52 protein-coding genes and 1 pseudogene (1 of these 53 cut by a window edge) are annotated in these 51,375 nt (G+C 50.2%); 26 read left to right on the forward strand and 27 right to left on the reverse strand.

Translation table 11 applies throughout. The annotated features are described in order from the left end of the window. From recE to ttcA, 7 genes are all read left to right on the forward strand, one after another. Positions 1–154: the end of an exodeoxyribonuclease VIII gene (gene recE / locus D9738_RS19170; RefSeq protein ID WP_130260906.1), read on the forward strand. 2,519 nt of this gene lie to the left of the window's left edge; only the last 154 of its 2,673 coding nucleotides appear in the window; its start codon lies off the left edge, out of view; it ends in the stop codon at positions 152–154. Beyond that, positions 147–956, forward strand: coding sequence for a recombination protein RecT (gene recT / locus D9738_RS19175; RefSeq protein ID WP_000166313.1), 810 nt, complete (start codon positions 147–149; stop codon positions 954–956). The genes recE and recT overlap by 8 nt, the downstream gene beginning before the upstream one ends. Before the next feature lie 56 nt (positions 957–1,012). After that, positions 1,013–1,207 (forward strand): type I toxin-antitoxin system endodeoxyribonuclease toxin RalR, encoded by a 195-nt coding sequence (gene ralR, locus D9738_RS19180; RefSeq protein WP_001317028.1) that lies wholly within the window; start codon positions 1,013–1,015, stop codon positions 1,205–1,207. Next, positions 1,200–1,388 carry a DUF1187 family protein gene (locus tag D9738_RS19185; protein WP_001302840.1) on the forward strand — a complete coding sequence of 63 codons (189 nt, stop codon included), beginning with the start codon at positions 1,200–1,202 and terminating at the stop codon, positions 1,386–1,388. The genes ralR and D9738_RS19185 overlap by 8 nt, the downstream gene beginning before the upstream one ends. 99 nt (positions 1,389–1,487) lie before the next feature. After that, a complete protein-coding gene (gene xisR, locus D9738_RS19190) occupies positions 1,488–1,703 on the forward strand; it encodes an excisionase XisR (protein WP_000079604.1) in 216 nt (71 codons plus the stop codon). Position 1,704: 1 nt separating this feature from the next. Next, the gene (locus tag D9738_RS19195; protein WP_130260907.1) at positions 1,705–2,940 is read left to right on the forward strand and encodes a site-specific integrase; all 1,236 of its coding nucleotides are present in this window, start codon (positions 1,705–1,707) and stop codon (positions 2,938–2,940) included. Positions 2,941–2,991: 51 nt separating this feature from the next. After that, positions 2,992–3,927, forward strand: coding sequence for a tRNA 2-thiocytidine(32) synthetase TtcA (gene ttcA, locus D9738_RS19200; protein ID WP_130260908.1), 936 nt, complete (start codon positions 2,992–2,994; stop codon positions 3,925–3,927). Between the two features lie 118 nt (positions 3,928–4,045). Here the strand turns inward: ttcA and dbpA are convergent, their stop codons facing one another. The 3 genes from dbpA to zntB all read right to left on the reverse strand — a co-directional run bounded on the left by dbpA (position 4,046) and on the right by zntB (position 6,880). Beyond that, positions 4,046–5,419, reverse strand: a complete 1,374-nt coding sequence (gene dbpA / locus D9738_RS19205; protein ID WP_130260909.1) for an ATP-dependent RNA helicase DbpA — start codon at positions 5,417–5,419, stop codon at positions 4,046–4,048. A 29-nt stretch (positions 5,420–5,448) separates the two neighbouring features. Then, the gene (ynaL, locus tag D9738_RS25470; protein ID WP_276319618.1) at positions 5,449–5,622 is read right to left on the reverse strand and encodes a protein YnaL; all 174 of its coding nucleotides are present in this window, start codon (positions 5,620–5,622) and stop codon (positions 5,449–5,451) included. Positions 5,623–5,896: 274 nt separating this feature from the next. Continuing rightward, complete coding sequence (gene zntB, locus D9738_RS19210) at positions 5,897–6,880, reverse strand: zinc transporter ZntB (protein WP_130208765.1); 984 nt, start codon at positions 6,878–6,880, stop codon at positions 5,897–5,899. A 256-nt stretch (positions 6,881–7,136) separates the two neighbouring features. Between zntB and D9738_RS19215 the strand changes: the two genes are divergently transcribed. Next, positions 7,137–8,369, forward strand: a complete 1,233-nt coding sequence (locus D9738_RS19215) for a sensor domain-containing diguanylate cyclase (protein WP_130208767.1) — start codon at positions 7,137–7,139, stop codon at positions 8,367–8,369. Between the two features lie 30 nt (positions 8,370–8,399). On the opposite strand, the gene smrA is transcribed toward D9738_RS19215, so the two are convergent. Continuing rightward, positions 8,400–8,963, reverse strand: coding sequence for a DNA endonuclease SmrA (gene smrA, locus D9738_RS19220; protein WP_130208769.1), 564 nt, complete (start codon positions 8,961–8,963; stop codon positions 8,400–8,402). Between the two features lie 373 nt (positions 8,964–9,336). Between smrA and D9738_RS24825 the strand changes: the two genes are divergently transcribed. The 5 genes and pseudogenes from D9738_RS24825 to uspE all read left to right on the forward strand — a co-directional run bounded on the left by D9738_RS24825 (position 9,337) and on the right by uspE (position 12,332). Beyond that, positions 9,337–9,630 carry a hypothetical protein gene (locus D9738_RS24825; RefSeq protein WP_165383345.1) on the forward strand — a complete coding sequence of 98 codons (294 nt, stop codon included), beginning with the start codon at positions 9,337–9,339 and terminating at the stop codon, positions 9,628–9,630. After that, positions 9,617–9,758: pseudogene (locus tag D9738_RS24935) on the forward strand (AbgT family transporter); the annotation flags it as partial. The gene D9738_RS24825 and the pseudogene D9738_RS24935, both read left to right, overlap by 14 nt. Before the next feature lie 10 nt (positions 9,759–9,768). After that, a complete protein-coding gene (ogt, locus tag D9738_RS19225; RefSeq protein ID WP_130208908.1) occupies positions 9,769–10,284 on the forward strand; it encodes a methylated-DNA--[protein]-cysteine S-methyltransferase in 516 nt (171 codons plus the stop codon). 194 nt (positions 10,285–10,478) lie between these two features. Continuing rightward, the gene (gene fnr / locus D9738_RS19230; RefSeq protein ID WP_000611911.1) at positions 10,479–11,231 is read left to right on the forward strand and encodes a fumarate/nitrate reduction transcriptional regulator Fnr; all 753 of its coding nucleotides are present in this window, start codon (positions 10,479–10,481) and stop codon (positions 11,229–11,231) included. 150 nt (positions 11,232–11,381) lie between these two features. Continuing rightward, on the forward strand, positions 11,382–12,332 hold the full coding sequence (uspE, locus tag D9738_RS19235; RefSeq protein WP_130208771.1) for a universal stress protein UspE: 951 nt from the start codon (positions 11,382–11,384) through the stop codon (positions 12,330–12,332). Between the two features lie 50 nt (positions 12,333–12,382). Here uspE and D9738_RS19240 read toward each other — a convergent pair whose 3' ends face one another. Beyond that, positions 12,383–12,640 carry a DUF2534 family protein gene (locus D9738_RS19240; RefSeq protein WP_130208773.1) on the reverse strand — a complete coding sequence of 86 codons (258 nt, stop codon included), beginning with the start codon at positions 12,638–12,640 and terminating at the stop codon, positions 12,383–12,385. Positions 12,641–12,883: 243 nt separating this feature from the next. Between D9738_RS19240 and ynaI the strand changes: the two genes are divergently transcribed. Further along, positions 12,884–13,915, forward strand: coding sequence for a low conductance mechanosensitive channel YnaI (gene ynaI, locus D9738_RS19245; protein ID WP_130208775.1), 1,032 nt, complete (start codon positions 12,884–12,886; stop codon positions 13,913–13,915). A 57-nt stretch (positions 13,916–13,972) separates the two neighbouring features. Here the strand turns inward: ynaI and D9738_RS19250 are convergent, their stop codons facing one another. From D9738_RS19250 to mppA, 3 genes are all read right to left on the reverse strand, one after another. After that, entirely contained in the window at positions 13,973–15,898 is a 1,926-nt protein-coding gene (locus D9738_RS19250) for a GH25 family lysozyme (RefSeq protein WP_130260910.1), read from the reverse strand. A gap of 3 nt (positions 15,899–15,901) precedes the next feature. Then, entirely contained in the window at positions 15,902–16,981 is a 1,080-nt protein-coding gene (locus D9738_RS19255; RefSeq protein ID WP_240780602.1) for a GH25 family lysozyme, read from the reverse strand. 187 nt (positions 16,982–17,168) lie between these two features. Continuing rightward, a complete protein-coding gene (gene mppA, locus D9738_RS19260) occupies positions 17,169–18,782 on the reverse strand; it encodes a murein tripeptide ABC transporter substrate-binding protein MppA (protein ID WP_130260911.1) in 1,614 nt (537 codons plus the stop codon). Positions 18,783–18,964: 182 nt separating this feature from the next. On the opposite strand from mppA, the gene mpaA reads away from it, so the two are divergent. Next, positions 18,965–19,693 carry a murein tripeptide amidase MpaA gene (gene mpaA, locus D9738_RS19265; RefSeq protein WP_064527321.1) on the forward strand — a complete coding sequence of 243 codons (729 nt, stop codon included), beginning with the start codon at positions 18,965–18,967 and terminating at the stop codon, positions 19,691–19,693. Here mpaA and ycjG read toward each other — a convergent pair. Beyond that, a complete protein-coding gene (gene ycjG, locus D9738_RS19270) occupies positions 19,668–20,633 on the reverse strand; it encodes an L-Ala-D/L-Glu epimerase (RefSeq protein ID WP_130260912.1) in 966 nt (321 codons plus the stop codon). The genes mpaA and ycjG overlap by 26 nt on opposite strands. A gap of 118 nt (positions 20,634–20,751) precedes the next feature. Between ycjG and tpx the strand changes: the two genes are divergently transcribed. Continuing rightward, positions 20,752–21,258 carry a thiol peroxidase gene (gene tpx, locus D9738_RS19275; RefSeq protein WP_064527317.1) on the forward strand — a complete coding sequence of 169 codons (507 nt, stop codon included), beginning with the start codon at positions 20,752–20,754 and terminating at the stop codon, positions 21,256–21,258. Between the two features lie 44 nt (positions 21,259–21,302). On the opposite strand, the gene tyrR is transcribed toward tpx, so the two are convergent. The 8 genes from tyrR to pspA form a co-directional block, all read right to left on the reverse strand. Then, the gene (gene tyrR / locus D9738_RS19280; RefSeq protein ID WP_130208787.1) at positions 21,303–22,844 is read right to left on the reverse strand and encodes a transcriptional regulator TyrR; all 1,542 of its coding nucleotides are present in this window, start codon (positions 22,842–22,844) and stop codon (positions 21,303–21,305) included. Between the two features lie 146 nt (positions 22,845–22,990). After that, positions 22,991–24,052 (reverse strand): YcjF family protein, encoded by a 1,062-nt coding sequence (locus D9738_RS19285; protein ID WP_130260913.1) that lies wholly within the window; start codon positions 24,050–24,052, stop codon positions 22,991–22,993. Then, a complete protein-coding gene (locus tag D9738_RS19290) occupies positions 24,049–25,446 on the reverse strand; it encodes a YcjX family protein (protein ID WP_130260914.1) in 1,398 nt (465 codons plus the stop codon). The genes D9738_RS19285 and D9738_RS19290 overlap by 4 nt, the downstream gene beginning before the upstream one ends. A 118-nt stretch (positions 25,447–25,564) precedes the next feature. Continuing rightward, on the reverse strand, positions 25,565–25,879 hold the full coding sequence (pspE, locus tag D9738_RS19295) for a thiosulfate sulfurtransferase PspE (RefSeq protein WP_064527288.1): 315 nt from the start codon (positions 25,877–25,879) through the stop codon (positions 25,565–25,567). A gap of 74 nt (positions 25,880–25,953) precedes the next feature. Next, positions 25,954–26,175: a phage shock protein PspD gene (gene pspD / locus D9738_RS19300; RefSeq protein ID WP_096839698.1), complete on the reverse strand. Its 222-nt coding sequence runs from the start codon at positions 26,173–26,175 to the stop codon at positions 25,954–25,956. A gap of 8 nt (positions 26,176–26,183) precedes the next feature. Then, a complete protein-coding gene (gene pspC / locus D9738_RS19305) occupies positions 26,184–26,543 on the reverse strand; it encodes an envelope stress response membrane protein PspC (RefSeq protein WP_130260915.1) in 360 nt (119 codons plus the stop codon). Then, a complete protein-coding gene (pspB, locus tag D9738_RS19310; RefSeq protein ID WP_001274965.1) occupies positions 26,543–26,767 on the reverse strand; it encodes an envelope stress response membrane protein PspB in 225 nt (74 codons plus the stop codon). The genes pspC and pspB overlap by 1 nt, the downstream gene beginning before the upstream one ends. Before the next feature lie 53 nt (positions 26,768–26,820). Further along, complete coding sequence (pspA, locus tag D9738_RS19315; RefSeq protein ID WP_000511019.1) at positions 26,821–27,489, reverse strand: phage shock protein PspA; 669 nt, start codon at positions 27,487–27,489, stop codon at positions 26,821–26,823. A gap of 166 nt (positions 27,490–27,655) precedes the next feature. On the opposite strand from pspA, the gene pspF reads away from it, so the two are divergent. Beyond that, positions 27,656–28,633 (forward strand): phage shock protein operon transcriptional activator, encoded by a 978-nt coding sequence (gene pspF, locus D9738_RS19320; protein ID WP_130260916.1) that lies wholly within the window; start codon positions 27,656–27,658, stop codon positions 28,631–28,633. A gap of 129 nt (positions 28,634–28,762) precedes the next feature. Here pspF and puuE read toward each other — a convergent pair whose 3' ends face one another. From puuE to puuD, 5 genes are all read right to left on the reverse strand, one after another. Beyond that, positions 28,763–30,028 (reverse strand): 4-aminobutyrate transaminase, encoded by a 1,266-nt coding sequence (puuE, locus tag D9738_RS19325; RefSeq protein ID WP_130260917.1) that lies wholly within the window; start codon positions 30,026–30,028, stop codon positions 28,763–28,765. Between the two features lie 37 nt (positions 30,029–30,065). Next, positions 30,066–31,346, reverse strand: coding sequence for a gamma-glutamylputrescine oxidase (gene puuB / locus D9738_RS19330; RefSeq protein WP_130208799.1), 1,281 nt, complete (start codon positions 31,344–31,346; stop codon positions 30,066–30,068). A 1-nt stretch (position 31,347) separates the two neighbouring features. Beyond that, positions 31,348–32,835: an aldehyde dehydrogenase PuuC gene (gene puuC, locus D9738_RS19335; protein ID WP_130260918.1), complete on the reverse strand. Its 1,488-nt coding sequence runs from the start codon at positions 32,833–32,835 to the stop codon at positions 31,348–31,350. A 164-nt stretch (positions 32,836–32,999) separates the two neighbouring features. Continuing rightward, positions 33,000–33,557 carry an HTH-type transcriptional regulator PuuR gene (gene puuR / locus D9738_RS19340; RefSeq protein ID WP_001278727.1) on the reverse strand — a complete coding sequence of 186 codons (558 nt, stop codon included), beginning with the start codon at positions 33,555–33,557 and terminating at the stop codon, positions 33,000–33,002. Between the two features lie 25 nt (positions 33,558–33,582). Further along, positions 33,583–34,347, reverse strand: a complete 765-nt coding sequence (gene puuD, locus D9738_RS19345; protein WP_130260919.1) for a gamma-glutamyl-gamma-aminobutyrate hydrolase — start codon at positions 34,345–34,347, stop codon at positions 33,583–33,585. Positions 34,348–34,558: 211 nt separating this feature from the next. Here puuD and puuA point away from each other — a divergent pair, with 211 nt between their 5' ends. The 9 genes from puuA (at position 34,559) to sapF (ending at position 43,639) form a co-directional block, all read left to right on the forward strand. Beyond that, entirely contained in the window at positions 34,559–35,977 is a 1,419-nt protein-coding gene (gene puuA / locus D9738_RS19350) for a glutamate-putrescine ligase (RefSeq protein WP_130216076.1), read from the forward strand. Between the two features lie 148 nt (positions 35,978–36,125). After that, complete coding sequence (locus tag D9738_RS19355) at positions 36,126–36,290, forward strand: hypothetical protein (protein WP_130208911.1); 165 nt, start codon at positions 36,126–36,128, stop codon at positions 36,288–36,290. Further along, positions 36,280–37,665, forward strand: coding sequence for a putrescine/proton symporter PuuP (puuP, locus tag D9738_RS19360; RefSeq protein WP_130260920.1), 1,386 nt, complete (start codon positions 36,280–36,282; stop codon positions 37,663–37,665). The genes D9738_RS19355 and puuP overlap by 11 nt, the downstream gene beginning before the upstream one ends. A gap of 133 nt (positions 37,666–37,798) precedes the next feature. Then, positions 37,799–38,044, forward strand: coding sequence for a YmjA family protein (locus D9738_RS19365; RefSeq protein ID WP_130208809.1), 246 nt, complete (start codon positions 37,799–37,801; stop codon positions 38,042–38,044). Positions 38,045–38,356: 312 nt separating this feature from the next. Beyond that, a complete protein-coding gene (sapA, locus tag D9738_RS19370) occupies positions 38,357–40,000 on the forward strand; it encodes an ABC transporter substrate-binding protein SapA (protein ID WP_130208811.1) in 1,644 nt (547 codons plus the stop codon). Then, positions 39,997–40,962, forward strand: coding sequence for a putrescine export ABC transporter permease SapB (gene sapB / locus D9738_RS19375; RefSeq protein ID WP_064527260.1), 966 nt, complete (start codon positions 39,997–39,999; stop codon positions 40,960–40,962). The genes sapA and sapB overlap by 4 nt, the downstream gene beginning before the upstream one ends. Next, entirely contained in the window at positions 40,949–41,839 is an 891-nt protein-coding gene (gene sapC / locus D9738_RS19380) for a peptide ABC transporter permease SapC (protein WP_130260921.1), read from the forward strand. Before sapB ends, sapC begins: the two co-directional genes overlap by 14 nt. Further along, complete coding sequence (sapD, locus tag D9738_RS19385) at positions 41,839–42,831, forward strand: peptide ABC transporter ATP-binding protein SapD (protein ID WP_130260922.1); 993 nt, start codon at positions 41,839–41,841, stop codon at positions 42,829–42,831. Before sapC ends, sapD begins: the two co-directional genes overlap by 1 nt. Position 42,832: 1 nt before the next feature. Then, positions 42,833–43,639 (forward strand): peptide ABC transporter ATP-binding protein SapF, encoded by an 807-nt coding sequence (sapF, locus tag D9738_RS19390; RefSeq protein ID WP_000573415.1) that lies wholly within the window; start codon positions 42,833–42,835, stop codon positions 43,637–43,639. 52 nt (positions 43,640–43,691) lie between these two features. On the opposite strand, the gene D9738_RS19395 is transcribed toward sapF, so the two are convergent. The 5 genes from D9738_RS19395 to D9738_RS19415 form a co-directional block, all read right to left on the reverse strand. After that, on the reverse strand, positions 43,692–44,855 hold the full coding sequence (locus D9738_RS19395; RefSeq protein ID WP_130260923.1) for a multidrug effflux MFS transporter: 1,164 nt from the start codon (positions 44,853–44,855) through the stop codon (positions 43,692–43,694). Between the two features lie 8 nt (positions 44,856–44,863). Next, entirely contained in the window at positions 44,864–46,237 is a 1,374-nt protein-coding gene (locus D9738_RS19400) for a TolC family protein (protein WP_130260924.1), read from the reverse strand. 3 nt (positions 46,238–46,240) lie between these two features. Further along, entirely contained in the window at positions 46,241–49,348 is a 3,108-nt protein-coding gene (locus D9738_RS19405) for an efflux RND transporter permease subunit (protein ID WP_165383348.1), read from the reverse strand. Further along, a complete protein-coding gene (locus D9738_RS19410; RefSeq protein WP_130260925.1) occupies positions 49,348–50,469 on the reverse strand; it encodes an efflux RND transporter periplasmic adaptor subunit in 1,122 nt (373 codons plus the stop codon). Before D9738_RS19410 ends, D9738_RS19405 begins: the two co-directional genes overlap by 1 nt. A gap of 151 nt (positions 50,470–50,620) precedes the next feature. Next, the gene (locus D9738_RS19415; RefSeq protein WP_130208821.1) at positions 50,621–51,184 is read right to left on the reverse strand and encodes a TetR/AcrR family transcriptional regulator; all 564 of its coding nucleotides are present in this window, start codon (positions 51,182–51,184) and stop codon (positions 50,621–50,623) included. Between the last annotated feature and the right edge of the window lie 191 nt (positions 51,185–51,375).

Genomic DNA, 51,375 nt, shown 5'->3' on the forward strand with positions numbered 1-51,375 from the left:
AATTTTCATGATGGGCGAAGAAGCAAAACTGGCAGGTCAGCTGGAATATCACCGCAATCTGCGAACCCTGGCTGACTGCCTCAATACCGATGAATGGCCAGCTATTAAGACGTTATCACTGCCCCGCTGGGCTAAGGAATATGCAAATGACTAAGCAACCACCAATCGCAAAAGCCGATCTGCAAAAAACTCAGGGAAACCGTGCACCAGCAGCAATTAAAAATAACGACGTGATTAGTTTTATTAACCAGCCATCAATGAAAGAGCAACTGGCAGCAGCTCTTCCACGCCATATGACGGCTGAACGTATGATCCGTATCGCCACCACAGAAATTCGTAAAGTTCCGGCGTTAGGAAACTGTGACACTATGAGTTTTGTCAGTGCAATCGTACAGTGTTCACAGCTCGGACTTGAGCCAGGTAGCGCCCTCGGTCATGCATATTTACTGCCTTTTGGTAATAAAAACGAAAAGAGCGGTAAAAAAAACGTTCAGCTAATCATTGGCTATCGCGGCATGATTGATCTGGCTCGCCGTTCAGGTCAAATCGCCAGCCTGTCAGCCCGTGTTGTCCGTGAAGGTGACGAGTTTAATTTCGAATTTGGCCTTGATGAAAAGTTAATACACCGCCCAGGAGAAAACGAAGATGCCCCGGTTACCCACGTCTATGCTGTCGCAAGACTGAAAGACGGAGGCACTCAGTTTGAAGTTATGACGCGCAAACAGATTGAGCTGGTGCGCAGCCAGAGTAAAGCTGGTAATAACGGGCCGTGGGTAACTCACTGGGAAGAAATGGCAAAGAAAACGGCTATTCGTCGCCTGTTCAAATACCTGCCCGTATCAATTGAGATCCAGCGTGCAGTATCAATGGATGAAAAGGAACCACTGACAATCGATCCTGCAGATTCCTCTGTATTAACCGGGGAATACAGTGTAATCGATAATTCAGAGGAATAATTCAGCCTGGCGGTGTAATGCACCGCCAACTTGAAATATTTTTTATGAGAAAAATTATGAGATATGACAATGTTAAACCATGTCCATTTTGTGGTTGTCCATCAGTAACGGTGAAAGCCATTTCAGGATATTACCGAGCGAAGTGTAACGGATGCGAATCCCGAACCGGTTATGGTGGAAGTGAAAAAGAAGCACTCGAAAGATGGAATAAACGAACCACTGGAAATAATAATGGAGGTGTTCATGTATAAAATTACCGCCACTATTGAAAAGGAAGGTGGCACTCCTACTAACTGGACAAGATATTCAAAATCTAAACTAACGAAATCAGAATGCGAAAAAATGCTCTCAGGTAAAAAAGAAGCAGGCGTTTCCAGAGAGCAGAAAGTAAAACTGATAAATTTTAATTGCGAGAAACTTCAGTCCTCGTGAATTGCATTGTATTCAAATTAAAACTTCATAGCTGATTATTAATAATCAACATCGGGCGTCAATTTCAGTCTAACATTGGCGCCTGCCAGAGGTGATGCGATGGCACAAGTAATCTTTAATGAAGAGTGGATGGTTGAATACGGCCTGATGCTTCGCACTGGTCTGGGGGCCAGACAAATTGAAGCATACCGCCAGAACTGTTGGGTGGAAGGTTTCCACTTCAAACGAGTATCTCCTTTAGGGAAGCCAGACAGTAAGCGAGGGATTATCTGGTACAACTATCCAAAGATAAATCAGTTTATCAAAGACTCATGATATGTCTAAATTACCAACAGGTGTCGAGATTCGAGGTAAATACATTCGCATCTGGTTCATGTTTCGAGGAAAACGATGTCGGGAAACATTGAAAGGCTGGGAGGTTACTAACAGTAACATTAAAAAGGCCGGAAATTTAAGAGCGTTGATAGTTCATGAAATCAACTCCGGTGAATTTGAGTATTTAAGACGTTTTCCCCAGTCCAGTACTGGGGCAAAAATGGTGACAACGAGGGTCATAAAAACGTTCGGCGAGCTTTGTGATATCTGGACAAAAATTAAAGAAACAGAGTTAACAACAAACACAATGAAGAAAACGAAATCACAATTAAAAACACTCAGGATAATAATTTGTGAGAGTACCCCGATATCACATATTCGTTATAGCGATATCTTAAACTACCGGAATGAACTGCTGCATGGAGAAACGCTTTACCTGGATAATCCAAGATCCAACAAAAAAGGAAGAACCGTGCGCACAGTTGATAACTATATTGCCCTGCTCTGTTCGTTGTTACGTTTTGCGTATCAGTCGGGATTTATATCAACCAAACCATTTGAAGGAGTAAAAAAATTACAGCGAAACAGAATAAAGCCTGATCCGTTATCTAAAACAGAATTCAATGCATTAATGGAAAGTGAAAAAGGACAGAGCCAGAACTTGTGGAAATTTGCCGTTTACTCCGGGCTTCGTCACGGGGAACTGGCTGCTCTGGCGTGGGAGGATGTGGATTTCGAGAAGGGAATTGTGAATGTCAGAAGAAACCTGACGATACTTGATATGTTCGGTCCCCCAAAAACAAATGCGGGGATCCGGACGGTAACACTACTACAGCCTGCTCTTGAGGCACTGAAGGAGCAATACAAACTGACCGGGCATCATCGCAAAAGCGAAATCACCTTTTATCATCGGGAGTACGGCAGAACCGAAAAGCAAAAACTGCATTTTGTTTTCATGCCCAGAGTGTGTAACGGAAAACAGAAACCTTATTACTCGGTAAGCAGTTTGGGTGCGAGATGGAATGCAGCAGTAAAACGTGCTGGTATTCGCCGCCGTAATCCGTACCATACGCGACATACTTTTGCCTGCTGGCTGTTGACGGCAGGAGCGAACCCGGCATTTATAGCCAGCCAGATGGGGCATGAAACTGCGCAGATGGTGTATGAAATTTACGGCATGTGGATTGAGGACATGAACGACGAACAGGTAGCCATGTTGAATGCGCGGTTATCGTAGTTGCAAAGTTTGCCCCCAATTTGCCCCATTTAGTACCAGAGAACTGAAATAATGCAAGAAAATCAAAAGAATACGAAGAAAGAGATATACAACCTGAACAAATTGCAAAAACGTCTGCGTCGTAACGTGGGCGAAGCCATTGCTGACTTCAATATGATTGAAGATGGCGACCGCATTATGGTTTGCCTCTCCGGGGGCAAAGACAGCTATACCATGCTGGAGATCCTGCGTAATTTGCAGCAAAGCGCGCCAATCAATTTCTCGCTGGTTGCCGTTAACCTCGACCAGAAACAGCCTGGTTTCCCGGAACACGTCCTGCCGGAGTATCTCGATAAACTGGGCGTTGAGTATAAGATTGTTGAAGAGAATACTTACGGGATCGTAAAAGAGAAAATCCCTGAAGGAAAAACTACCTGCTCGCTCTGCTCTCGTCTGCGTCGCGGTATCCTTTATCGCACCGCAACAGAACTGGGTGCCACGAAAATCGCACTGGGTCACCACCGCGACGATATCCTGCAAACGCTGTTCTTAAATATGTTCTACGGTGGCAAGATGAAGGGGATGCCGCCGAAACTGATGAGCGATGATGGCAAACATATCGTGATTCGTCCGCTGGCCTACTGCCGCGAAAAAGATATTCAGCGTTTTGCCGATGCGAAAGCGTTCCCGATTATTCCATGTAACCTGTGCGGCTCGCAGCCTAACCTGCAACGTCAGGTGATTGCCGATATGCTTCGCGACTGGGATAAGCGTTATCCGGGACGTATCGAGACAATGTTCAGCGCGATGCAAAATGTAGTGCCGTCTCATCTGTGCGATACCAGTCTGTTCGATTTCAAAGGCATTACCCACGGTTCAGAAGTGGTTAACGGCGGTGATCTGGCGTTTGATCGCGAAGAGCTCCCACTACAACCGACGGGCTGGCAGCCTGAAGAAGACGAAAATCAGCTGGATGAACTGCGGCTGAATGTGGTTGAAGTGAAATAATCAGGATAACGCCCGATGCGTAAGATTATCGGGCTACTCTTATGCATGCCGGATAAGACGCGGCCAGCGTCGCATCCGGCAAGATGTTTAGCCTTGCATCAGGCAATTCAACATTTCGTTATTTGAATAACCGTACCCGGCAAGTTTTTCCTTTAATCTTACCGCCCTGTAACTGCTCCCATGTCTTATGAGCAACAGCCTGTCGCACTGCGACATAGACATGCGCTGGGTGCACGGTGATTTTGCCAATATCTGCGCCATCCAGCCCGATATCTCCTGTCAGCGCGCCTAATACATCACCCGGACGCATTTTGGCTTTTTTCCCGCCATCGATACACAACGTTGCCATTTCAGCCTCCAGCGGCACAATGTCCCTGCTGGCTGGTAACGTTTGCCAGTTAAGTTTCATCTGCAACATGTCGGCAATGATATTAGCGCGCTGTGCTTCTTCTGGCGCACAGAAACTGATTGCCAGACCGCTATTCCCGGCACGCGCCGTACGCCCGATACGATGCACATGAACTTCAGGATCCCACGCCAGCTCAAAGTTCACCACCAGCTCAAGCGATTTAATATCCAGACCACGCGCAGCGACATCGGTCGCTACCAGCACACGAGCGCTACCGTTGGCAAAACGAACCAACGTCTGGTCGCGATCGCGCTGTTCCAGATCGCCATGTAACGACAATGCACTTTGCCCCACTTCATTCAGCGCGTCACACACAGCCTGGCAATCTTTTTTGGTGTTACAAAACACCACACAAGACGCTGGCTGATGCAAACTTAATAACCGTTGCAACAACGGAATTTTGCCCTTGCTGGATGTCTCATAAAATTGTTGTTCAATAGGCGGAAGAGCATCTGTTGTGTCTATTTCAATCGCCAGGGGATCTCGTTGTACACGACCGCTTATCGCGGCGATCGCTTCCGGCCAGGTGGCAGAGAAGAGAAGCGTCTGGCGAGAAGCTGGCGCAAAACCGATGACTTCATCAATTGCGTCGCTAAACCCCATATCTAGCATACGGTCGGCTTCATCCATGACCAACGTATTCAACGCATCTAACGAAACAGTTCCTTTTTGCAGGTGATCCAGCAAACGCCCCGGCGTTGCCACGATGATATGCGGCGCGTGTTGCAGTGAATCGCGCTGAATGCCAAACGGCTGACCGCCGCATAAGGTCAAGATCTTGGTATTTGGTAGGAAACGCGCCAGCCGACGTAACTCCCCTGCGACTTGATCCGCCAGTTCACGAGTCGGACACAGCACTAAAGCCTGAGTCTGAAACAGCGACGCATCAATTTGCTGTAACAACCCGAGGCCAAATGCCGCGGTTTTTCCGCTGCCGGTTTTCGCCTGCACGCGAACATCTTTTCCAGCAAGGATCGCCGGAAGTGCGGCGGCCTGCACTGGTGTCATGGTTAAGTAACCCAACTCATTAAGGTTAGTGAGCTGGGCGGGAGGCAAAACGTTCAGGGTAGAAAAAGCGGTCACAATCTATTCTCGTGGTCATCAGCGCAAAGTTAGCAGGCGCGTATCCTCGCAGATCTACGCTCACGTTGCGACAATTTAATCGGTTCTTCATCGGGCGGCGGGTCGGGCATAGGTTGTGGACGAGGGATTGGATCGGGGACTGGGACGGGATCGCCAGGAATCGGTTCAGGGACAGGAATTTGCAAATAAATGAGTGTCATCATATTTCCCTTTGGTCATTGGGTAGACTCTTAAAGGGTAGACGTTGACAGATAACAGACAAAAAAAAGCCGACTTATCTAAGTCGGCGTCGTACGAATCAATTGTGCTATGCAGTAATTCAAAAAAGGAAGTAAGACAATATGGAGCGCAACGCCCATCGCTTGACGTTGCATTCACCTGCGTGGAAGATATTGCCCTGATTGGGTAGAGAGTTTATTGACCTCGCTCAAACTTTACGGCGTTTTTGTATACAGAAACCCGGGGAAATTGCTTTTGTTACAACCATTTACTACGATGCAACCATAAAGCAACACCACCAATAAGAACAACTAACAGAATACAAAAAAGCGAAAAACCAAATTGCCATCCTCCACCTGGAATACCGCCGAGGTTAACGCCAAATAACCCGGTTAAAAATGTACTGGGTAAAAAGACCATTGCCATCAATGACATTGTGTAAGTACGGCGGGCTAAATTTTCCTGCATCACTTGGGCGATTTCGTCCGCCATCACGCCAGTTCTCGCAATGCACGCGTCAATCTCATCCAGACCGCGCCCAAGACGGTCAGCAATATCCTGCATTCGGCGCCGTTGATCGTCATTCATCCAGGGCAGGCGCTCACTGGCAAGACGAGCATAAACATCTCGCTGCGGCGCCATATAGCGACGCATAACAATGAGTTGTTTTCGTAGTAGTGCCAGGAAACCGCGCGGCGGAATTTGTTGATCAAGTAAATTATCTTCCAGGTCGATAATTTTATCGTGCAGTTGCTCTATAAACTCATTGGAGTGATCGGTTAATGCATCACACACATCCACCAGCCAGCCTCCGCAATCAGTCGGGCCGGTACCCTCTTCCAGATCGCTAACTACATCGTCTAACGCCAGTACTTTACGTTGTCGGGTCGAGACAATGAACCGACCGTCCATATAAACACGCATGGCGACCAGCTGGTCGGGTCGTTCATCAGTACTGCCATTAATGCAGCGCAACGTAATCAACGTCCCTTCACCAAGACGGCTGACTCTGGGTCGCGTGCTTTCCCCTGCCAGCGCGTCACGCACGTTATTTGGTAGCAATGGTGTCGTTGCCAGCCACTGCGCGCTGTCATGGTGCACATAATTAAGGTGGAGCCAGCAGGGATGCTCTTCATCTATCTCATCTGTATTTTCCAGCGGTTTAACGCCGCCTTTACCATCCAACATCCAGGCAAATACTGCATCCGGTACATTTATGTCCGCTCCCTTAATCGTTTCCACAGTGCCTCCATTATCAATGCTTTATTTTGTAGTCTAGTCTTCTGGTCATCTTACGCAACATCTCCTCACCCCATTACCCTGAAATGATTAATAAAATCCTGTCAAAACTAAATACAGAAAGCAAAATACTTTTCATGATTAGAAAAGGGGTAAAGTGTTAAATAGCGTCTATCATTATCAGAATTATCTGATCATTCGTGGTGGCATTTTTGCGATCAGATAACAATAGAAAATTGATAAAAATAACGGGATTTCAATGACTACGCACAACTTCAATACCCTGGACTTATTAACCAGTCCTGTCTGGATCGTTTCCCCCTTCGAGGAACGGTTAATTTATGCCAATAGCGCTGCGCAACTGTTGATGCAAGAACTCACTTTTAGTCAGCTACGAACCGGCCTCTATTCCGTCTCCTCCCAAAACGAACTACCAAAATATCTCGTAGACCTGCATAACCAACTCGATATTGTAGAAATTCTCACGGTCAAGCGTAATGGTGAAGAGACAGCACTAAGCTGTCGGTTAACCCTCAAAGAGATTGGTGATTCTGGGGAAGTGATTATATTTGAAGGGATGGAGACACCCGCAAGTCTGGGCTTAAAAGCCAGCCGATCTGCAAATTATCAGCGTAAAAAACAAGGGTTTTATGCGCGTTTTTTTCTGACTAATTCCGCGCCAATGCTGTTGATAGATCCCTCGCGTGATGGCCAAATTGTCGACGCCAATGTGGCCGCACTCAATTTCTATGGCTATAACCATGAAACAATCTGTCAGAAACACACCTGGGAAATTAATATTCTTGGGCGTCGCGTGATGCCTGTCATGCATGAAATTTCGCGTTTACCCGGCGGACATAAACCTCTTAACTTTGTCCATAAGCTGGCAGATGGTTCCACTCGCCATGTGCAAACTTATGCCGGGCCAATTGAGATTTATGGCGACAAGTTAATGTTATGCATCGTGCATGACATTACCGAGCAAAAAAGGCTGGAACAACAACTGGAACACGCGGCTCACCATGACGCGTTGACGGGGTTACTTAACCGCCGACAATTTTATCACATCACCGAGCAAGGCCAGATGCAGCATCTCGCAATCGCTCAGGATTACAGTTTGCTGCTTATCGACACCGATCGTTTTAAGCATATTAATGACCTGTACGGTCACCAGAAAGGTGATGAAGTTTTATGCACTCTGGCACGTACACTCGAAAGCTGCGCTCGCAAAGGCGATATGGTGTTTCGATGGGGAGGTGAAGAGTTCGTCTTGTTATTACCCAGAACTCCGCTGGATACCGCAATTTCTCTCGCTGAAACTATCCGATTGAGCGTGGCAAAAGTGAGTATTTCTGGCTTACCGCGTTTTACGGTCAGCATTGGCGTGGCACATCACGAAGGCAATGAAGGTATCGATGAATTGTTTAAACGCGTAGATGATGCGTTGTATCGGGCGAAAAATGACGGACGCAACCGCGTACTGGCGGCTTGATATTTTCAATAGCGCGGAAGCGTCAATGAATTATCGACTGCGTTTAGCGTGACGCTCCCAGTTTTCTTGTTTCGCCTGCGCTGTTTTACGCAGTGCAACGTAACACGCCCCGCTGCCGCCATGATGCGGTAGCGCGGTGCAATAAGCCTGTACATCATCAAACTCTGTCAGCCAACGTGCGACATAACTACGGACAATGTTGGCGTGAGACTTATCTTCTCTGCCTTTGCCGTGAATAATAAGTACATTACGCAAACCATCCGCCCGCGCCTGATGAATAAAACTAAACACCATTTTGCGGCACTCTTCCACCGACTGGCGAAGTAAATTCAGGCTAGCCTGTTGCGGATATTTGCCGCTGCGTAGCTTATCGATCACCCCATGTTGCAAACCTTCCCGACGAAATTCCAGGGGCTGATTTAGCGGGATGATGTCGAGAAATCCTGTGGTGAGGAAATTATCAAGTTGCAGCGTGTCTATACGCTGTGGCGCACGTTGGTTACGCACAGGATGCCAGTGGACATCAGTAGCACGTTTCAGTGGTTGGACATCTTCCATGGCGTCAAGAAACAGCGATTTGTCGTCAAGGTTCATGTAACCTCCTATGTACCTTCGCACGTCGTGATCCAGACGAGTTAATTTTTCATACATCTGATGCTTGCTGTATCGTTCACTTCGCAAGTTGAAGCAACATCTTGCTCCATACAGGCTAGTGTCCCCGCAGGCGGGGCATTTTATACCAGCCTGGTTGCAGTATCGAACAGTTTAAGCCGGGAGTGAGCCTGCACAGGCCCTAATTAAGGCGATTTGTCCATCACAGCAACCAATATATGATGACGGTAATTTGTTGCACTTCGCCTGAAATATACTTCAGCAAATCACTCTGCAATATGTTTAAACGCCGCACAGGTTAATCATCCGCTAAATTCACCAGTCGATTAACGATGCATGATTATTCAATCAGGAGATGACCGTTTTAACTTATATTTTCGTGAAATCTGTCACTGAAGAAAATTGGCAACTGATGGGCAAAACCGTTATAACACTGTCACCGGCTGACAGGAAGCAGGCCGGATTCAAGACGCGGATGCACTGCTGTGTGTACTGTAGAGTCTGGCGGATGTCGACAGGCTCTATTTTTTTATTCATTTGTTGCATTGCAGAAAACCACATTCTCGCTGGTGTCGGGAGAAGTAACGAAGCGGCAGACGCATTTAGCCCGGAAATCCACCTCAGCGCTATCGATCAAACCGGAAACTAATCCAGGTACCTACTATTCATTAGTCGTACCGTACCCTCTTATCTTCTTGTGGTATGGCTGCTAATGTTGCTTGCATGGTATCTTGTCGGTCTGCTGATTAGTCGGGGGTTTACCCACATTTATCTTAAGAGAGAACGGATGCTGAGATTACTTGAAGAAAAAATTGCCACGCCACTGGGTCCTCTGTGGGTTATTTGCGATGAACAATTTCGTCTGCGGGCGGTTGAGTGGGAAGAGTATAGCGATCGCATGGTGCAATTGCTGGACATCCATTATCGCAAAGAAGGTTATGAGCGTATTTCCGCCACCAATCCCGGCGGGTTAAGCGATAAACTTCGTGATTATTTTGCCGGTAATCTAAGCATTATTGATTCCCTACCCACTGCCACCGGCGGTACGCCATTTCAACGGGAAGTATGGAAAACGCTACGCACTATCCCGTGTGGACAGGTAATGCATTACGGTCAACTGGCAGAACAACTAGGCCGCCCAGGGGCCGCGCGTGCCGTCGGCGCAGCCAACGGTGCAAACCCGATCAGTATTGTGGTGCCTTGTCACCGGGTCATTGGCCGAAACGGCACGATGACAGGATATGCAGGCGGAGTGCAGCGAAAAGAGTGGCTATTGCGCCATGAAGGTTATCTTTTACTGTAAACATTAAGCAATTTGTGCCTGCGTGTTCACAGTTTTACGTAAAGTTACCCTTAACAATCTAAGGCTTTTCAATTAGATAGACATAAATTTACATCTATTATCGGAATTCTCCGCTGTTAAGGTTTGCTTAGACTTACTTGCTCCCTAAAAAGATGTTAAAATTGACAAATATCAATTACGGCTTGAGCAGACCTATGATCCCGGAAAAGCGAATTATACGGCGCATTCAGTCTGGCGGTTGTGCTATCCATTGCCAGGATTGCAGCATCAGTCAGCTTTGCATCCCGTTCACACTCAACGAACATGAGCTTGATCAGCTTGATAATATCATTGAGCGAAAGAAGCCTATTCAGAAAGGCCAGACGCTGTTTAAGGCTGGTGATGAACTTAAATCGCTTTATGCCATCCGCTCCGGTACGATTAAAAGTTATACCATTACAGAGCAAGGCGACGAGCAAATCACTGGCTTTCATTTAGCAGGCGATCTGGTGGGTTTCGATGCCATAGGCAGCGGTCATCATCCAAGCTTCGCCCAGGCGCTGGAAACCTCGATGGTGTGTGAAATTCCGTTCGAAACGCTGGACGATCTGTCCGGTAAAATGCCAAATTTGCGCCAACAAATGATGCGTCTGATGAGCGGCGAAATTAAAGGCGATCAGGACATGATCCTGCTGTTGTCGAAGAAAAATGCCGAAGAACGTCTGGCTGCATTTATCTATAATCTGTCCCGTCGTTTTGCCCAACGCGGCTTCTCCCCTCGTGAATTCCGCCTGACGATGACTCGTGGCGATATCGGTAACTATCTGGGCCTGACGGTAGAAACCATCAGCCGTCTGCTGGGGCGCTTCCAGAAAAGCGGCATGCTGGCAGTCAAAGGTAAATATATCACCATCGAAAATAACGATGCGCTGGCCCAACTAGCCGGTCATACACGCAACGTCGCCTGATTTTTCCGCATAACTCACTATCCTTCTGTCATATCATTAAATTTTTCTCATTTATTGATCTGGCAGAAGGTTCATCACTGTTTCATTCACCAGATCTAGGTTACTCTTTTAATACAAACTGCATTGACAGTTGTTGTAAGGAGACTCTGTATGGCTATGTATCAGAACATGCTTGTTGTTATCGATCCTAATCAGGACGATCAACCCGCATTACGGCGAGCTGTTTATTTGCATCAACGGATTGGTGGCAAAATTAAAGCCTTTTTGCCTATTTATGACTTCTCATACGAGATGACTACCCTACTCTCCCCGGACGAGCGGACCGCCATGCGTCAGGGCGTCATTAGTCAGCGTACTGCGTGGATCCACGAGCAGGCGAAATATTATCTTAACGCTGGCGTTCCCATTGAAATTAAAGTGGTCTGGCATAACCGTCCTTTCGAAGCCATCATTCAGGAAGTACTTAGCGGTGGGCACGATCTGGTGCTAAAAATGGCGCACCAACATGACCGCCTGGAAGCGGTGATTTTTACGCCAACAGATTGGCACCTGTTACGCAAATGCCCAAGCCCGGTGTGGATGGTGAAAGACCAACCGTGGCCGGAAGGGGGTAAGGCACTGGTGGCGGTGAATCTCGCCAGCGAAGAGCCGTATCATAATGCGCTCAATGAAAAACTGGTGAAAGAGACGATCGAACTGGCGGACCAGGTCAACCACACCGAGGTACATCTGGTTGGTGCTTATCCAGTAACCCCCATCAATATTGCGATTGAACTGCCGGAATTTGATCCAAGCGTTTATAACGATGCTATTCGCGGGCAACATTTACTGGCGATGAAAGCCCTGCGGCAGAAATTCAGCATTGACGAGAAAATGACGCATGTCGAAAAAGGTCTACCGGAAGAAGTGATTCCCGATTTAGCGGAGCATTTACAGGCAGGGATTGTGGTTCTGGGAACCGTAGGACGCACTGGTATTTCTGCGGCATTCCTTGGCAATACGGCGGAACAAGTGATTGATCATCTTCGCTGCGACCTGCTGGTGATTAAACCCGACCAATACCAGACACCTGTCGAACTGGATGACGAAGACGACGATTAATCGTTCGTCACTTACTTTCAAGGCCCGAAGTTACGGGCCTTTTCTTTTACTTACTTTTCCTCTCCACCGAGGAAATAAATACCCAGCGGGATTGCCAGTAACACGGTAAAGACCAGACTATAGACAAAAATCATCGATGACTGAATCACATACATGGATGTCGTCCATTCGGACAGCGGGATGTTGTATTGTTCAATAACACCACCGATAGTCGCGCGAGTCACTACCGACGCCGCAATAATGAAAACCGCCAACAAACCTATGAGAAACTTTCTCCCTTTCGCTGACTTCAGTTTCGCCATGATCATAATGTAATCCTTTTGCAGATAAACCCTTTGTTACTTGTGTGTAACAATACCATGACATTTTGGTGTTGTCTGCCCTGAAAGCAATAGATTGTCGCGTAACATATCATCAACTCGTTGATAAATTAGCTAATGTTGCTACTTCCTTCCTTGTCTATTGATGATATGCATGAATTATCGCGATAAAATAACCCCGCCAGGGGTTTCCGGCATGACGTCAACAATCTGGAGGAGCCTAATAAAACAATGATCGCTGAACTGTTTACAAATAATGCGCTTAATCTGGTCATTATTTTCGGTAGCTGCGCAGCATTGATTCTTATGAGCTTTTGGTTTCGCCGTGGAAATCATAAAAGAAAAGGATTCTTATTCCACGCAGTGCAATTTTTAATCTACACCATAATTATCAGTGCTGTTGGTAGCATCATTAATTATGTCATCGAAAACTACAAACTCAAATTTATCACACCGGACGCCGTTGATTTTATCTGTACGTCACTGATAGCCCTTATCCTGACGGTTAAGTTATTCCTTCTAATCAATCAGTTTGAACGGAAGCAGATTAAAAAAGGCCGCGATATTACCAGTGCACGGATTATGTCGCGGATCATCAAAATCAGCATCATCGTCGTCATTGTTCTGCTCTATGGCGAACATTTCGGCATGAGCCTTTCAGGCTTGCTGACTTTTGGTGGTATTGGTGGCCTTGCAGTAGGTATGGCCGGTAAGGATATTCTGAGCAACTTCTTTTCCGGCATTATGCTCTATTTTGATCGCCCCTTTAGTATTGGCGACTGGATCCGTTCTCCTGACAGAAATATCGAAGGAACGGTGGCAGAAATTGGCTGGCGAATGACTAAAATCACCACATTTGATCATCGTCCGCTGTACGTGCCGAACTCACTGTTTTCATCTATCAGCGTTGAAAACCCCGGTCGAATGACCAACCGTCGTATTACTACGACCATTGGTTTACGTTATGAAGATGCGGCTAAAGTGGGCGCTATTGTCGAAGCGGTACGCGAAATGCTTACAAATCATCCCGCCATCGACCAGCAGCAAACCCTATTGGTTTATTTCAACCAGTTTGCCGATTCGTCGCTAAATATTATGGTTTATTGTTTTACTAAAACCACGGTTTGGGCCGAATGGCTTGCCGCCCAGCAGGACGTATATTTGAAAATTATCGATATTGTACAGTCGCATGGCGCGGATTTTGCCTTCCCCAGCCAGACGTTGTATATGGAGAATAACACACTACCAGAACAGGTGAAGTAATAACCTGCAGAAACTGGATGGCGATATGCTTATTCGCCATCCAGTCTTATTTATTATTCAATTAACAGCAGCCAGCGCGACATTATTCTCGCCAGCTTTAAACTGAACATATTGTTCCTCAGTACCAAAGAAAACTTCAGACTCCGTACTGTGACCGATCCCCGGTACCGTTTCATTCCCTGAATATTGCCAAAGCGTCCAGGGATTGCGTCCTTCAAGCTTCACACCAGCTTGTCCCCAATACCCCATCCACACCATATACTGCTCGAATCGACTATCCATGAAATGTGACAGGTTATTATGATTTCCATAAAATATGGGGGTTTTGTGATAATTTTGGTAGATTAAATCGGCAAAACGCAAAATATCATTACGTGCATTAGCCATTCCAGATTTTTTAAAGCAGTTTAGTTGAGTTGTATCTTCACCTTCAGGATTTACCAATAAAATGCCGGGCGGTAACATTTTCGGCTCTGCGGGCAGGAGACTTTTTGCCGTTTCCAATTGCGCCTCAGGTGTGCGGCAAAAATCAAATTTGAAATAACCTCCACGGTCAAATTTGGAATCAGCTAATTGTTTCCAGTGAGACTTAAATGATGAATCAGGACCTCTCCAGCCAACCACTCTCGCATACACAAAACGCGCAGACGATTTTTCCTGGAATAATTTCCAGTCTATTTCGCCATCGTTAGAAGAAATATCATGCCCGTGAATCGGGTAAATTTCCGGCGTTTTAAAAATACGAATGTCAGGATGGTTGGGAATTGCACTTACGGGGCCATAAGGAATCTCAATCGATTTATTATCATTTTCCTGATTATCTGCGGGGACAGGGGCTGACTTATCAATCGAGAATGAGGCTACATCAATATTCGTAAACTCCCCTGCTTTACCCGCAGCCAGCTGAGTCTTATTATCCAGACGACTTGCCGCAGGTTCATTGATGAAGAAGAATCCCCCTGGACCCGCTGGCATTTCTGTTGCACCTATCCAGGCATCGCTTAAATGTAATCCCTTACCTTGTTCATCCAGTTTTTCATTAATATCTGAATATTGATCATTAACATAGATAAATAAACTCAACGTTCTGGTTATTCCTGCGTAGTATTCCTTTTTTCCATCTACTTTTACCATATACGACTTACCAAAACGTTCGTCGGCAACGCCATTCGTTACTCCTTTGATAATTGTATCGAAAAAGACACTGCCGCGCTTTGCCTCCAGTGAGTAAACCTCTGTTTTATCATCACCGGCAGCTATTGCATAGGCACCTGGATTACTGTACGAGTTAGAATTACCCGCGCCGATAGTCATGCCATACAAGCCAGAACCAAAGCAGGCATTGACTAAAGTCAGAACATGGAAATAACGCTTTGCCAGAATATTAAGTTGTGTGTTCAGAGCTGGCATTTCATACATGCCTTTTGAACCATCAATATCCGTAGCGTTGCTCAATACAAATGCAGGTGCTTTATCAGAATTACCATTTTGAGTGCCAAAACGACCATGGCCTGAATAAGCAATTAACAAGCGAGCTTTCTTATCAAACATCATCCCTCTGGCAGGTAAATATTCCTTTAAAAAATAATTAATATTATCTAATGAAGCTTCCTGATCTCTCAATAAAATAACCTCATCAAACTTCTGTCCGTTGATCAGAAAATCAGCCATTCTTTGGCCATCCACCGCGGCTGCCGGAATATCTGCATGTAATAGTGGATATTTTGAAATTGCAATAATCAACCCGATGGAGCGCGTTTTCGCTGCATCCTGATCGGGTATTTTTAACGCATCACTGATCCGGATATCCAGTTTCCCAGGGTTCTCTGGCCCATAGTGGACAAAAAAATGACAATATTCATCAGGGACCATTGCGCCATTTTTGCAAATGTCATCTGCGCGGGCATCAGTCATTCCCAGTGATATTCCTGCAATTAACAGCCCCAGGACCGTTTTACATAAATTTGGCCATCGCCTGTTCATGATTTAAAACTCCTGCACACCCAGAGTGGAATAAAACTCAGCGGTCGGGCCCTTGTATATACTGGCATCGAATTTCTGACTTGATCCCAAATTAAGCTGCGCAGCATCGGTAAACTGCCAGATTGCCCATTTTGTCTGGTTAATTGAACGCGGCGTTTCGCTGGCCTGTGCCTGATTAGAATAATCAGCCAGCCACAGATTATGTTCTGCAACCTGGGCAAAACTTTTTTCTCCGCCGACGGCATCTTTCCACCACGCCCGCGCAGTGTAGATAACCGGTTTACGCCCTAAATCGGCTTCTACCTGCGCGGTGAATGCCTTGATCATCGTGATTATTTCAGTGGGTTTACGCTTCTGCCAGCGGTCCTTACCTGTTGATGAATCTACATCCCACTCAACATCCACCGCCGGTGGCATATCTGTCGCCCTTAACCCGCCATTGGCTTTAATAACTTTAACAAACGTCATTGCCTGCTTGCGTCCCCACAATTCCGCGTCGTCTGCCGGTGTGCCACTGGAAAGAAAGTGGTAGGCCCCACGGTGAAGTTTTATCCCTCGCTCAGTATCCCCAGCCCGCAGCCAAAAACCGGCGAATTCAGGATCAACATAACGCGTTCCTTGACTGGACTTCATATACAAGAACACAGACTTATTTTTTGCCAACAGTTCGATCGGGAAGTTTTTACCGTTATGATGGCTGATATCCACACCAAATAAAGAACTGGGTCGTGGTTGATTCAATACCGAATCGTAAGCGACATCAGCCGGAAATTTAAAATATTTTTTTACCGCAAAGGAATCAAACTCTTTATCACGAGATGGATCCGATTCCAGTATTTTTACAAACAATTCTTGTCGTGAGAGATCATTCGTTAAGTTTTCCAGCCCCAACGACGTGGCATCGGGCAGTGATTCTGCGGCCAGGCTTAAAGAAGGATAATGAAGGAGTAATAACGAGATAACTAAAGGAATAGCTAAGGATTTTTTCATTTTACCACCCCATTTTAGCTGTGTGTCTGTTTGCGAATGAAAATTTTCACAAGGAACGCAATACGTCTTGCGTTGTAAAGAAAAGTAAAGCACAGCTTATATTGGGAGTATGTAATACACCTTTTAAATAAAATATTTGATTATTATTTATGCTGGACATTGGCAGAAAAATTCAAATAATTATCTTGGGTGTGATTTTTATAGGGGGGATTTTAAAAAAGAAGGTATTTTATCGGGGTTGTTAAATCTGGCGCGCATAAACGCGCCAGATGACATCATATTAATGCTTCACAATATACATTGTGCGGCTATACGCCACATCTTCCGGGTTATTAATTGGATAACCTTTCAACCACGGTTTGATTAATCGCCCATTGGTATACTGGTAAATCGGTGCAATAGGCGCTTGTTCTATGAGAATTTTCTCTGCCGCGTTGTAATCGGCATTGCGCGCTTTAACGGTATTTTCAGTCGACGCCTGGGCCAGCACTTTATCGTATGACGGATTATTAAACCGTGAAATATTTCCCGAGTGCGTTGACGTTAACAGCGTCAGGAAGGTAGACGGTTCATTATAGTCCCCTACCCATGATGCGCGGATAACGTCAAAATTACCGGTGTTACGACTATCGATATAGGTTTTCCATTCCTGATTTTGCAATTTGACGTCCACACCAAGATTCTTTTTCCACATCGACGCTACGGCAATCGCAATTTTCTGATGGTTTTCTGAAGTGTTATACAACAGCGTCAGCTTCAGCGGTTTTTGCGGACCATAACCGGCTGCGCTCAACAAAGTTTTTGCCTGCGCATTCAGTTCTTCCTGACTCATTTGTTCAAACGGCGAAGGCTCCGGCGTAAATCCGGCAGTAACATCTGGCGTAAAATGCCATGCTGGTTTTTCACCGGTGCCTAATACTTTTTCCGTCATCAGGCGGCGGTCAATCGTCATACTTAATGCCAAACGAACGCGTTGATCTGCCGTCGGACCTTTTTGCGTATTGAAGGCATAATAATAAGTCCCCAGCTGCGGCGGTGTATAAACCTGCCCTGGAATATCCTTCAACAGCTTTTGATACATATTTTTCGGGAAGGACTCAGTGATATCAATATCACCTGCAAGATAACGTTTCGTGGCAGCGGACTCCTGGTTAATCGGCAGGAAAGTCACTTTTTGCAGTACCGTTTTTGCGTTATCCCAATAATGGGTATTCGGTACAACCACCAGCTTTTCATTCACCACGCGTTCTTTAAGCACATATGCGCCGTTGCCGATAAGTTTCCCTGGTTTTGTCCAATCTTTACCGCTTTCAACGTTGGCTTTTTGCACCGGGAAGAAGGCAAAGTTGGCCGTCAAATTAACAAACCACGGCAATGGCTTATCAAGCTGGATTTTCAGGGTATGGGCATCAACGGCAGTGACGCCAAGTTGGTCAGGCGTGGCTTTACCATCAATAATCGCCTGAGCATTGTTTACCCCCGCCAGCGCGGCAAACCAGGCAAATGGGGACAACGTTTTCGGGTCTACCAGACGTTGCCAGCTATAGACAAAATCCTGCGCGGTAACCGGTGTGCCATCTGCCCATTTAGCATCATCGCGCAGGGTAAAGGTCCAGATACGGTTGTCATTGCTTTTCCACTGGGTGGCGACGCCGGGGACAATCTCCCCTTTTTCATTCTGATTCACGAGTCCTTCAAACAAATCGCGAATCACCTGAATCTCCGGCAAACCAACCGCTTTCGCGGGATCCAATGATGCAGGCTCATCCTTAATATGACGCACCAGCTCCTGCTTGTCTGCCAGTACTGTGCCGCTCGGAACATCAGCAGCATACGAAAGAGAAATGCTGCTGACTAACAGCGCACAACAAGTTACTGAAACAGAGTGCTTCATAAGTTACCCTCAAACCGACGTTAATATTGATGCGTAATTATTTGTTTCTCCTTAAAGAAATGCAAATAACTTCCGGCAAAAAAGTGATAAAAGATCGATAACATATCGTTGTCGAAAAGGATTTGATAATCCACAAAATTTGCACAACACTGCCTGTAATACTTCTATTGTCAGAGACGATTATGACCGTGACTCGCCCACGCGCCGAACGGGGCGCTTTCCCCCCAGGAACTGAACATTACGGACGTTCATTATTGGGTGCGCCGCTGCTCTGGTTTCCCGCCCATGCCGCCAGCAGCGAAAGTGGTTTGATTCTTGCTGGTACCCACGGCGATGAGAATTCTTCCGTCGTCGCCCTCTCCTGCGCATTACGCACATTAACACCGTCTTTGCGCCGCCATCATGTGGTGCTGTGTGTGAATCCCGACGGTTGCCAGTTGGGTCTACGTGCCAATGCTAATGGTGTGGATTTAAACCGAAACTTTCCCGCGGCGAACTGGAAGGAAGGTGAAACGGTTTATCGCTGGAACAGTGCCGCCGAAGAGCGTGACGTTGTCTTGCTGACCGGAGATAAACCCGGCTCCGAACCTGAAACCCAGGCGTTATGCCAGCTCATTCACCGCATTCAGCCCGCCTGGGTCGTCTCGTTCCACGATCCGCTGGCGTGTATTGAAGATCCCAGACACAGCGAATTAGGTGAATGGCTGGCCCAGGCGTTTGAATTGCCGCTGGTAACCAGCGTCGGCTACGACACCCCCGGATCCTTTGGCAGTTGGTGTGCAGACCTGAACTTGCACTGTATCACTGCTGAGTTTCCCCCCATCTCCGCCGATGAAGCCAGCGAAAAATATCTTTTTGCGATGGCGAATTTACTGCGCTGGCATCCTAAAGATGCAATTCGCCGGTCGTAAACTGAAGAGCCGGTTCCACATCCACCGCCAGCCAGGTCGGCCCGTCGAGATCGGCGAAGCTGACCTGCGGCGCCAGCGGTAATGCTGCGCTAATGGCGCGTGAGGTGCATAACATGCAGCCCAACATCAGGCTGAAACCTTGTGCACGCGCTTCTGTTGCCAGCGCCAACGCTTCCGTCAGGCCGCCGGTTTTATCAAGCTTGATATTAACCATCTCATAGCGCCCTTTCAGCGCCTTCAGGTTGCTGCGGGTATGACAACTTTCGTCCGCGCAAATAGGCAATGGATGGATAAAATTCTCCAGCGCCGCATCGTCCTGAGCCGGGAGAGGTTGCTCCAGCATTGCGACGCCTAAATCGGCCAGCAACTGGCATCGAGCCGCCAGTCCTTCCGCACGCCAGGATTCATTAGCATCAACAATTAACGTCGCATCCGGCACTGCCGCGCGAATCGCCACCATCCGCTCGCTGATAAGATGATTATCCAGCTTCACTTTTAGCAGCTTAGCCCCAGCCTGCCATAGTGCTGCGGCACTGCCTGCCATCTGATCCGGCGTACCGATCACTACCGTCTGCGCAGTGGTGATCGTTTCAGGAAGAGAGATACCGGTAAGTACAGCCAGCGTCTGCTGCTGTTGTCTTGCGGCCAGATCCCACAGCGCACAATCCAGCGCATTACGCGCTGCACCGGCAGGCAGAACTTTTTGCAACTCTGCGCGCGTCAGCCCTTTTTCCAGTTGTGGGACCACGCTCATTATTTGCGCCATGACTGAGGCATCACTTTCGCCATAGCGCGGATAAGGCGTACATTCGCCCGTACCTTTGACGCCTTCTTCTTCCAGTTCAACCACCACCACGCGCGCTTCACTGCGGCTTCCCCGCGCAATAACAAACGGGGTATGTAACGGCCAGGCTTCCTCAAATACCTTAACGGTTCTCATCTTTACTCCTTGTTGCCGCGGTGGTCTGCGGATTAAGCGCAAATAGCGATTGCTGTGTTATTGACAGTTAGCATAAACTAGGCGTGACGTTAACTATATGTAAACAGGAAAGATAATCATGTCACAAATCGTTCATTTCCAGGGCAACCCGGTTACAGTCGCCAATTCCATCCCACAAGCGGGTAGCAAAGCGCAGACTTTTACTCTCGTGGCAAAAGATCTGTCTGACGTCACCCTCGGTCAGTTTGCGGGCAAACGCAAAGTGCTGAACATTTTCCCGAGCATTGATACCGGTGTTTGCGCCGCATCAGTACGTAAGTTTAACCAACTGGCAACCGAAATCGACAACACGGTTGTGCTGTGCATCTCCGCCGATCTGCCGTTTGCTCAGTCTCGTTTCTGCGGCGCGGAAGGTCTGAACAACGTTATCACTCTCTCCACTTTCCGTAACGCTGAATTCCTGCAAGCTTACGGCGTTGAGATCGCTGAAGGCCCACTGAAAGGTCTGGCAGCACGTGCGGTTGTGGTAATTGATGAAAATGATAATGTGATCTTCAGTCAGTTGGTCAATGAAATCACCACCGAGCCGGATTACGAAGCAGCTCTCGCGGTACTGAAAGCGTAAATTATTATGCCTGATGGTATTGCGCCATCAGGCATTTATCCCACTTATTCTTCGCTCTTCTTCTGACTCAATCCATATTCCCGCAATTTATTGGCAATCGCGGTGTGTGAAACGCCCAAACGTTTTGCCAGTTTGCGCGTACTGGGGTAATTGCGATAAAGCTGGGTTAATACCGAACGTTCAAAACGGCTGGTGATTTCGTCCAGCGAACCTTCCATAGCATCTTCACCAACGGCCACAGTTGCAGCGTCATAATCCGGCAGCAAAATATCCTGCGGACGCAGTTCATAACCTTCCAGTTGCGTCAGTGCGCGGTAAATGGCGTTTTTCAACTGCCGCACGTTACCCGGCCATGCATAACGTGTAAGCACGGTATTTAGATCTGCAGCTAATTTCGGACGCGGCACGCCCTGCTCGTCAGCAAATCGGGCAACAAATAGCTCGGTTAACGGCATGATGTCCTGCGGACAGTCCCGCAGCGGCGGCAGATTTAACGTCAGCACGTTCAGACGATAATAGAGATCTTCGCGGAACATGCCTTTTTGCACCAGCTCGACCAGATTCTTCTGCGTCGCGCAAATTACCCGCACATCCACATGCACTTCGTGGTCTTCCCCAACGCGACGGAAAGTGCCATCGTTGAGAAAACGCAATAATTTTGCCTGCATTCGCGGCGACATCTCGCCAATCTCATCCAGCAAAACCGAGCCGCCGTTCGCCTGTTCGAAGAATCCTTTTTTCCCCTCTGGCGCATGTCCGAAGAGTTCACTCTCTACAGCATCTTCTGGAATAGAAGCACAGTTCAGCGCCAGATAAGGTTTACTCGCTCGCGGGCTTGCCTGATGACAAGCGTAAGCAAAGAGATCTTTACCCGTGCCGGTATCACCCGTGATCAGCAGCGGCGCGCTTAACATTGCTAACTTTTGCGCCTGCTCTACCGCATGCTTCATTTTAGGACTGATGGCGACAATCTGACTGAAAGCGCTGACATCCTGGGCAGCCACATTTTGCAACTGACGGCCCATACGGATTGTTGAGCGCAGCATCACTACCGCACCGGTCAGGACATGCTGGTCGTTTTCATCCTGAAGATAGACTGGCGTTATCTCCATCAGAAAATTTTGTCCATTAATCACTACATGTTCGTTATGTGAATCCTGCGGGTCGCTCTCAAGCCAACGTAAAAAATTAAATCCGTTAATCAATTGCGCAGCGGTATGATTGCGTAAGCGATCCAGTTTTTGCCCGAATAGCTGACAGCTCGCCGGGTTTGCCATGTCCACCTTGCTTTTCATATCGACAGAAAGCACGGGTTCAGGCAATGCTTCAAGCAATGCGCTCAACGCCTGATGTTCTCGCTCGGAAGGCATCCACGGCACAGTGCGCACATCGGTAACGCCCGCGATACGGCGTATTTCCGCCATCAAACTGCTGAAACTGTCAAAGTCCAGTTCGGCAAAATTCAGGTAAATCCGCCCGATTGGGTCAATCTCAATACCGCGTAAATCGATGCCTCTTAACACCAGTAGGTCGAGCAATTCGCGGGTCAGACCGAGTCGGTCTTCACAAAAGACTTCCAGACGCATGGGAACCTTCACATGAAAAAGAACAATAAATATGATGATATGACACTATTCGAGTAGCAGGAAGGTTTCTGTCAACAAACATTGACACAACGATGGATAAACGGGCACTTCGGCGTAAAGGTATCCGATCAGTGCCCGAAAGTGCACTATTTTTCGCCGGACGTTTTGCTCTTTTGTAACGTCTCTTTTACCTGACCGATGAGCTGACGACGGAAATCACCCAAACGTGGTTTGTCATTGTCAATCCACGGCAGCGGGCGGCAAAGTTCCATAGCTTTGATCCCCAGTCGTGCGGTCAGTAACCCGGCACCTATTCCCTGAGCGGCGCGAGTAGACAAGCGCGCGGCGAGATCCTGCGACATCCAGTCCATCCCCACTTCACGTACCAGTTCGCTGGCACCCGCGAAAGCGATATTCAGCAAAACCAGTTTAAACAGGCGCAGACGGCTGTAATACCCCAGTTCAATGCCATACAGCGTGGCGATGCGATTAATCAAACGCAGATTGCGCCAGGCGATGAAGGCCATATCCACCAGCGCCAGCGGGCTGACCGCAATCATCAACGTCGATTCCGCCGCTGATCGGCTGATTTCGCGCCGCGCCTGGGCATCTAAAACCGGCTGGAGCAGATGAGCATACAAACTAACCACTTCACGATCGTTCTGCGTTTCATGGATTGAGGCATACCAACGCTGCAGCGCCGGATGAGACTGATCGATTCCCGCCTGCTGCGCCAGTTTTTCGCAAAATGCGCGGCCTTTACCCGTGCCGTGGCTGTGCAACAAATCGCGTGCTTCGTCGCGTTCGTGTGCACGCTGGCGCAAGCGCCATAAGCGCCGCCATTCTGTTACCACAGAACCCACGCCAGCGCCGATTATCAATGCCCCAGCGGCACAACCGCCCAGCGCCACCCAGTCCTGAGTTTGCCAGGCGTTCATCGTCCACTGCACACCCTGACCAACAACGCTTGCGCCAAACAGCGCCAGCCCGCCCATCACCATTTTGCGCCACAGACTGCGTTTCGGACGTAACGCTGCGTCCATCACCGCTTCAATTTGCCCCTCTTCTTCCTGTGCTTCATCGAGCGTTGCCGGGGCAAAATTTTGCGCCTGACTTTCGTCAAAGGTCTGCTGCGCCCTGAATTTTGGATTCTGATCGACCTCCAGCGGACCGTCGAAATCAATACGTGGTTTTAACGGTTCGGTCATCGCAATTTATCTCCTATTAAAAATTCCAGCGCAGCATCAAGACGAATATGCGGCAGCGGTTTGTCGACATCCATCACCTGCGGACGAAACGCCTCAAACTGGAAGCCTTGCTTATCCCAGAACGCCTGACCAGGCAAACGTGCGGGAACTTCGCCAGGATAAACAGTGAGCGGTGCGCCATCGCTGAGTCGATTACCGCGCAGCGCCGGGATTTTCTCACCGTTAACATCAATAATGCCGCTGGTGGTCGCCTGAACTGACGCCAGCCCCAGGCAGTCCATGCTGATCCCTTCGAACGCCGCATTTTGCCAGGCATCCTGAATCAGTTGTTGCAGTAATGAAACCATATTGGCGTGCTGATCGATGGTCACATGGTCCGCTTTAGTAGCAGCAAACAACAGTTTGTCGATTACCGGCGAGAACAAGCGCCGGAACAGGGTACGCTGCCCGTAGTGGAAACTTTGCATCAGCTGCGTCAGCGCCAGACGCATATCATTAAATGCCTGTGGCCCACTGTTGAGAGGTTGCAGGCAATCCACCAGCACAATCTGGCGGTCAAAGCGCAGAAAATGATTCTTATAGAACCCTTTCACCACCTTCTCACAGTAATAATTAAACCGCTCGCGCAGCATTCCGGCGTTGGTGTGTTTATCGGCCTGCGCCAGTTTGGACTCGCCCCAGGCATCGACATCAGGCCACGGGAAGAATTGCAGCGCGGGCGCTCCTGCCATATCACCAGGCAAAACAAAGCGCCCTGGCTGAATAAAGTGCAGCCCCTGCTGTTTACACTGGTGGAGATAATCGGTCCACGCGGCGGCAATATCCGCCAGTCGGTTTTCGTCGGCAGGCGCTAACGGATCCAGCCCTTCGCTCATCATTCGCCATTTCGCCGACCATTCGCCGCGCTGACCATTGAGTAAACCCGTCATCTGCCGCGACCAACTTAAGTAATCCTGCGCCAGCATCGGCAGGTCGAGCAGCCATTCGCCGGGATAATCCACAATCTCCAGATACAGCGTGGAGGTGTCTTTGAAGTGACGCAGCAGTGAATCATTCGATTTAAAACGTAGCGCCAGGCGGATTTCACTGACGCCGCGCGTTGGCGTCGGCCAGGCGGGAGGATCGCCATATAACTGCGCCAGCCCTTCATCATAGGTGAAGCGCGGAATACCAAAGTCACGCTGGGGAATGCGTTTTACGCCCAGCAGGCGCTCTTCACGCACCGCGCTTAATAGCGGCAAGCGTGCTCCGGCATGAATATTGAGCAACTGATTAACCATCGCGGTGATAAACGCTGTTTTGCCGCTGCGGCTAAGTCCGGTTACAGCGAGGCGCAGATGTCTGTCGACACCCCGATTCACCAGCGCATTAAGTTCATTTTTAAGTCGCTTCATTGCTGTCCTGTGCCAGAAAGCCGTAGAAAGGATTAGATACTGGAGATAATAATGTGGGTTAATTTTGATTTATCAAATGAATAAGCGGCGTTATTTACACCGCTCAGGCAATAATTTGTTAACCTTTGACCTTCGGCATTTCGATGTCTTTCAGTCCACCGACGTTCTCAACGTGGGTATATCCCATCTCGTTGAGGATCTCTTTTGCCTGCCCGGACTGGCGTCCGGCGTTGCAATACACTTTCACGGTGTCGTTTTTATCCGGAACGGCGGTGGCTATGCGCTCTTTCACTTCCTTTAGGGGAATATTGATGGCCCCCTGAACGTGCTCTTGCTGATACTGCTCTGGAACACGAACATCTATCCAGTGTTCAGCGGCGAAAACAGGCAGTGAAAACACCAGAGTCAGGGCAAGTAAGCCTTTTTTAAACATATAAGTATCCTTCTATGGATGAAAATTGCCATCCATTATACGCCTGAGATCTAACAATTTTTGCGGAACTCCCCTCACCTTTTATAACGCTGCGCCAGTTTATTGGCCGCCCGACTTAATAGCGGTTCCAGCGCCACAGCCAGCAACATTTTCAGCGGTCGGCGAGCAACTGATTTTATCGCCCAACCAGCCACACCCGCCGGGCCATAGCGCAGTGCGGTAAGAAGTACCAGCTTGCCTGCTAATTTGAAACCAGGCTTCATCTTTTGCCCGGCCTGTTGCCAGCGAGTATTCATAACTTTCCTCACAGTTGACGGAAACGACTACGTAGCGTGAAGGTGTCGGAAGTGACATAACGTTCCATCTCGCGTAAACGCGTTTCACTGGCCGCCAGTTCACGGTCGACTTCATCCAGCAATTCGCTGCTGGAAGGTTGTTGTTCACCAAACGCCATGTTGTCAGGCATTGGATCAAGCGCAAATGACAAAATGATGTAAGCAACCAGGGTAAACAGCGCCAGGCCGAAGAAAATCGACAGCACCACCAGAATACGTACCAGTTTTACCGGTACATCAAAATAGTTAGCAATCCCGGCACAGACCCCGCGTACCATGCCCAGTTGTGGAATGCGCCATAATTTTTTATTGAGATTAATACCCGCCATTAGCGATCCCTCCAGTTCGGATGTTCAGCATCAAGAATGGATTCCAGCGCCTGAATACGCTCGCGCATCCGTTTTGCTTCATCAGCCAGTTGCGCTAATCGCTGTTGTTCGCTTTGCGAAAGCTCTCCACGACTGGAGCGGTTGCTGTAATGCAGCCATAACCAAATCGGTAAAACAAACAGCACAAAGATGGTTAACGGAATAGCCAGAAATAGCGCGCTCATAAGGACTCCTTAAGGGATGAGCGGCGGCGTGTTCGGACGCCGCCAGGATGTTATTATTGATTGTCTTGCTTCATTTTGGCTTTTAATTGTGCCAGTTGCTCGCTGATTGCATCATCAGCTTTCAGCTCGGCAAACTGATCATCCAGCGATTTTTGTTTGCCGAAACTGTGGCTTTCCGCTTCTGCTTCCATCTGGTCGATACGGCGCTCGAAAGATTCGAAACGGGCCATCGCTTCATCCAGTTTGCCACTGTCCAACTGACGACGCACATCGCGCGACGAGTTTGCGGCCTGATGACGCAACATCAATGCCTGTTGGCGAGCACGAGTTTCGCTCAATTTGTTTTCCAGCTCGCCAATCTCTTTCTTCATACGCACCAGCGTATCGTCCACCAGCGTCACTTCATGTTCCAGGGACTTAATCAGATCGGTCAGTTTCTGTTTTTCAATTAACGCCGCACGCGCCAGGTCTTCTCTATCTTTCAGCAGTGCCAGTTCGGCTTTTTCCTGCCACTCAACTTCACGCGCCGACGCTTGTTCAATACGGCGAGTCAGCTGTTTCTTTTCCGCCAGCGCACGTGCCGAAGTAGAACGCACTTCAACCAGCGTGTCTTCCATTTCCTGGATCATCAGACGCACTAGTTTCTGCGGATCTTCCGCTTTCTCTAACAGAGCGTTGATGTTGGCATTCACGATGTCGGCAAAGCGAGAAAAAATACCCATAATGTTGTCCTCTTGATTTCTTCGTTCAGGATTGTCCTGCTGAACTGTTAATACAATTTGCGTGCCAATTTTTTATCTTTTTGATTTATAAAGATCTGATTGAAGAATCAACAGCAACATGCCAGGATGAATTAGCGAATTACACTAACAAGTGGCGAATTTCATCATGACAGAATACAAAGATATCTTACTCGGTGAGGCGAACAGCTTTCTCGAAGTTTTAGAGCAGGTTTCGCATCTCGCACCGCTGGACAAACCGGTGCTCATCATCGGCGAGCGCGGAACAGGTAAAGAGCTGATCGCCAGCCGTCTGCATTATCTCTCCTCTCGTTGGCAAGGGCCGTTTATTTCCCTTAACTGCGCGGCGTTAAATGAAAATCTGCTGGATTCCGAACTATTTGGTCACGAAGCGGGGGCGTTTACCGGTGCGCAAAAACGTCATCCAGGCAGATTTGAACGTGCCGACGGCGGTACGCTGTTTCTTGATGAACTCGCTACGGCACCGATGATGGTGCAGGAAAAATTATTGCGCGTGATTGAGTATGGTGAACTGGAGCGCGTTGGCGGCAGCCAGCCATTGCAGGTGAATGTGCGGTTGGTATGCGCGACGAATGCCGATCTTCCGGCGATGGTCAATGAAGGTACTTTTCGCGCTGACCTGCTCGACCGGCTGGCTTTTGATGTTGTGCAACTGCCACCACTGCGCGAACGCGAAAGCGACATTATGTTGATGGCAGAACATTTTGCCATCCAGATGTGTCGGGAAATCAAACTGCCTCTGTTCCCGGGTTTTACCGAGCGCGCCAGAGAAACGTTGCTGAATTATCGCTGGCCGGGAAATATTCGTGAATTGAAAAACGTGGTGGAACGTTCGGTGTATCGCCACGGCACCAGCGATTATCCGCTTGATGACATCATTATTGATCCCTTTAAACGGCGTCCATCTGAAGAAGCCATCGTCGTTTCAGAAACTACTTCGCTTCCGACGCTGCCGCTGGACTTACGCGAGTTTCAGATGCAGCAGGAAAAAGAGTTGCTACAGCTCAGTTTGCAACAGGGGAAATATAACCAGAAGCGCGCAGCTGAATTGCTGGGGTTAACCTATCATCAGTTCCGCGCGTTGTTGAAAAAGCACCAGATTTAGCATTTGGGCAATGCAACTTGCCGGATGCGGCGTGAACGCCTTATTCGGCCTACAAAATCAATACGTCGTTTGTAGACCTGATAAGCGCAGCGCATCAGGCATTATTGCGTTGGCCTTCGCTTCTGCGTATTAATCTCTCAGCGCATCCTGCAAAATTTTCATTGCCGCATCGAATTGCGCATCCGGGATGGTCAGCGGATACAGGAAACGAATCACGTTGCCGTATGCGCCACAGGTCAGGAGTAGCAGCCCCTGCGCCAGCGCACGTTGCTGGATTTTCTGCGCAATCTCCGCTGACGGTTCGCCCGTTTGCGGATCGTTAAACTCTGCTGCAATCATCGACCCCAGACCACGTACTGCCGCGATCGCCGGAGCGTTTTCTTTGGCCTCAATCAGCGTGTTTGTCAGGCGCTGGCCCAGTTGATTCGCGCGTTCGCAAAGTGATTCTTTGTCGATAATGTTGAGCACCGCGTGCGCGGCAGCCACCGCCAGCGGGTTCCCGGCGTAGGTACCGCCAAGCCCGCCCGGCGCGGGGGCGTCCATAATATTCGCGTTACCGACCACGCCTGAAAGCGGCATCCCGCCCGCGAGGCTTTTCGCCATGGTCATTAAATCCGGCTTATCGGCGTAGTGATCCATGGCAAACAATTTACCTGTACGCGCAAAACCGCTTTGCACTTCATCGGCAATCATCACGATGCCGTGTTCGTCGCACAAGCGGCGAATGGCAGAAACCAGCTCTTTTGGCGCCACGTTGAAACCACCCTCGCCCTGCACCGGTTCGAAAATAATCGCCGCCACCTGCTTCGCTTCAATGTCCGATTTAAACAAGCGTTCGATGGCGTCAAGGGAATCTTGCGTCGAAATGCCCTGTAAATCTGACGGATAAGGTACGTGATACACCGAACCGGGGAACGGGCCGAAACCGATTTTGTACGGCGCGACCTTTCCAGTTAATGCCATAGTCATATACGTACGACCATGGAAGCCGCCGCTAAACGCAATCACGCCAGGGCGTCCGGTATGGGCGCGGGCGATTTTCACCGCGTTCTCAACCGCTTCCGCACCGGTGGTGAAGAACGCGGTTTTAGCCTGCCCGCTCACCGGAGCCAGGGCGTTGATTTTCTCCGCCAGGGTGACGTAGCTTTCGTATGGCACGATCTGATACGCCGTGTGGGTAAACTGTTGCAGTTGCTGTTCCACTGCCGCCACCAGTTCAGGATGGCGATGTCCGGTGTTCAGCACCGCGATGCCTGCGGCGAAATCGATATATTCGTTGCCTTCAACATCCTTCAGCGTGGCATTTTCAGCCGACTGGGCGAAGAAGTTACACATCACGCCAACCCCGCGCGGGGTGGCAGAAAGACGACGCTGATGGAATTCATTGTTGCTCATGTTTCACACCTTTTGACTCTTCACTGTTAATCTGAATTTAAACGCCCAGACGATCGCGCAGGCTGTAATAAGCCGCGCCCATCGCGGTAAACGGCACGCGCAGCGTACGCCCGCCGGGGAACGGGTAATGCGGCAGATTGGCGAAGGCATCGAAGCGTTCGGCGTCACCGCGCAGCAGTTCGGCAATCAAACGCCCAGCGAGATGGGTACAGGTCACGCCGTGGCCGCTGTAGCCCTGCATGTAATAAATGTTGGTATCAAGGCGACCGAACTGCGGCATCCGTGAAAGGGTCAGCAGGAAGTTGCCCGTCCAGCGGTAATCAATTTTCACGCCCTTCAGCTGCGGGAAGGTTTTCAGCAGTTTCGGCACCACAAGACGCTCAACGTCATCCGGGTCGCGCGCGCCGTACACCACACCGCCGCCGTACAGCAGGCGGTTGTCGGCGGTAAGACGGTAGTAATCAAGCAGATAATTACAGTCTTCCACGCAGTAGTTTTTCGGGATCAGCGAACGGGCTAACTCATCGGAAAGCCGTTCGGTAGTGATCACCTGCGTGCCGCACGGCATACTGCGTTTCGCCAGTTCCGGCTCCACTTTATCGCCCAGGTACGCATTCCCGGCGACAATCACATACTTCGCCGTCACCTGGCCTTTGGCAGTGCGCACCACGGCGGGCGTAGTGTGCTGGATCTGCGTCACCGCAGAAAGCTCATACACACGCCCGCCGTTGAGACGAATGGCATCGGCTTCACCAATGGCGAGGTTCAGGGGGTGAATATGCCCGCCGCTGTGATCCAGCAGCGCGCCGGTATAGCGATCGCTGGCGACTTCACGACGAATGGCGTTGGCATCCAGCAGCTCCAGCTGTTTATTGCCGTAACGTTCCCAGTTCTCTTTCTGCTCTTCCAGAGTCGCGAGCTGTTTATCATTCATCGCCACAAACAGGCCGCCGGGGCGGTAGTCGCAGTCAATCTGATAACGTTTGATACGTTCGCGGATGATCTCACCACCCTCAAACATCATGCTGCCAAGCATACGGGCGGTGTCCATGCCGTAGCTTTTTTCGATAACGTCGATGTCGCGGCTGTAGGAGTTCACAAGCTGCCCGCCGTTGCGCCCGCTGGCGCCAAAGCCGATACGTGAGGCTTCGAGAACCACCACGTCAAAGCCCGCTTCTGCCAGATGCAGCGCGGAGGAAAGCCCGGTATAGCCGCCGCCGACCACGCAAACATCACAGGTGATTGACTCATTCAGTATGTCGAATGGCGCGTATTTATTCGCACTGGCGGCGTAGTAACTGCTGGTATGTTCGGTCATTTCAGGCCTCCAGGCTTATCCAGATGGTTTTAAGTTCGGTGAATTTTTCCAGCGCGTGCAGGGATTTGTCGCGACCATTGCCGCTCTGCTTATAGCCGCCAAACGGCACGGTCATATCGCCGTCGTTGTAGTTATTGACGAAGACGGAACCAGCTTTCAGGCGGCGGCTCATGCGGTGCGCACGGGAGAGATCGCGCGTCCATACCGCCGCGCCGAGCCCGTACTGGCTGTCATTAGCAAGCTGTAGCGCCTGATCTTCTGATGTGAAACGCGTGACCACCAGCACCGGGCCGAAAATCTCTTCGCGACTTAAGGACGCATTCGGGTCCACATCCACAAAGATGGTCGGGCCGATGGCCGCTGCCAGTTCGGCGTTGCGTCCATCCAGCAGCAGTTGCCCTTTGCCTTCGCCTTCACGAATAAAGCTATGCACCGAGTCGGCGTGAGCGCTGTCGATTAAGGTGCCCATGGTGGTCGCGGGATCAAGCGGGTGGCCCGGCTGCCAGTTTTGCGCCTGCTGTTTTAACAGGGCTAAGAATTCATCGGCGATGCTCTCTTCCAGCAACAAACGCGTTCCGGCGATGCACACCTGGCCCTGGTTGTAGAAGATACCTGCGGCTGTTGCGCTCGCCGCTTTTTGCAAATCCGGGCAGTCGGCGAAAACGATGTTGGCGCTTTTGCCACCCGCTTCCAGCCAGACGCGTTTCATGTTGCTGTCGCCAGCATCTTTCAGCAGCTGTTTCCCGGTGCGGGTTGAACCAGTAAAGGCAATGGCGTCGATATCGTTATGACGAGACAGCGCCTGGCCCGCTTCATGACCAAACCCCGTCACCACGTTCAGCACGCCATCCGGCAGACCTGCTTCTTTCGCCAGCCCCGCGAGACGAATCGCACTGAGCGGTGATTTTTCAGATGGTTTTAGAATCACGCTGTTCCCTGCCGCCAGCGCTGGGCCAAGCTTCCAGCAAGTCAGCAGCAGCGGAAAGTTCCACGGTACAATGGCAGCAATCACGCCGACCGGTTCACGCACGATCATCGCCAGCTCATGGCTACTGGTGGTCGCCACTTCGCCATACACTTTGTCGATCGCTTCGGCGTACCAGCGAATGGCGCGCGCCGCGCCGGGAATATCATCACGCAGGCTGTGACGAATCGGTTTGCCGGTGTCGAGAGTTTCCAGCAGTGCCAGCTCTTCGGCGTTGACTTCCATTAAATCGGCGAGTTTATTCAGCACCGCTTTACGTTTTGCCGGGGCGGCCTGCGACCAGTCGCCGCGTTCAAATACGCCGCGTGCTGCGCTCACCGCACGGTCGATATCGGCGCTCTTGCCGCGCGCGATATTCGCCAGCGGTGCTTGGGTGACCGGATCAACGGTTTCAAAGGTTTCATTTTCCGCCGCAGCGGTATATTCACCGTTAATAAATAAGCGGGTTTCAATGGCGAGACTTAACGCTTTATCCTGCCAGTAAGCCAGATGATGAAAATTCATTATGACTCCTGTTTCACGTCTATCAGATATATGCAGTTTGTGAACGTCAGGGCGCAGAGATCCCCGGGCAATGAGCCCGTTTATTTCTGGCGACATTCTTTATAGATTGCCTTTATAGCTAGCCGGGTGGCGTTTCGCTTACCCGGCCTACAAAAGCAAAAAGATTAAAACGTGGTGGGCGTATGGGCGCTGATAATTCGGCAAATGCCTGCCGACGTATTACTGAAACTGTGCGGGATGCCGGTATTAATTGCATAACTTTGCCCCGCGACGAGGTGGTAATCCTGACCATTAATGGTCAGAACAATTTCACCTTCCAGTACAGTGCCTATTTCCTCACCCTGATGCTTAATTCTTTCCCCAGTGGTTGTGCCCGGCTGGTACGTTTCAAAGATCATCGCCAGCGTGCGATTCGGGTTACCGTTATGCACCAGCTTCATCGACACACCCTGACTGCCCATTTCAATTAAGTCGTCCTGATTAATGACGACCTGCGGTTCATCAGGTTTTTCCGGCTCGGAAAAGAATTCCGAGAGTGACAGACCATACACCTTCAGTAGCTTTTGCAGCGTACTGATGGCAGGGCTGACTTTATCTTGTTCTATCGTACTGATAGCACTGTGAGTCAGCCCGGAGAGTTCGGCGGCACGACGTTGTGAAAGCCCCTGCTGCTGGCGGATTTCTGACAAGCGTTTTCCTGGCGCCAGTCCCTCATCACTCATATTTGCATTTCCTTAACTGTAGTGGTCAGAGTCGCTGTTTTTCAGCGATATGGTTCTGACAAGCGGTGATAAAGCCCTCGAACAATATACGCGAAAGCGCGTACTCGCTACTGTTCCATTCCGGGTGCCACTGTACGCCCAGCGCGAAAGGATGATTGATGACGCTCACCGCCTCAACCAGGCCATCCGGCGAGCGAGCTTCAACACGCAACTGCGGGCTAACGACCTTCGCCCCTTGTCCATGCAGAGAGTTTACCCAAAAGTTGCTACATTCAGGTAACAATGCAGACAGTAATCCCCCCTCTTCAACCTGAACTTCGTGCGACGGCGCATATTGCTGCTCCACCGGCAGTTCGGGATCTTCACGATGTTCCAGCAATTCAGGCTGTTCGCACAGTTTGCGATGCAACGACCCACCGGTTGCTACCACCAGTTCCTGTAACCCCCGGCAGATGGCGAAAATGGGGATGCGCCTTTCGAGTGCGGCATTAATTAACGCCATGCTCAGAAGATCACGCCCGGGATCGGCGTCAGGCTCATCGCCGTTTTCACCATATAGGTGCGGCTGCACATTGCTGGGGCTACCTGGAAGATAAATGCCATCAAGTTTAGGCAGCAGTTCTTCAAGTAATGACGGTTCCGCCAGCGCATGTGGCAGCGCAATCGGTAAACCGCCCGCGTGGACGATGGCATTCAGGTACTTTTCTTGCAGAGTCTGGGTCGTATGACCCTTAAGCCTGTTCCTGCACATTACGACACCGATAACCGGATTGTTCATTATATTTTCCATGCTCAATCTCACAAAGTGGACTAAATTATCGCCATTAATGCGGTTTAAATGACCTTTATGTTCAATATTTTTTCAATCTAGCAGTGGGTTTTCATTTTTGCAAACTCAATTTAACATTTGACAAACATTTAGTTTGCATACAGATTCGAATGGTGGTCATTATATTTTACGCTTTGCTAACGAGCGGAAAACAAACCAAAGGCGAAGAATCATGGAAACCAATATCGTTGAAGTAGAGAACTTTGTTCAGCAGTCAGAAGAGAGGCGGGGTAGCGCCTTTACGCAGGAAGTGAAACGCTACCTGGAGCGCTACCCGAATACACAATATGTTGATGTTTTACTTACTGATTTGAATGGTTGTTTCCGTGGGAAACGCATTCCTGTTTCAAGTCTGAAGAAGCTGGAGAAAGGGTGTTATTTCCCGGCCTCGGTGTTTGCAATGGATATTCTGGGCAATGTAGTAGAAGAAGCGGGCCTGGGTCAGGAAATGGGTGAACCAGATCGTACTTGTGTGCCAATACTCGGTACCTTAACCCCTTCTGCCGCCGATCCAGAGTTTATCGGTCAGATACTCCTGACCATGGTCGATGAAGATGGCGCTCCCTTTGACGTTGAGCCGCGGAACGTACTTAACCGCCTGTGGCAGCAGCTACGCCAGCGCGGATTGTTCCCGGTTGTAGCGGTAGAGCTGGAGTTCTATTTACTGGATCGCCAGCGCGACGCTGAAGGGTATCTGCAACCGCCCTGCGCGCCCGGCACCGATGACCGCAATACACAAAGTCAGGTTTACTCGGTTGATAACCTCAACCACTTCGCCGATGTGCTCAATGATATTGATGAACTGGCGCAGTTACAGTTAATTCCCGCCGACGGTGCGGTCGCCGAAGCCTCGCCGGGTCAGTTTGAAATCAACCTTTACCATACCGATAACGTGCTGGAAGCCTGCGATGATGCGCTGGCGCTAAAACGCCTGGTGCGCCTGATGGCAGAAAAGCATAAGATGCACGCCACTTTTATGGCGAAGCCGTATGAAGAGCACGCGGGCAGCGGGATGCATATCCATATCAGTATGCAAAATAATCGTGGCGAGAACGTGCTTTCTGACGCAGAAGGCGAAGATTCGCCGCTGCTGAAAAAGATGCTCGCCGGGATGATCGACCTGATGCCGTCATCAATGGCGCTGCTGGCGCCGAACGTGAATTCCTATCGCCGCTTCCAGCCAGGCATGTATGTGCCAACGCAGGCGTCGTGGGGCCATAACAACCGCACCGTCGCCCTGCGTATTCCGTGCGGCGATCGTCATAACCACCGCGTGGAATATCGCGTGGCAGGTGCCGATGCCAACCCATATCTGGTGATGGCAGCGATTTTTGCCGGTATTTTGCATGGCCTTGATAACGAACTGCCGTTGCAGGAAGAAGTAGAAGGCAACGGGCTGGAGCAGGAAGGCTTACCCTTCCCGATTCGCCAGAGCGATGCCCTGTGGGAGTTTATCGAGAACGATCATTTGCGCCGCTATTTAGGTGAGCGTTTTTGCCATGTGTATCACGCCTGTAAAAATGATGAGTTGTTGCAGTTTGAGCGCCTCATCACAGAAACAGAAATTGAGTGGATGTTGAAAAACGCATAGTACCCCTTGCGGGGTTGTTTCATCGGCCTGAGCGGAGCCAGGCCTGACATTTGCTGGTAATCCAGACATTTCCCGGATGTCGCGTTATGGAGCGCAGGCGGCAACGGGCTTCCGTTAACGATTAAGACTGTGACGAGGAAATGAGATGATGCCGATGATTAAATCCCCGCATGGCGAGGGAGGCTGCGTGTGCGCCCTTCCTGCGACTGACTGGACTCCGCCCCCTTTGCTTCCCTTGCTAAACAGGTTTGATTTCAGGTCGACACGACCGCAAACCTTATTACGCAGGGGAGGCAACAATTATGGCTATTAATTCACCACTGAATATTGCTGCGCAACCCGGCAAAACTAAACTGCGCAAGTCGCTGAAGTTGTGGCAGGTGGTGATGATGGGTCTGGCCTATCTCACGCCAATGACCGTGTTCGATACGTTTGGCATCGTTTCCGGTATTAGCAACGGTCACGTTCCGGCATCTTATTTGCTGGCGCTGGCGGGCGTGCTGTTTACCGCTATCAGCTACGGCAAACTGGTTCGCCAGTTCCCGGAGGCAGGTTCGGCCTATACCTACGCGCAAAAGTCGATTAACCCGCACGTCGGTTTTATGGTCGGCTGGTCATCGCTGCTGGATTACCTCTTTTTGCCGATGATCAACGTCTTGTTGGCGAAGATCTATCTCTCCGCCCTCTTCCCGGAAGTGCCACCGTGGGTGTGGGTGGTGACGTTCGTCGCCATCTTAACTGCCGCGAACCTGAAGAGCGTCAACCTGGTCGCCAACTTCAATACCCTGTTTGTGCTGGTGCAAATCTCCATCATGGTGGTGTTTATCTTCCTGGTGGTTCAGGGGCTGCATAAAGGAGAAGGCGTTGGCACCGTCTGGTCACTTCAGCCGTTTATCAGCGAGAACGCGCACTTGATCCCGATTATTACCGGGGCGACGATTGTCTGTTTCTCGTTCCTCGGTTTCGATGCGGTGACCACGCTTTCGGAAGAGACGCCGGACGCCGCACGCGTGATCCCGAAAGCCATCTTCCTGACGGCGGTCTACGGTGGCGTTATCTTTATTGCGGCGTCGTTCTTTATGCAGCTGTTCTTCCCCGATATCAGCCGCTTTAAAGACCCGGATGCCGCGCTGCCGGAAATTGCGCTGTACGTCGGCGGCAAGCTGTTCCAGTCGATTTTCCTCTGCACCACGTTTGTGAACACGTTAGCGTCTGGCCTGGCTTCACATGCCAGCGTGTCGCGTCTGCTGTATGTGATGGGGCGTGACAATGTGTTTCCGGAGCGCGTGTTTGGCTATGTGCATCAGAAATGGCGGACTCCGGCGCTGAACGTCATTATGGTCGGGATTGTCGCGATGTCGGCGCTGTTCTTCGATTTAGTTACCGCCACAGCGTTAATTAACTTCGGCGCGTTGGTAGCGTTTACCTTCGTTAACCTGTCGGTGTTCAACCACTTCTGGCGGCGCAAAGGAATGAATAAAAGCTGGAAGGAACACTTCCACTATTTATTAATGCCGCTGGTTGGCGCGCTGACGGTGGGCGTGCTGTGGATTAACCTCGAAGCCACCTCGCTGACGCTGGGTCTGGTATGGGCTTCGTTAGGCGGCGCATATTTGTGGTATCTGATCCGCCGCTATCGCAAAGTGCCGTTGTATGATGGTGACAGAACGCCGGTGAGCGAAACGTAATAGTCGGATACACGGCGCATTATCCTGCCTGAGGGTAATGCGCCGCGCCATTAACTATAAAAAGATGTATGACCCGGATCACGAGTGCTATCATCCGCCCTTATGCTTAGCGCATTAACTCCAGGGGCAAACAATGAACCACGATATCCCATTAAAATATTTCGATATTGCCGATGAATACGCAACTGAATGCGCAGAACCTGTCGCAGACGCAGAACGCACACCGCTGGCCCATTACTTCCAGTTACTACTCACCCGTTTGATGAACAATGAAGAGATCAGCGAAGAAGCCCAGCATGACATGGCCGCTGAAGCGGGGATTAATCCCGCGCGCATTGATGAAATCGCAGAGTTTTTGAATCAATGGGGTAATGAATAATTATTTAATTGCAGACGCTCGGTCAGTATCGTTGCCCGGATAAATCGTTCACGGCGCATCCGGCTATAAATGACACGCACCGCAGCCTGCTTTAATGGGTTTCTCACGATCGTCCCGCTCTGCTCTTCGCTAAGTTGTTCTGTGAGTTATAGTTATAGAGAAATCACGGGTACGAATGTTGAACAGATGGCGACGCCACCTGTTCAACGACCAACCACACGGCCCTCATTACGACCCCTGAACACAAACGGTAATGGCAAATGTCATTAAATATTAGTAAGATAGCCTCTTTACATAAAATCCCTTAATATTATGCGCCAGGTATTATCGTCTCTTTTGGTGATTGCTGGACTTGTGAGTGGTCAGGCAATAGCCGCGCCTGAATCCCCCCCGCATGCTGATATCCGCGACAGCGGTTTTGTCTATTGCGTCAGCGGGCAAGTCAACACCTTTAACCCATCCAAAGCGAGCAGTGGGTTAATTGTCGATACCCTTGCCGCCCAGTTTTATGATCGACTGCTGGATGTCGATCCGTATACCTATCGCCTGATGCCGGAACTTGCCGAAAGCTGGGAAGTGCTCGACAACGGCGCAACCTATCGCTTCCACCTGCGTCGCGATGTCCCGTTTCAAAAAACCGCCTGGTTTACTCCCACTCGCAAAATGAATGCCGATGATGTGGTGTTTACCTTCCAACGGATTTTTGACCGCAATAATCCGTGGCATAACGTCAACGGCAGTAACTTCCCCTATTTCGACAGTCTGCAATTTGCCGATAACGTTAAAAGTGTCCGCAAGCTGGATAATCACACCGTTGAGTTCCGTCTCGCCCAGCCGGATGCATCCTTCTTATGGCACCTGGCGACCCACTATGCGTCGGTAATGTCTGCCGAATACGCCCAGAAATTAGAGAAAGAAGATCGCCAGGAACAACTCGACCGTCAACCGGTCGGCACCGGACCGTATCAATTGTCGGAATACCGCGCCGGGCAATATATTCGCTTACAACGTCACGATGAGTTCTGGCGTGGCAAACCGTTGATGCCGCAGGTGGTGGTGGATTTAGGCTCCGGCGGTACAGGACGATTGTCGAAACTCTTGACCGGTGAATGTGACGTTCTGGCCTGGCCTGCCGCCAGCCAGTTATCCATTTTGCGCGACGACCCGCGTTTGCGTTTAACGCTACGCCCGGGGATGAACGTCGCCTATCTGGCGTTTAACACCGCCAAACCGCCGCTAAATAATCCGGCTGTCCGCCATGCGCTGGCGTTGGCTATCAATAACCAGCGCCTGATGCAATCCATCTATTATGGTACGGCTGAAACTGCGGCCTCTATTTTACCGCGCGCCTCGTGGGCTTATGACAACGAGGCTAAAATTACTGAATACAACCCAGCGAAATCGCGCGAACAACTGAAAGCGTTGGGGCTGGAAAACTTAACGCTGAAACTGTGGGTACCGACACGATCGCAGGCATGGAACCCCAGTCCGCTGAAAACTGCCGAACTGATTCAGGCGGATATGGCGCAGGTTGGCGTGAAAGTGGTGATTGTGCCGGTAGAAGGTCGTTTTCAGGAGGCGCGGTTGATGGATATGAGCCATGATCTGACGTTATCTGGTTGGGCGACGGACAGTAACGACCCGGACAGTTTCTTCCGTCCGTTACTGAGCTGCGCGGCTATTCACTCGCAAACCAACCTTGCCCACTGGTGCGATCCGAAATTCGACAGCGTGTTGCGTAATGCCCTCTCCTCGCAGCAACTGGCGGCGCGTATTGAAGCTTATGATGAAGCGCAAAGCATTCTGGCGCAGGAACTACCCATTCTGCCGCTGGCCTCATCACTGCGCTTGCAGGCCTACCGTTACGATATTAAAGGTCTGGTACTGAGCCCGTTCGGTAACGCCTCCTTCGCGGGGGTGTATCGCGAGAAGCAAGAAGAGGTGAAAAAACCATGATTATCTTCACCTTACGTCGTATTTTGTTATTAATCGTCACCTTATTCCTGCTGACCTTTGTTGGCTTCAGTTTGAGCTATTTCACGCCACACGCGCCGTTACAAGGCGCTTCACTGTGGAATGCCTGGGTGTTCTGGTTTAATGGACTGATCCACTGGGATTTTGGTGTTTCCAGCATTAACGGCCAGCCTATTGCCGAACAGTTAAAAGAAGTCTTTCCGGCAACGATGGAGTTGTGCATCCTCGCCTTCGGTTTTGCGCTGATTGTCGGGATCCCGGTGGGCATGATTGCCGGGATTACACGCCATAAGTGGCAGGATAACTTGATCAACGCCATCGCCTTGCTGGGCTTTTCCATCCCGGTGTTCTGGCTGGCGCTTCTGTTGACGCTGTTTTGTTCACTCACGCTAGGTTGGCTGCCCGTTTCAGGGCGTTTCGATCTGCTCTATGAAGTGAAACCGATTACCGGCTTTGCGTTAATTGATGCCTGGCTTTCGGACTCACCGTGGCGGGACGAAATGATCATGAGCGCACTTCGCCATATGGTGCTACCGGTGATTACCCTGTCAGTTGCGCCAACAACTGAAGTGATCCGATTGATGCGTATCAGCACCATCGAAGTCTATGACCAAAACTATGTGAAAGCGGCGGCGACTCGCGGTTTGTCGCGCTTTACTATTTTGCGTCGCCACGTGCTGCATAACGCGTTACCTCCGGTTATTCCTCGCCTGGGCTTGCAGTTTTCCACCATGCTGACGCTGGCGATGATCACCGAAATGGTTTTTAGCTGGCCGGGTTTAGGGCGCTGGTTAATTAACGCCATCCGCCAGCAGGATTACGCAGCCATTTCCGCCGGAGTGATGGTGTGCGGTTCATTGGTCATTATTATTAACGTGATATCTGATATTTTGGGTGCCATGGCTAACCCTCTGAAACATAAGGAATGGTATGCCTTACGATAGCGTATACAGCGAGAAGCGCCCGCCGGGCACGCTGCGTACTGCCTGGCGCAAATTCTATGGAGACGCCGCTGCGATGGTCGGCCTGTACGGCTGCGCGGGGCTGGCGGTGCTGTGTATTTTTGGTAGCTGGTTTGCGCCTTACGGCATCGACCAGCAATTTCTTGGTTATCAATTGTTGCCGCCGTCATGGTCACGCTATGGCGAAGTCTCGTTCTTCCTTGGGACCGACGACCTGGGACGCGACGTTTTGAGCCGTTTATTGAGTGGCGCAGCACCTACCGTGGGGGGCGCATTTATGGTGACGCTCGCCGCGACGATTTGTGGTCTGGTACTTGGCACCTTCGCCGGTGCAACGCACGGTCTGCGGTCAGCGGTACTAAACCATATTCTGGATACTTTGCTGGCGATTCCGTCCCTGCTGTTGGCGATTATCGTAGTAGCATTTGCCGGACCGAGTTTATCGCACGCCATGTTTGCCGTCTGGTTGGCACTGCTGCCGCGTATGGTACGTTCGATTTACAGCATGGTTCATGACGAACTGGAAAAAGAGTACGTTATCGCCGCCCGTCTGGATGGCGCAACGACGCTGAATATTCTCTGGTTTGCGGTGATGCCTAACATCACCGCCGGACTGGTCACCGAGATCACTCGCGCATTGTCGATGGCAATTCTCGATATCGCCGCGCTGGGCTTTCTTGACCTCGGCGCACAACTGCCCTCGCCTGAATGGGGCGCGATGCTTGGTGACGCGCTGGAACTGATTTATGTCGCCCCGTGGACCGTAATGCTGCCAGGTGCGGCAATTATGATTAGCGTGTTGTTGGTTAACCTCCTTGGCGATGGCGTTCGTCGTGCGATTATAGCGGGGGTGGAATAATGCCATTATTGGATATTCGTAACCTGACTATTGAATTTAAAACCGGTGATGAATGGGTTAAAGCCGTCGACCGCGTGAGTATGACCTTAACCGAAGGTGAAATTCGCGGTCTTGTTGGCGAATCCGGCTCCGGCAAAAGTTTGATTGCGAAAGCGATTTGTGGGGTGAATAAAGATAACTGGCGTGTTACCGCTGACCGAATGCGTTTTGATGATATCGATTTGCTGCGTCTCTCCGCACGCGAACGGCGCAAACTGGTTGGTCACAACGTGTCGATGATCTTTCAGGAACCGCAATCGTGTCTTGATCCATCGGAACGTGTGGGTCGCCAGTTGATGCAGAACATCCCGGCCTGGACCTATAAAGGCCGTTGGTGGCAGCGTTTTGGCTGGCGCAAACGCCGCGCCATTGAGTTGCTACACCGCGTGGGGATTAAAGATCATAAAGATGCGATGTGCAGTTTCCCTTACGAGTTGACCGAAGGTGAATGCCAGAAAGTGATGATAGCCATTGCACTGGCGAATCAACCGCGTCTACTGATTGCCGACGAACCGACCAACTCGATGGAGCCAACAACGCAGGCGCAAATTTTCCGCCTGTTGACGCGTCTCAACCAAAACAGCAACACCACCATTTTGCTTATCAGTCATGACTTACAAATGCTTAGCCAATGGGCGGATAAAATTAACGTGCTTTATTGTGGCCAGACAGTGGAATCCGCGCCAAGTAAGGAGCTGGTGACAATGCCGCATCATCCTTACACCCAGGCGCTGATACGCGCGATACCGGACTTTGGCAGTGCGATGCCGCATAAAAGCCGCCTCAATACCCTGCCGGGCGCAATCCCACTGCTGGAACAATTACCGATTGGTTGTCGTCTGGGACCGCGTTGCCCTTATGCACAACGAGAATGCATTGTAACGCCGCGTCTGACGGGAGCGAAAAATCATCTCTATGCCTGTCATTTCCCGCTGAACATGGAGAAAGAGTGAGATGATAGAAACTCTGCTCGAAGTGCGTAATTTAAGCAAAACGTTCCGCTACAGGACCGGCTGGTTTCGCCGTCAGACAGTCGAAGCGGTAAAACCATTGAGCTTTACGCTGCGTGAACGCCAGACACTGGCGATTATTGGTGAGAACGGTTCCGGTAAATCGACGCTGGCAAAGATGCTGGCAGGAATGATCGAGCCAACCAGCGGCGAGTTATTGATTGACGATCATCCTCTGCATTTTGGCGATTATTCCTTCCGAAGCCAGCGTATTCGCATGATATTTCAGGATCCGTCGACTTCATTGAATCCACGTCAACGTATTTCGCAGATCCTTGATTTTCCACTGCGTTTGAACACAGACCTGGAACCGGAACAGCGCCGCAAACAGATAATTGAAACGATGCGGATGGTCGGACTGCTGCCGGATCACGTCAGTTACTATCCGCATATGTTGGCCCCCGGGCAAAAACAGCGTCTTGGTCTGGCGCGCGCGCTGATATTGCGCCCAAAAGTGATTATTGCCGATGAAGCCCTCGCCTCGCTGGATATGTCGATGCGTTCGCAGCTAATTAACCTGATGCTGGAGTTACAAGAGAAACAGGGTATTTCGTATATTTATGTTACCCAGCATATCGGAATGATGAAGCACATCAGCGACCAGGTGCTGGTCATGCATCAGGGAGAAGTTGTCGAACGCGGTAGCACTGCGGATGTGTTGGCATCGCCGCTGCACGAACTCACCAAACGGCTAATTTCCGGCCACTTTGGCGAAGCATTGACGGCGGATGCGTGGCGTAAAGATCGTTAGTATTCGGTACCTCATTCTGACAGGGTAAATCCCCGTCAGAATGAGGTATTCATTACTTTTGATTGTCGATTCTGGTGAGAGCAACCAGCAATGCCAGCGTATAACACACCATAATTGCCAGGCTCATTTTTAACAGCGTTTCCCCACCAAGCCCCGACAATGGCGCGGCTATACCGCCGAAGACAAACATGCTCATCCCCATCAACGCAGACGCCGTTCCAGATTCCTGCGTCCCTACTGCACTCATAGCCTCTGCCCCGCCAACAGTGCCGATGCCGCTACAAAATGCGATGGTGAAAAATAATGCCACCAGTGCCGGAATGGGTAACTGCAACCATGCGCATAAGACCGTGAGCAATGCACACAAAATTGCCGCTATCAGGCCACCTCTCAGCAATATAATCGCGTTAACTCGTCGCGCCAGGCGCGAGAAGATCCATGAAGCGATGATAAGTCCGATGCCGTTAAGGCCAAACACCAGGCTAAATTGCATTGGACTAAAGCCAAATTCTTTCTGCAACACGAACGACGAAGAGCCGATGTACGCAAACAAGCCTGCCAGCATAAAACTTTGAATCAGGCAAAGGCGCATAAAACGGCGGTTCTGCACCACGCTTCGTCCGGTTAATAGCAATGATGAGCCCCTTTTATTTTCTGGCAATGTCTCATTGATAAATAACAGGCAGCCCAGCAACAGTACGGTGCTAATTTCAGCCATCACCCAGAATAAAGTGCGCCAGTCAAAGGTGCTGACAATATAACCGCCCAGCACTGGCGACAACACCGGTGCCAGGCCATTCACCGTCATTAGCAGCGCAAAGAACTGGGTCAGCGTTACTCCCTGATATTTGTCACGAGCAATAGAACGAGAGAGCACCGAACCACCTGCCCCCGCGATCCCTTGAATAAAACGCCAGACCACCAGCCAGTAAATATTGTTCGTTGTCGCGCACAAAATGGAAGAAACAATAAACAATAGCAACGACAAGATTAACGGACGTTTACGCCCTATTTTGTCGCTCAGAGGGCCAAATAACAGTTGTCCGACGCCAAGACCGATCAGTGATGCGGTCAGCGTTAATTGCGTTATGGTCGAGGTTGCCGCCAGTTGCTCTGACATCTCCGGCAAAGCCGGCAAATAAAGATCGGTACACATCGGGCCGATACCGGCTAAAAGACCAAGAATCAATGCCCATGAAAGAGAGACTCTAGCCATACTATTCCTTACTTGAGTGATGACATGCCGCCGCCCAGCGACTGCCAGATCGTGATCCGGTTCGTAAAATCAGTCAGTTGCAATGCCAGCAGCTCCTGCTGTGCGCTCCACAAGCTGCGCTGTGCCGTCAACACGGTCAGGTAATCACCAACACCCGCCTGATAGCGACGCAGGCCAACATCGACCGTTTGTTGTTCAGCTTTAACATACTGGCGCTGTGCATCCAGTTGCTCTTCAAGCGTGGTCCGCCGTGCCAGTGCGTTAGCGACATCTTTAAACGCGCTCTGAACGGTTTTCTCATAGGTGGCAATGAGTCCACGCTTTTGTGCTTCTGCGTAACGAAGCTGCGCCAGATTACTACCGCCGGTGAACAGCGGTAATGTGACCGATGGCGCAAATGACCAGATCTGCATTCCGTGGCTGAACAGCGATGACAATGCGTCACTGCCAACTCCAGCGCTGGCAGTCAGCGAAATCGTCGGGAAAAAGTTAGCCCGCGCGGCGCCAATATCGGCATTGGCGCTCTTCAGATTATGTTCCGCTTCCTGGATATCCGGGCGACGCAGCAGAACGTCAGATGACACTCCCGCAGGAACCAGGCTTATCATCTGTTCCGGCAGGCTTTCCAGTGTTCCCGGTAGCAGATTTTCCGCAAGCGTTGTACCTGCCAGTAAGTTCAGAGCATTTTTATCCTGCATCACTTGTGTCTGATAGCTGGCAACGCTGGCGCGCGCTTGCTGATAAACACTCATCGCCTCACTGACATCTGTCGCTGCCGCCGTGCCAACCTGTTGCTGGCGCTGGATAATTTTCAATGAGTTTTCTGCACTGGCCATCGTTTCTTTTGCCAGGGCCAGATTGCTGTTATCAGCCGCCAGGGTCAGCCAGGCGGTGCTGATTTCAGCAATCAGCGTTAAACGGGTGTTCTGGGCTGTAAATTCACTGGCAAGCCAGGTTTCCCGCGCCGCCCGAGATAAACTCTGATTACGACCAAACAGATCTAACGTATAACTGGACACCGTGCCGTCAGCCTCGGCAGTGGTTCCCGTACCCTTCGCCAGCGAACGACTGCGGGTCGAACTTAAGGCCGCATTCACCCTCGGGAATAACGACGCATTAGTTTGCCCATAGAGCGCCCGTGCGGAGTCAATATCAGCTATCGCTTTTTGCACATCGCGGTTACTGTTCAGAGCAATGGTCACCACCTGCTGCAATCGGGGATCGTGGATCACCTGCTGCCAGTCATGGCTGATTGCCTTTCCCTGGCCCTGTGCTCCCGGCAAGGTCGCCGGGATTGGGGATTTAGGCGTGCTGTAGTGAGGATCGAGCGAGACACATCCCGCACTCAACAGCACCAGAAAAATAAGAGAACGACGCAACATAACTTACTCCTGACGGCGCGGTTTACCGGCAAACAAACATTTCACCAGTACAAAAAACAGAGGAACAAAGAAAATAGCCAGCAACGTAGCGGTCAGCGTACCGCCAATAATGCCCGTACCAATGGCGATACGGCTGTTCGCACCTGCGCCGGTCGCCATCGCCAGCGGCATTACCCCCGCAATAAACGCCAGCGAGGTCATGATGATTGGACGTAAACGAGTCTGCGCCGCGCGTAATGCCGCCCGACTCAGGGAATGGCCCTCAGCAACTGCCGCTTCAGCAAATTCAACAATCAGAATGGCGTTTTTCGACGACAAGCCGATAGTGGTTAATAGCGCCACCTGGAAGTAAACATCGTTGTTTAAATCACGCATCCAGGCCGCCAGCGCCGCGCCAAGAAGCCCCAGTGGGATCACCAGAATGACCGAGAACGGAACTGACCAGCTTTCGTACAGGGCTGCAAGACAGAGGAAAACCACCAGAATAGAGACTGCGTACAGACTTAATGCCTGACCACTGGCCAGTTTCTCCTGCAATGACAAACCACTCCAGGCCCAGGTCGTTCCCGCAGGAAGACTGTTTGCCAGTTCCTCCATTTTTGTCATTGCATCGCCGGAACTAAAGCCAGTCGCGTTTTCGCCCTGAATTTCATAAGCCGCAGAACCGTTGTAGCGAACCAGTTTTTCCGGGCCATAGATCCAACGGGTAGTGGCAAAAGCAGAGAACGGCGTCATGGCGTTATCGCTACCGCGCACAAACCATTTCCCTAAATCTGACGGCGCGGAACGAAATTCACTGTCGCCCTGAATGTAGACTTTCTTCACACGACCACGGTCAATAAAGTCATTCACATAAGTACCGCCCCACGCGCTGGCCAGCGTGTTGGTGACATCGCTTAAGCTCAACCCCAGCGATACGGCTTTATTGTTATCGATATCTACCTGCAATTGCGGCATTTGCGGCAGGTCATTGGCGCGCACAGAAATCAATTCAGGGCTTTGATTAGCCTGTTCAATCAACTGATTACGCATTTTAAGTAAGGTTTCACGGTCAGTCGCACCACTTGCCATTAATTCAAACGTAAAGCCATTGCTTTGCCCCAGTCCGTCAACGGCTGGCGGCGTCATGGCAAATACCGTGGCATCACGAATTGTGCCCAACTCTTTGGTTGCCCGTAAGGCGATAGCCTGGGCGGTATTTTCTGCCCCTTTACGTTGTGACCAGTTTTTCAACGAGACAAACGCCATCCCGGTATTCTGTCCGCTGCCGCTAAAACTGAAACCATCAACGGTAAAGATGACATCGGTATTTGCTTTTTCGTTTACCAGGAACCAGTCAACAATCTTGCGATTCACTTCTGCTGTACGAGCCGCGGTCGCCCCAGCTGGCAGCGTGTACTGCACCATGATTTCGCCCTGGTCTTCAGTGGGTAAGAAACTGCCCGGCAGTTTCCACATCATCAGGGCCATTCCGCCACCCAGCACGATATAAACACCCATCGTTCGGGCAGCACGGCGCAGGACATAAATTACGCCTCGCTGATATTTATCTTCAGTACGGCGGTAAAAGCGGTTAAATGCGCCGAAAAAGCCTTTTTTATGCGGTGGAACATGCTGAAGGACGGAACCGCACAGCGCGGGAGTCAAGGTCAATGCCACCACCACGGAAAGCAGCATTGCGGAGATAATGGTTATCGAAAACTGACGATAAATTACTCCCGTAGATCCCCCAAAGAAGGCCATCGGCAGGAATACGGCTGACAACACCAGCGCAATAGCAACCAGTGCGCCAGAAATCTCGCCCATTGATTTTTCCGTGGCTTCACGCGCGGGCAACCCTTCGTCACGCATAATGCGTTCGACGTTCTCCACCACCACAATGGCATCGTCCACCAACAAGCCGATCGCCAGCACCATTGCAAACAACGTCAGGGTATTAATCGAATAGCCAAACAACGCAAGAACGCCGAATGTGCCCAGCAAAACAACGGGGACAGCTAACGCCGGAATCAGCGTGGCGCGCAGGTTTTGCAGGAATAAATACATCACGCAAACCACCAGTACGATGGCTTCAAACAGCGTCTGAATTACGTCCTCTACGGAGATTTTAATAAATTCAGTGCTGTCTTTCGGGTATGCGATGGCGTACCCCTGCGGCATATTGCGCTGGAATTCGGCAATCTTATCCTTGACCAGCGTCGCCGTATTCAGCGCATTCGCACCGGGCGAAAGCATTACAGCAACCCCGGCAGACGGGTGACCGTTAAGTTTGCCGATCGCGGTATAATCTTCACTGCCCATCTCAACGCGAGCCACATCTTTTATGCGAACAACTGCGCCGTCTGACTGGCTTTTCACGATAATATTTTTGAACTGATCCACCGTCTGCAAACGAGACTGCGCACGTACTGTCGCCGTCAGTTGCTGAGTATTCGGCGAGGGCAATGCCCCAATTTTCCCGGCAGTAACCTGCACGTTTTGCGCTTCGATAGCACTCTGCACGTCTGAAGGCATCAGCGAGTAAGACGCCAGTTTGGCCGGGTCAAGCCAGATGCGCATAGCATATTCTGCGCCAAAGACTTGCAGACTCCCCACACCTTCAACGCGCGCCAGCGGGTCCTGAACGTTACTGACCAACCAGTCGGCGATATCCGAACTGGAGGCTTTGTCAGTGGTGTCATACACGGCAGCAATCAGCAAAAAGTTGCTTTGTGATTTTTCCACTGTGACGCCCGTTTGCTGCACTTCACTCGGTAAGCGTGACTCAGCCTGCTGAATTTTATTCTGCACCTGAACCTGTGCAGTGTCGGGATCGGTACCTTGTTCAAAGGTCACATTAATACTGACCGAACCATCAGAGCTGCTGGTTGAGCTAAAATAGAGCAAATTATCCAGCCCGGTGAGTTGCTGTTCGATAACCTGGGTCACGCTGTTCTCCAGCGTTTCGGCTGAAGCACCGGTATAAGTGGCTGAAATTTTTATGGTCGGCGGCGCAACGTCAGGATATTGCGCGACGGGTAATGTGCGAATGGCCAGAATACCCGCCAACATAATCAAAATGGCGATAACCCAGGCAAAGACCGGACGGCGAACAAAAAAGCGCGAAAACATCAGGCGTTGCCTCCATTAGCCTGAACTTCAACAGCCTTGACGGTCTGCCCTGAAGTTACTTTGGCGGAACCTTCAACAATCAGTCGGTCGCCGTCATGCAGGCCGTTCAGCACCAGCCATTTATCACCATACGTTTCTCCCGTTTCGAGCGTTCGCTGCTCTACTTTATTGTCTTTATTCACCACCAGCGCAGTTGCATTGCCTTTAGCATCGCGCGTGACGCCCTGTTGAGGCGCGAGAATAGCGTCTTCCATCACGCCTTCATCGACACGAGCGCGAACAAACATGCCTGGTAATAACTGTTGTTGTGGATTGGGGAAAATCGCCCGTAATGTCACCGAGCCGGTAGACTCATCCACAGCGACTTCGGTGAGTTCCAGACGCCCTTTTTCGCTGTAGGTTGTGCCATCTTCCAGAATAAGTGAGACGCTCATGGTGTCACTGTTGGTCGCCAGTGACTGTTTGCGCAGACGTAATAAATCGACACTTGAGCGAGTGAGGTCGACATACATTGTATCCAGACCACGAATAGTCGTTAACGCCGTATCCTGCGACGCGGTCACCAGTGCGCCAGGGGTCACCGACGAAATGCCAATACGCCCCGAAATCGGCGCGGTTACCGTGGTCCAGTCAAGATTAATGCGCGCGGTTTCCAGTGCGGCTTTTTTCGCTTCAACACTGGCTTTATCTTGTGCGCAGGTAGACTGAGCATCATCAGCATCCTGTTGTGAGACACCGTTATCTTTCACCAGTCGGGCATAACGCTGCGCTTTCTGGCAATCGGCTTTTACCAGTGCCTGTGCCTGTTGTAATGCTGCCCGGACTTCATTCCATGCCGCCCGATAACTGGCCGCATCAATTTGGTACAATGGTTGTCCGGCCTTAACCAAATCGCCTTCAGTAAATAGGCGTTTCTGGATAATTCCCCCAACCTGCGGACGTACTTCAGCACTGAGTGCCGCACTGGTGCGCCCGGTTAATTCACTGACTACCGAAACCGGTTGAGATTTGAGCGTAACAACGCCCACTTCTGTTTCCGACGGGGATGAATTGTTATTTTGCGTATTATCACAACCAGATAAGAGTAGCATTGCCACTACAGACGTTGCTATATACTTCATTATTTTCTCCAGGGTGAACAATACCCTCCCCATTAAAATTAATGAGGATATGTCAGGGATATTCAGATATAACGAACCCGCATCGCGAAATGAATTTCGCAATGAAATAAGGGGGATTAATATCCCCCACTATCGGTTAATTCTTTTCTTATTAATTTATCAACATACTAACAATGTCCTGATATATTTTTTGCAGACGTTGGGGATCGCTTTTTTGCGGTGTTAAGCGACGATAAACCGTACCTTCCATCATGGTGGCAAGCACTTCAACGCAGCAACGAATGTGCTCATCGCTAAGATGGGGATGCATTCTTTTCATATGTGCACAACCGTTAGCGAACATTCTGGCGTCAGCTTCCTCGAGCATCGCCATCACCCGTGGGTTGCGTGTGGCTTCTGCAGCCACTTCCAGCATCAACGCGTCGTCGTCCTCATTTAAGGATTTCCGCAAAGCAAGAACTTCCGGGAAGTGATCGGTACGCGCGTCAATGTCCATCTGGGCAATACGAAAGTCGATGATACGGCGAACCATCTCTTCAATAATGGCGTCTTTATTGGCGAAGTAACGATATATCTGACCCACGCTAAGCTGAGCTTCGCTGGCAATTTGCGACATACTGGCGGCGTGAAAACCGCAGCGACGAAAACACCGACGGGCGGCGTTGATGATTTCATCCTGACGCTGTTTGTGACGTATCTCCAGCTTGCTGGTCATTTCTGTCTCCTGTCCTTCCACTTAGTGAGAACGATCATTCTCATTTTTGCCAATTATACATTTCTCCAAAGTGAGGGAAAGTATTTTTATCTTATTCATGGTGTATATTCTGATAATGAAGAGATTGTGGAGATTCTGTGAAGATAGTTGACAATATTAAATTGGGGACTATGTAGTGGATCACAAAATCA

Source organism: Escherichia sp. E10V5 (assembly GCF_004212315.1).
Taxonomy (GTDB): domain Bacteria; phylum Pseudomonadota; class Gammaproteobacteria; order Enterobacterales; family Enterobacteriaceae; genus Escherichia.

Coding starts and splice junctions, on each gene's coding strand:
- tpx (WP_064527317.1), top strand. CDS start 20,752: ATGTCACAAATCGTTCATTTCCAGGGCAACCCGGTTACAGTCGCCAAT.
- pspC (WP_130260915.1), bottom strand. CDS start 26,543: ATGGCGGGTATTAATCTCAATAAAAAATTATGGCGCATTCCACAACTG.
- tyrR (WP_130208787.1), bottom strand. CDS start 22,844: ATGCGTCTGGAAGTCTTTTGTGAAGACCGACTCGGTCTGACCCGCGAA.
- D9738_RS19415 (WP_130208821.1), bottom strand. CDS start 51,184: ATGACCAGCAAGCTGGAGATACGTCACAAACAGCGTCAGGATGAAATC.
- D9738_RS19365 (WP_130208809.1), top strand. CDS start 37,799: ATGAACCACGATATCCCATTAAAATATTTCGATATTGCCGATGAATAC.
- ynaL (WP_276319618.1), bottom strand. CDS start 5,622: ATGATGACACTCATTTATTTGCAAATTCCTGTCCCTGAACCGATTCCT.
- D9738_RS19240 (WP_130208773.1), bottom strand. CDS start 12,640: ATGATCATGGCGAAACTGAAGTCAGCGAAAGGGAGAAAGTTTCTCATA.
- D9738_RS19285 (WP_130260913.1), bottom strand. CDS start 24,052: ATGACCGAACCGTTAAAACCACGTATTGATTTCGACGGTCCGCTGGAG.
- pspD (WP_096839698.1), bottom strand. CDS start 26,175: ATGAATACTCGCTGGCAACAGGCCGGGCAAAAGATGAAGCCTGGTTTC.
- sapC (WP_130260921.1), top strand. CDS start 40,949: ATGCCTTACGATAGCGTATACAGCGAGAAGCGCCCGCCGGGCACGCTG.
- D9738_RS19400 (WP_130260924.1), bottom strand. CDS start 46,237: ATGTTGCGTCGTTCTCTTATTTTTCTGGTGCTGTTGAGTGCGGGATGT.
- D9738_RS19395 (WP_130260923.1), bottom strand. CDS start 44,855: ATGGCTAGAGTCTCTCTTTCATGGGCATTGATTCTTGGTCTTTTAGCC.
- puuR (WP_001278727.1), bottom strand. CDS start 33,557: ATGAGTGATGAGGGACTGGCGCCAGGAAAACGCTTGTCAGAAATCCGC.
- pspE (WP_064527288.1), bottom strand. CDS start 25,879: ATGTTTAAAAAAGGCTTACTTGCCCTGACTCTGGTGTTTTCACTGCCT.
- sapF (WP_000573415.1), top strand. CDS start 42,833: ATGATAGAAACTCTGCTCGAAGTGCGTAATTTAAGCAAAACGTTCCGC.
- ralR (WP_001317028.1), top strand. CDS start 1,013: ATGAGATATGACAATGTTAAACCATGTCCATTTTGTGGTTGTCCATCA.
- pspF (WP_130260916.1), top strand. CDS start 27,656: ATGACAGAATACAAAGATATCTTACTCGGTGAGGCGAACAGCTTTCTC.
- puuA (WP_130216076.1), top strand. CDS start 34,559: ATGGAAACCAATATCGTTGAAGTAGAGAACTTTGTTCAGCAGTCAGAA.
- pspA (WP_000511019.1), bottom strand. CDS start 27,489: ATGGGTATTTTTTCTCGCTTTGCCGACATCGTGAATGCCAACATCAAC.
- ynaI (WP_130208775.1), top strand. CDS start 12,884: ATGATCGCTGAACTGTTTACAAATAATGCGCTTAATCTGGTCATTATT.
- puuP (WP_130260920.1), top strand. CDS start 36,280: ATGGCTATTAATTCACCACTGAATATTGCTGCGCAACCCGGCAAAACT.
- puuB (WP_130208799.1), bottom strand. CDS start 31,346: ATGACCGAACATACCAGCAGTTACTACGCCGCCAGTGCGAATAAATAC.
- mpaA (WP_064527321.1), top strand. CDS start 18,965: ATGACCGTGACTCGCCCACGCGCCGAACGGGGCGCTTTCCCCCCAGGA.
- uspE (WP_130208771.1), top strand. CDS start 11,382: ATGGCTATGTATCAGAACATGCTTGTTGTTATCGATCCTAATCAGGAC.
- D9738_RS19355 (WP_130208911.1), top strand. CDS start 36,126: ATGCCGATGATTAAATCCCCGCATGGCGAGGGAGGCTGCGTGTGCGCC.
- xisR (WP_000079604.1), top strand. CDS start 1,488: ATGGCACAAGTAATCTTTAATGAAGAGTGGATGGTTGAATACGGCCTG.
- ogt (WP_130208908.1), top strand. CDS start 9,769: ATGCTGAGATTACTTGAAGAAAAAATTGCCACGCCACTGGGTCCTCTG.
- D9738_RS24825 (WP_165383345.1), top strand. CDS start 9,337: ATGACCGTTTTAACTTATATTTTCGTGAAATCTGTCACTGAAGAAAAT.
- ttcA (WP_130260908.1), top strand. CDS start 2,992: ATGCAAGAAAATCAAAAGAATACGAAGAAAGAGATATACAACCTGAAC.
- smrA (WP_130208769.1), bottom strand. CDS start 8,963: ATGAACCTTGACGACAAATCGCTGTTTCTTGACGCCATGGAAGATGTC.
- recT (WP_000166313.1), top strand. CDS start 147: ATGACTAAGCAACCACCAATCGCAAAAGCCGATCTGCAAAAAACTCAG.
- D9738_RS19195 (WP_130260907.1), top strand. CDS start 1,705: ATGTCTAAATTACCAACAGGTGTCGAGATTCGAGGTAAATACATTCGC.
- pspB (WP_001274965.1), bottom strand. CDS start 26,767: ATGAGCGCGCTATTTCTGGCTATTCCGTTAACCATCTTTGTGCTGTTT.
- D9738_RS19405 (WP_165383348.1), bottom strand. CDS start 49,348: ATGTTTTCGCGCTTTTTTGTTCGCCGTCCGGTCTTTGCCTGGGTTATC.
- puuE (WP_130260917.1), bottom strand. CDS start 30,028: ATGAGCAACAATGAATTCCATCAGCGTCGTCTTTCTGCCACCCCGCGC.
- ycjG (WP_130260912.1), bottom strand. CDS start 20,633: ATGAGAACCGTTAAGGTATTTGAGGAAGCCTGGCCGTTACATACCCCG.
- mppA (WP_130260911.1), bottom strand. CDS start 18,782: ATGAAGCACTCTGTTTCAGTAACTTGTTGTGCGCTGTTAGTCAGCAGC.
- sapA (WP_130208811.1), top strand. CDS start 38,357: ATGCGCCAGGTATTATCGTCTCTTTTGGTGATTGCTGGACTTGTGAGT.
- D9738_RS19250 (WP_130260910.1), bottom strand. CDS start 15,898: ATGAACAGGCGATGGCCAAATTTATGTAAAACGGTCCTGGGGCTGTTA.
- sapD (WP_130260922.1), top strand. CDS start 41,839: ATGCCATTATTGGATATTCGTAACCTGACTATTGAATTTAAAACCGGT.
- puuC (WP_130260918.1), bottom strand. CDS start 32,835: ATGAATTTTCATCATCTGGCTTACTGGCAGGATAAAGCGTTAAGTCTC.
- puuD (WP_130260919.1), bottom strand. CDS start 34,347: ATGGAAAATATAATGAACAATCCGGTTATCGGTGTCGTAATGTGCAGG.
- D9738_RS19410 (WP_130260925.1), bottom strand. CDS start 50,469: ATGAAGTATATAGCAACGTCTGTAGTGGCAATGCTACTCTTATCTGGT.
- sapB (WP_064527260.1), top strand. CDS start 39,997: ATGATTATCTTCACCTTACGTCGTATTTTGTTATTAATCGTCACCTTA.
- fnr (WP_000611911.1), top strand. CDS start 10,479: ATGATCCCGGAAAAGCGAATTATACGGCGCATTCAGTCTGGCGGTTGT.
- D9738_RS19215 (WP_130208767.1), top strand. CDS start 7,137: ATGACTACGCACAACTTCAATACCCTGGACTTATTAACCAGTCCTGTC.
- D9738_RS19185 (WP_001302840.1), top strand. CDS start 1,200: ATGTATAAAATTACCGCCACTATTGAAAAGGAAGGTGGCACTCCTACT.
- D9738_RS19290 (WP_130260914.1), bottom strand. CDS start 25,446: ATGAAGCGACTTAAAAATGAACTTAATGCGCTGGTGAATCGGGGTGTC.